The organism is Butyrivibrio hungatei (genome assembly GCF_001858005.1).
In the GTDB taxonomy this organism is placed as follows: Bacteria; Bacillota; Clostridia; order Lachnospirales; family Lachnospiraceae; genus Butyrivibrio; species Butyrivibrio hungatei.
Genome location: NZ_CP017831.1, coordinates 1206714 through 1264384 on the forward strand (window position 1 = coordinate 1206714; position 57671 = coordinate 1264384).

The 57671-nt window shown below is 40.2% G+C and carries 47 protein-coding genes (2 of these 47 cut by a window edge); 37 read left to right on the forward strand and 10 right to left on the reverse strand.

Features of this window, described 5'->3' with window-relative positions:
- Positions 1-14 carry the 3' portion of a biotin transporter BioY gene (locus tag bhn_RS05840; protein WP_071175811.1) on the forward strand. Its footprint begins 550 nt before the window's first position, so 14 of the gene's 564 nt are visible here — the last part of the coding sequence; its start codon lies beyond the left edge, outside the window; it ends in the stop codon at positions 12-14.
- A complete protein-coding gene (locus tag bhn_RS15415; RefSeq protein ID WP_236845974.1) occupies positions 11-436 on the forward strand; it encodes a DUF1284 domain-containing protein in 426 nt (141 codons plus the stop codon). The genes bhn_RS05840 and bhn_RS15415 overlap by 4 nt, the downstream gene beginning before the upstream one ends.
- A 454-nt stretch (positions 437-890) precedes the next feature.
- On the opposite strand, the gene bhn_RS05850 is transcribed toward bhn_RS15415, so the two are convergent.
- The 3 genes from bhn_RS05850 to rhaD are packed head-to-tail and all read right to left on the reverse strand — an operon-like array spanning position 891 to position 4682.
- Positions 891-2312: an arabinose isomerase gene (locus bhn_RS05850; RefSeq protein ID WP_071175813.1), complete on the reverse strand. Its 1422-nt coding sequence runs from the start codon at positions 2310-2312 to the stop codon at positions 891-893.
- Between the two features lie 36 nt (positions 2313-2348).
- The gene (rhaB, locus tag bhn_RS05855; protein ID WP_071175814.1) at positions 2349-3782 is read right to left on the reverse strand and encodes a rhamnulokinase; all 1434 of its coding nucleotides are present in this window, start codon (positions 3780-3782) and stop codon (positions 2349-2351) included.
- 24 nt (positions 3783-3806) lie between these two features.
- Positions 3807-4682: a rhamnulose-1-phosphate aldolase gene (gene rhaD / locus bhn_RS05860; RefSeq protein ID WP_071175815.1), complete on the reverse strand. Its 876-nt coding sequence runs from the start codon at positions 4680-4682 to the stop codon at positions 3807-3809.
- A 135-nt stretch (positions 4683-4817) separates the two neighbouring features.
- Here rhaD and bhn_RS05865 point away from each other — a divergent pair, with 135 nt between their 5' ends.
- The 3 genes from bhn_RS05865 (at position 4818) to bhn_RS05875 (ending at position 8511) form a co-directional block, all read left to right on the forward strand.
- Positions 4818-5792 (forward strand): AraC family transcriptional regulator, encoded by a 975-nt coding sequence (locus bhn_RS05865; protein WP_071175816.1) that lies wholly within the window; start codon positions 4818-4820, stop codon positions 5790-5792.
- Positions 5793-5805: 13 nt separating this feature from the next.
- A complete protein-coding gene (gene nudC, locus bhn_RS05870; protein ID WP_071175817.1) occupies positions 5806-6693 on the forward strand; it encodes an NAD(+) diphosphatase in 888 nt (295 codons plus the stop codon).
- A gap of 84 nt (positions 6694-6777) precedes the next feature.
- Positions 6778-8511, forward strand: coding sequence for a GGDEF and EAL domain-containing protein (locus bhn_RS05875; protein WP_071175818.1), 1734 nt, complete (start codon positions 6778-6780; stop codon positions 8509-8511).
- 46 nt (positions 8512-8557) lie between these two features.
- Here the strand turns inward: bhn_RS05875 and bhn_RS05880 are convergent, their stop codons facing one another.
- The 3 genes from bhn_RS05880 to bhn_RS05890 all read right to left on the reverse strand — a co-directional run bounded on the left by bhn_RS05880 (position 8558) and on the right by bhn_RS05890 (position 11447).
- A complete protein-coding gene (locus bhn_RS05880) occupies positions 8558-8884 on the reverse strand; it encodes a hypothetical protein (protein ID WP_071175819.1) in 327 nt (108 codons plus the stop codon).
- 122 nt (positions 8885-9006) lie between these two features.
- On the reverse strand, positions 9007-10335 hold the full coding sequence (gene aroA / locus bhn_RS05885) for a 3-phosphoshikimate 1-carboxyvinyltransferase (RefSeq protein ID WP_071175820.1): 1329 nt from the start codon (positions 10333-10335) through the stop codon (positions 9007-9009).
- 14 nt (positions 10336-10349) lie between these two features.
- Complete coding sequence (locus tag bhn_RS05890) at positions 10350-11447, reverse strand: prephenate dehydrogenase (protein WP_071175821.1); 1098 nt, start codon at positions 11445-11447, stop codon at positions 10350-10352.
- Positions 11448-11677: 230 nt separating this feature from the next.
- On the opposite strand from bhn_RS05890, the gene bhn_RS05895 reads away from it, so the two are divergent.
- From bhn_RS05895 to bhn_RS05915, 5 genes are all read left to right on the forward strand, one after another.
- Positions 11678-13768 carry an elongation factor G gene (locus bhn_RS05895; RefSeq protein WP_071175822.1) on the forward strand — a complete coding sequence of 697 codons (2091 nt, stop codon included), beginning with the start codon at positions 11678-11680 and terminating at the stop codon, positions 13766-13768.
- A gap of 80 nt (positions 13769-13848) precedes the next feature.
- Positions 13849-15792 (forward strand): EAL domain-containing protein, encoded by a 1944-nt coding sequence (locus bhn_RS05900; RefSeq protein ID WP_083385775.1) that lies wholly within the window; start codon positions 13849-13851, stop codon positions 15790-15792.
- Positions 15793-15976: 184 nt separating this feature from the next.
- Positions 15977-17410: a hypothetical protein gene (locus bhn_RS05905; RefSeq protein ID WP_071175824.1), complete on the forward strand. Its 1434-nt coding sequence runs from the start codon at positions 15977-15979 to the stop codon at positions 17408-17410.
- A 16-nt stretch (positions 17411-17426) separates the two neighbouring features.
- Positions 17427-18107, forward strand: coding sequence for a GntR family transcriptional regulator (locus bhn_RS05910; RefSeq protein WP_071175825.1), 681 nt, complete (start codon positions 17427-17429; stop codon positions 18105-18107).
- Between the two features lie 27 nt (positions 18108-18134).
- A complete protein-coding gene (locus bhn_RS05915) occupies positions 18135-19337 on the forward strand; it encodes an NADP-dependent isocitrate dehydrogenase (protein WP_071175826.1) in 1203 nt (400 codons plus the stop codon).
- Between the two features lie 31 nt (positions 19338-19368).
- Here bhn_RS05915 and bhn_RS05920 read toward each other — a convergent pair whose 3' ends face one another.
- On the reverse strand, positions 19369-21345 hold the full coding sequence (locus bhn_RS05920; protein WP_071175827.1) for an ABC-F family ATP-binding cassette domain-containing protein: 1977 nt from the start codon (positions 21343-21345) through the stop codon (positions 19369-19371).
- A gap of 386 nt (positions 21346-21731) precedes the next feature.
- On the opposite strand from bhn_RS05920, the gene bhn_RS05925 reads away from it, so the two are divergent.
- The 5 genes from bhn_RS05925 to rho all read left to right on the forward strand — a co-directional run bounded on the left by bhn_RS05925 (position 21732) and on the right by rho (position 27196).
- Positions 21732-22112, forward strand: coding sequence for a CPBP family intramembrane glutamic endopeptidase (locus tag bhn_RS05925; RefSeq protein WP_071175828.1), 381 nt, complete (start codon positions 21732-21734; stop codon positions 22110-22112).
- A 55-nt stretch (positions 22113-22167) separates the two neighbouring features.
- Positions 22168-23517 (forward strand): NCS2 family permease, encoded by a 1350-nt coding sequence (locus bhn_RS05930; protein WP_330393248.1) that lies wholly within the window; start codon positions 22168-22170, stop codon positions 23515-23517.
- A gap of 123 nt (positions 23518-23640) precedes the next feature.
- Positions 23641-24591 carry an FtsH protease activity modulator HflK gene (gene hflK, locus bhn_RS05935; protein WP_071175829.1) on the forward strand — a complete coding sequence of 317 codons (951 nt, stop codon included), beginning with the start codon at positions 23641-23643 and terminating at the stop codon, positions 24589-24591.
- A gap of 9 nt (positions 24592-24600) precedes the next feature.
- Positions 24601-25485, forward strand: a complete 885-nt coding sequence (gene hflC / locus bhn_RS05940; RefSeq protein ID WP_071175830.1) for a protease modulator HflC — start codon at positions 24601-24603, stop codon at positions 25483-25485.
- A 262-nt stretch (positions 25486-25747) separates the two neighbouring features.
- Positions 25748-27196 carry a transcription termination factor Rho gene (gene rho, locus bhn_RS05945; RefSeq protein WP_071175831.1) on the forward strand — a complete coding sequence of 483 codons (1449 nt, stop codon included), beginning with the start codon at positions 25748-25750 and terminating at the stop codon, positions 27194-27196.
- A 47-nt stretch (positions 27197-27243) separates the two neighbouring features.
- Here rho and bhn_RS05950 read toward each other — a convergent pair whose 3' ends face one another.
- The gene (locus tag bhn_RS05950) at positions 27244-28125 is read right to left on the reverse strand and encodes a PilZ domain-containing protein (RefSeq protein ID WP_071175832.1); all 882 of its coding nucleotides are present in this window, start codon (positions 28123-28125) and stop codon (positions 27244-27246) included.
- A 105-nt stretch (positions 28126-28230) separates the two neighbouring features.
- Between bhn_RS05950 and bhn_RS05955 the strand changes: the two genes are divergently transcribed.
- The 8 genes from bhn_RS05955 to bhn_RS05990 all read left to right on the forward strand — a co-directional run bounded on the left by bhn_RS05955 (position 28231) and on the right by bhn_RS05990 (position 37988).
- A complete protein-coding gene (locus bhn_RS05955; protein WP_071175833.1) occupies positions 28231-28926 on the forward strand; it encodes a YggS family pyridoxal phosphate-dependent enzyme in 696 nt (231 codons plus the stop codon).
- Positions 28927-29040: 114 nt separating this feature from the next.
- On the forward strand, positions 29041-29301 hold the full coding sequence (locus bhn_RS05960; protein WP_071175834.1) for a hypothetical protein: 261 nt from the start codon (positions 29041-29043) through the stop codon (positions 29299-29301).
- 126 nt (positions 29302-29427) lie between these two features.
- Positions 29428-30579: a GGDEF domain-containing protein gene (locus tag bhn_RS05965; RefSeq protein ID WP_071175835.1), complete on the forward strand. Its 1152-nt coding sequence runs from the start codon at positions 29428-29430 to the stop codon at positions 30577-30579.
- Positions 30580-30774: 195 nt separating this feature from the next.
- Positions 30775-33360, forward strand: coding sequence for a right-handed parallel beta-helix repeat-containing protein (locus tag bhn_RS05970; protein WP_071175836.1), 2586 nt, complete (start codon positions 30775-30777; stop codon positions 33358-33360).
- Positions 33361-33383: 23 nt separating this feature from the next.
- Complete coding sequence (locus tag bhn_RS05975; RefSeq protein ID WP_071175837.1) at positions 33384-34655, forward strand: hypothetical protein; 1272 nt, start codon at positions 33384-33386, stop codon at positions 34653-34655.
- 5 nt (positions 34656-34660) lie between these two features.
- Positions 34661-35326 carry a DUF6320 domain-containing protein gene (locus bhn_RS05980; protein WP_071175838.1) on the forward strand — a complete coding sequence of 222 codons (666 nt, stop codon included), beginning with the start codon at positions 34661-34663 and terminating at the stop codon, positions 35324-35326.
- A gap of 8 nt (positions 35327-35334) precedes the next feature.
- Entirely contained in the window at positions 35335-36564 is a 1230-nt protein-coding gene (locus bhn_RS05985; protein WP_071175839.1) for a pectin acetylesterase-family hydrolase, read from the forward strand.
- Positions 36561-37988: an alpha-L-fucosidase gene (locus bhn_RS05990; protein ID WP_071175840.1), complete on the forward strand. Its 1428-nt coding sequence runs from the start codon at positions 36561-36563 to the stop codon at positions 37986-37988. Before bhn_RS05985 ends, bhn_RS05990 begins: the two co-directional genes overlap by 4 nt.
- A 3-nt stretch (positions 37989-37991) precedes the next feature.
- Here bhn_RS05990 and bhn_RS15710 read toward each other — a convergent pair whose 3' ends face one another.
- Positions 37992-38162 (reverse strand): hypothetical protein, encoded by a 171-nt coding sequence (locus bhn_RS15710; protein ID WP_161487302.1) that lies wholly within the window; start codon positions 38160-38162, stop codon positions 37992-37994.
- Positions 38163-38301: 139 nt separating this feature from the next.
- Here bhn_RS15710 and bhn_RS05995 point away from each other — a divergent pair, with 139 nt between their 5' ends.
- The 14 genes from bhn_RS05995 (at position 38302) to bhn_RS06060 (ending at position 56232) form a co-directional block, all read left to right on the forward strand.
- Positions 38302-39444 (forward strand): hypothetical protein, encoded by a 1143-nt coding sequence (locus bhn_RS05995; protein ID WP_071175841.1) that lies wholly within the window; start codon positions 38302-38304, stop codon positions 39442-39444.
- 775 nt (positions 39445-40219) lie between these two features.
- Entirely contained in the window at positions 40220-40519 is a 300-nt protein-coding gene (locus bhn_RS06000) for a hypothetical protein (protein ID WP_071175842.1), read from the forward strand.
- A 133-nt stretch (positions 40520-40652) separates the two neighbouring features.
- The gene (locus bhn_RS06005) at positions 40653-42461 is read left to right on the forward strand and encodes a carboxylesterase/lipase family protein (protein WP_071175843.1); all 1809 of its coding nucleotides are present in this window, start codon (positions 40653-40655) and stop codon (positions 42459-42461) included.
- Between the two features lie 186 nt (positions 42462-42647).
- Positions 42648-44150: a glycerol kinase GlpK gene (glpK, locus tag bhn_RS06010; protein ID WP_071175844.1), complete on the forward strand. Its 1503-nt coding sequence runs from the start codon at positions 42648-42650 to the stop codon at positions 44148-44150.
- A 20-nt stretch (positions 44151-44170) separates the two neighbouring features.
- On the forward strand, positions 44171-45619 hold the full coding sequence (locus bhn_RS06015) for an NAD(P)/FAD-dependent oxidoreductase (RefSeq protein WP_071175845.1): 1449 nt from the start codon (positions 44171-44173) through the stop codon (positions 45617-45619).
- A complete protein-coding gene (locus tag bhn_RS06020; protein WP_071175846.1) occupies positions 45616-46884 on the forward strand; it encodes an NAD(P)/FAD-dependent oxidoreductase in 1269 nt (422 codons plus the stop codon). Before bhn_RS06015 ends, bhn_RS06020 begins: the two co-directional genes overlap by 4 nt.
- Positions 46885-46895: 11 nt before the next feature.
- On the forward strand, positions 46896-47261 hold the full coding sequence (locus bhn_RS06025; RefSeq protein ID WP_071175847.1) for a DUF1667 domain-containing protein: 366 nt from the start codon (positions 46896-46898) through the stop codon (positions 47259-47261).
- 218 nt (positions 47262-47479) lie between these two features.
- Complete coding sequence (gene argH / locus bhn_RS06030; RefSeq protein WP_071175848.1) at positions 47480-48868, forward strand: argininosuccinate lyase; 1389 nt, start codon at positions 47480-47482, stop codon at positions 48866-48868.
- Between the two features lie 129 nt (positions 48869-48997).
- A complete protein-coding gene (asd, locus tag bhn_RS06035) occupies positions 48998-50083 on the forward strand; it encodes an aspartate-semialdehyde dehydrogenase (protein WP_071175849.1) in 1086 nt (361 codons plus the stop codon).
- Between the two features lie 33 nt (positions 50084-50116).
- The gene (locus bhn_RS06040; RefSeq protein ID WP_071175850.1) at positions 50117-51493 is read left to right on the forward strand and encodes an ATP-binding protein; all 1377 of its coding nucleotides are present in this window, start codon (positions 50117-50119) and stop codon (positions 51491-51493) included.
- The gene (locus bhn_RS06045) at positions 51486-53645 is read left to right on the forward strand and encodes a DNA topoisomerase (RefSeq protein WP_071175851.1); all 2160 of its coding nucleotides are present in this window, start codon (positions 51486-51488) and stop codon (positions 53643-53645) included. Before bhn_RS06040 ends, bhn_RS06045 begins: the two co-directional genes overlap by 8 nt.
- A gap of 29 nt (positions 53646-53674) precedes the next feature.
- Positions 53675-54349: an LbetaH domain-containing protein gene (locus tag bhn_RS06050; RefSeq protein WP_071175852.1), complete on the forward strand. Its 675-nt coding sequence runs from the start codon at positions 53675-53677 to the stop codon at positions 54347-54349.
- A gap of 148 nt (positions 54350-54497) precedes the next feature.
- A complete protein-coding gene (locus tag bhn_RS06055) occupies positions 54498-55190 on the forward strand; it encodes an iron-sulfur cluster assembly scaffold protein (RefSeq protein WP_071175853.1) in 693 nt (230 codons plus the stop codon).
- A gap of 22 nt (positions 55191-55212) precedes the next feature.
- Positions 55213-56232 carry a GGGtGRT protein gene (locus tag bhn_RS06060; protein WP_071175854.1) on the forward strand — a complete coding sequence of 340 codons (1020 nt, stop codon included), beginning with the start codon at positions 55213-55215 and terminating at the stop codon, positions 56230-56232.
- A gap of 124 nt (positions 56233-56356) precedes the next feature.
- Here the strand turns inward: bhn_RS06060 and bhn_RS06065 are convergent, their stop codons facing one another.
- Positions 56357-57671: the 3' portion of a sensor domain-containing diguanylate cyclase gene (locus bhn_RS06065; protein ID WP_161487303.1), read on the reverse strand. The gene runs 65 nt beyond the window's last position; the window shows 1315 of its 1380 coding nt (coding positions 66-1380); the start codon falls outside the window, past its right edge; its stop codon occupies positions 56357-56359.

A 57671-nucleotide genomic window follows, 5' to 3' on the forward strand; every position in this document is an offset into this window, starting at 1 on the left:
CAAATCTTTTATGAGAAAAGATATGATAAGGCTTCGTCCCCATCACCTTCTGTGCACTCAGGGATATAGTGGAAACGGCTATTCAGATAACTTTGTTTCAAACATGAACGAAGTAGTAGAGCGCCTTAGAACCAACAAGGATGAGCAGATAGAAATAGTATTTACTACAGATAACCTTTGCAAAAGCTGTCCATCCAAACTTTCCGACGGCATCTGCGAATCTGACTCCAAAGTCCTTCATTTCGATCAAGGTGTCATCGATGCCCTTAATCTTAAAGAAGGCACATACTCCTATCAAGAACTCATCTCTAAACTCGACACCTACCTAACCTCCGGCAAAGAAGATGAGCGCCTGAAGGAAATATGTGGTAACTGCAACTGGTACCCCGTCAGCGCCTGCTGGAAAAACATCAAAACTAGAAAATACATATTATAAAAACAATTATTAAAAAACATTCTCAAACAAAAAAGAACCGCCATTGTCTTACTTAAATTAAAAGTAAACATAGGCGGTTTTATTCTTTTATACTATTTATTTTTTATCACTCAACAACAGCATTTATTTAATTAGTTATTTAGACTAAGACATCCTTTTTTTCTATTTACAGTATCATCTTAGCTAATCTAAGCATTTTCTTTATTACTAATTATTACTTTATCAGAAAGATTATCATCCCAGAACAGTAAGATAAGTGAAAAGTCATATTCTATGCTGGTTTTGGGAGTGTGAAGTTTTGGATTTGCACGATTTCAAAAAACGCTCTATGAAATACGTTTTAGCAGCATTTGAAGCGTTTTTTGACGAGGGCAAAACAAAACTTCACATTCCAAAATCTCAACGACAATGAAAACTTTCACTTATCTTACGTCCGGTATCACAACCTTCCGGGTTATCTACAAACAACCTCTACCGGGATGCCAAGGATTTTGGCTACCTTAAGGATGGTATCGGCGTGGCGTCCAACTGCAGCTGCCATGTGGTGTGTTGGGCCAGCTTCACTCCAGCGATTTACAAATTCACGAGCACTGATAGAGAACTTTGTGCGCATGTTTGTGTCTCCAAAAGTAAAGATAGGACCTGGCTGATTTTCACCTTCAGCTACGATAAATTTGAAGTTTCCATCTTTGTCCTGTGTGATAGCAAGGTATGTGATATCACCTGTAGGAGGGTAGAACTGTGTGAGATATCCACCACCAACTTTGCCGTGGAATACCTTGACGATCTTCATTGTTGGCTTGTGAGCAAGAGAGATGTCAGCATCACCAGATCCTGAATGACCGATTATGCAGATATCTTCGTTGAAGTCGATTGAGTACATCTCTGAGAGCTGACCTGTTCCAGCAATCGTCTTAAGGATAGACATTGCCATAGCAACCTTCATGTCACCCTCTACAGCACAAGCTGTTCCCTGCTTGATGAGCATTGAGAATGCAGGGATAAGCATTGAATCAAGAACTCCTGCCTGACCCTGAGCTTTTCCAGCATAGTGAGAAGCTACAAGGGCGATATCCTCATCCTTTACCCACTGCTCAAAGGCAAGTACATACTTGGCCATTTCCCAAACTTCTTCGATAGAACCGCCGCCTTCAATCTCGAAGGTATCAAGGATATCCTGAGCCTTTGCTCTGATAGCAGCTTCATCAGTGATGTTATCAGCGATGCACCACATATCCTCCCAGTCAAACTGCTTGGTGTAAAGACCCATTCTGTTGTAGAGATTTGTCTCATCAATGTAAAGATCCATCATTCCAGGGTATGGACGACCAATCTGGGCGATGTTTGTCTGACGGAATCTTCTTCTTACCTGTGCAGCTTTGCACCAGTCTTCAATTTCACTGGCAACGCCTTCATCGCCGCCTTCAACAACGCCTGTTATAACAGCATGTCTTTTTCCAGCTCTCTCAAGGTCTGCTACGGCTTCACCTACAGCACCGCAGGCATAGAGCTCGCCAAGCCATGTAGCGATATCTGTGTTTTCATAATCTGGAGCAAGCTTTTTCTGAACGTTAACAACTACTACAGGAACATCAAGGTCTCTGATAGCCGGAAGAACGTTGTAGGAAGTTGCGTATGTGAGCATCTGAAGGAAAACGAGGTCAACGTCAGCGGCTCTGAACTTGTCACCAGCTGCCATAGCCTGTTCCTTAGTTGTAACAAGGCCTCCATCAATGATCTCTACTGTATCTGGAAGAGTTTTTTTAAAAGCGTCGTACTGAGCGTTAAACTCAGGTACTAACTGTGGAAACTGTGGGAGATATGCACCAAGTGCGATTGAAAATACCCCAACTTTAGCTTTTGTATTTACTAACATAAGTAGTCCTTTCTTCCGTTCTAGACGGAAATAATTTTATTTAAATGTCTTTACCCCAAAAGAATCAAATACACAGGATCTGAAAGCTTTAAGATCCTTGAATTCACCAGCTGCGATCATCTGTGCTCCGAGATTACCGATAGCAGTAGCTTCTCCTGGACCAGCAAGAACTGTCTTGCCAGTTGTTTCGGCAGTTAATTCATTGAGCCACTTGGCATTTGATCCTCCGCCAACAATGTTGATGGCATCAAAGTGCTTGCCGGTTAACTGCTCAATCTCGATAGCAGCGTTTTTGTAGCATTCAGCAAGAGATCTGTATATGACTCTTGCAATCTGCCAAGGGGTTTCTGGAACTTCAAGATTCTTTTCCCAGCACGCATCCTTTATCTCTCTGATCATGGACTCAGGGGCAAGGAATCTTGAATCGTTGGCATCAACCAGAGAATCAATTGTTTCAAAAGAAGCTTTTTCACACAGGTGAGCAAAGCTAAAGTCTTCATCACTTCCTCTTCCTGCAAACTGATAGCCATCCTCTAATTCTTTTTTTACAGATTGGATCATCCAAAGGCCCATGATGTTTTTAAGGAAGCGGTAGCGGTGATCATAGCCGCCTTCATTTGTGAAATTAGCTTTCTCTGCATCAGAGGTTGTATTTGCTTTTAAGAGCTCACATCCCATAAGTGACCAGGTTCCAGAAGAGATATAAAGCACGTCCTCTGAATTTGAAGGAACGCTCATTACAGCTGAACCTGTATCGTGGGTTGCCGGCATAACAACTTTTGTGTCAAAACCTACCTGATTTTTGATGGCAGGAAGGAGACCACCTACAAAAGTGCCAGGCATATTAAGGGAATCAAAGAGCTTTTTTGGAAAGCCTAGCTTTTCAATAAGTTCATAGTCCCATTCGTTTGTTTCAGGATCTACAAGCTGAGTAGTAGAAGCGTTAGTGTATTCCTGAAGCATATTGCCTGTAAGAAGATAGTGCAGGTAATCAGGCACCATCAAAAGAGTCTTGGCTTTATCAAGAACTTCAGGCTCCTGTAGCTTCATAGCCATGAGCTGATAAATAGTATTGAATATGGCTTTCTGGATTCCGGTCCTTCTATAGAGCTCATTTTGAGGGATGATCTTATATACTTCTTCATCCATCTTTTCAGTTCTTGAGTCTCTGTAGGCGTAGCATGGACCGAGCTTTTGGCCATTCTCATCAAGAAGAACGTAGTCAACGCCCCAGGTATCTATACCCATTGATACAGGAATCTTGCCAAGCTCACTGCATTTTTTCATGCCGTTTACAACTTCGTTAAAGAGTCTTTCTGTATCCCAAACGCGGTGACCATCCTTTAGGTCATTTTCATTTGAGAAACGGTAGATCTCTTCTAAAACGATCTTGCCGTTTTCCATATGTGAGAGGATATGACGGCCAGAAGAAGCACCAATATCAACAGCCAGATAATAACTTTTTTCCATTATTATTTGTCCTCCTGAAAAGTATTAGTCCTGTGGCATCTCGCCAATCTTGAAGGTATGTCTCTCATAAAGGAACTTCTCGTTGATGTTTACTCCAAATGGAGCATTGAGTTCTCTGAACTGCTCAGGAGTTATTGTATTAACCTTTGTATCTGTCATTGATCTGACCTTTACTAAGATCTCAGCTGCTTTTTCAACTGTGTGCATGAGACCGAATGTGAGGTCAAAGTCATAGCCGCAGCAGAATGCACCGTGGTGAGCCCAAACTGCGACATCCTTGGTCTTCATGATCTCTGATGTAGCATCACCGATCAGTTTGCCGCCGCAGAGCATCCAAGGCACAATTCCGATTCCCTCAGGAAATACGATAGGGCACTCAGTTGCCATCTCATAGATTTCTCTTGTGAATACTCTTTCATCAAGTGGAAGAACGTAGGTAAGAGCTACTGTATTAGTAGGGTGGCAGTGATATACTACGCGGATGTTCTCGTCCCTATTCTTTAATACTTCAAGATTTGCAAGGTGAGTTGGAAGCTCAGATGTTGGGCGTCCACCATTTACAAGACCCCAAACCTTTTTGAATCTGTTACCTTCCTCGTTGAGCTGAATGATACAAACGTTAGCTGCAGGATCAAGCTCAATGTTTCTGAAATACTTGCCTGAACCACTTACCATAAAGAATTCGCCAGCAAGACCTGGGAAAGCAGACTCATCGTTTTTTTGCCAGCCGATTTCCTGCCAGTCTCCAGAAAAATCAAAGTCATCCTTTAAAAGATCAACTTCTTCAGCTTTTAAACGATAGCTTAAATTTCCACCGTTTCTTTCATGCCAGCCCTGATTAAAGCCGTCCATTGCCATTCTTGCATAGCCCTTTAAGAGCTCAGAATCTAAAACCTTCATACTTTTTCTCCTATTTATTTCATTAGATATTTCTTTTGAATATAGAGATATTGTAAAGTGTCTTAATTTGCAGTTATAGGTCCCTATTTGAGAAAATTTACGTCCCTATTTGCAAAACTGTGATAGAATTGGAACATGGATAAGAAATTACTTAAACAACTTTCTTTAATTACAGATGAGGAAAAAGAGATACTGGCTGGAAGTCAGGATATCAACAGAAGCCTTTATTACAAGAGCGAAGGCTCTATGTCCAGACAAAATGAGGTAGACGCGTCACTTCTTCTGGCAAGGGGCAAGCTCATTGATATAAGGCCTCATACCAGGTTCATTCATTTCCCTGAGCACACCCATAACTTCGTTGAATTTGTATATATGTGCAGTGGCTCGACCAAGCACATCATAGATGGTCAGCGTCTTACTTTGCATGAAGGGGATCTTCTTTTTATGAACCAGCATGCAAGGCAGGAGATCCTGCCTGCGGATAAAGATGATATCGCAGTCAATTTCATCATATTACCTCAGTTTTTTGACTCTATCTTAAATAAGCTTGAGGGCACCTCCAGTGCGCTTTTAGACTTTATCATCAGCTGTCTTACAGACAAGGATATGGGCGGTAATTACCTGTATTTTGATGTGGCCAGTGTACTTCCTATTCAGAATCTTATGGAAAATCTGATCTGGATCATGCTCACAGGTCCCAATAACAGGAGGAGCTTGAGCCAGTCTACTATGGAACTCTTATTCCTGAATCTTTTGGACTATGCAGACAGGATCCAGGTTTCGGGAAGCTCCTATGAGCAGAACCTTATGATTCAGCTGCTTAATTACATGGAGACTGAGTACAAGGAGGCTTCATTATCCGATTTTGCTGAGAGAAATCATGTTGACATTTACACCATGAGTCGTATGATCAAGAGAAATACCGGCAAAAACTTTAAGGAGCTTTTAATAGAAAAGAAACTAAGTCAGGCATGTTACCTATTAAAGAACACAAGCCTTGCGGTGACGGATATTGCATATTCTATTGGATATGAGAACACAAGTTATTTTCACAGGACTTTTAGGGCACTGTACCACATGAGCCCAAGAGACTATAGATTAAATACATGACAGGAGATTAGTTATGCTTCAGGATATCAGACCATATCACTTATACAACGAATTTAGACCAGATAAAAGAGCTACTGACCAAGACCTTGTACTTATATATAACGATGTAGCAAAAGGAAAAGAGGTACTTGCATTACTTAATGCAGATACTAAATGCATTTCTTTTCCAAAGGTAAAAGACTTTGAGGCCATAGATAGAGACAAACTGATATATCTGTTCAATGTGGCTGATGAGGATTTTTACTTATACCTTCAGAAGGAAGAAGGAGAGGTCAAGGCTTCTGGCTTTTCTTTTTATAACATGAAGGATATAAGGACAGAGTATCTTTTACCAAAGCACTATGTATATGCTATATTCACAGCCTTCCAGCTTGATGAGTGGTACAAGGTTACTGCTTTTTGTGGAAAGTGCGGATGCAAAAACGAGTTTCATCAGAAGGAGCGGGCAAGGATCTGCCCAAAATGCGGAAACATCATTTATCCAAGGATAAATCCGGCTGTGATCATAGGAGTTACGGATAAAGAAAGTAATAAGATAGTTCTGACTAAATACAGAAGAGGGTTTGCGCTAAATGCTCTTGTAGCAGGCTTTACTGAAATAGGTGAGACTTTAGAAGAGACTGTTAAGCGTGAGGTAATGGAAGAAATAGGTCTTGAGGTTACAAATATTAGATACTACAAGTCGCAGCCCTGGGGCATTGCCAGCGACATACTGGTTGGTTTTTACTGCGACGTTACAGGCAACAAGACTATTAAAATGGATGAGTCTGAGCTTAAATACGCAGAGTGGGTCAGCCCTTGTGATATTGAGCTTCAGCCTCTTGAATACAGCCTTACCAATGAAATGATGACTCTTTTCAAGGAAAAGGGGTACGAAGGTACGATTATTAAAAAAGTATAACCAAAAAGTTCACGTAAAAATGTATGATATAATGTAAATAGTTTCACGAAGTATTGCATGGAGTTTGTCTCGTAGGAGGAAACTATGAGAGAAGAATTCTTTGATACACAAGTGTGCGGTTCACTTCCAACAAATTTGCCAGGCGGCTTTTTTGTCTATGAGATTGAAGGAGACGAACATATCGTCTTTGCAGATTTTAATGTCATAGATCTTTTTGGGTGCAATACTTTTGAAGAATTTATCGAGTATACCGGCGGCTCTTTTACAGGAATGGTCCTGGATGAAGACCTTCAGAAGATAGAGACTCTTATCAAGGCTCAGACTATCTTTGGGGAAAAGAGACATGACTACGTAAGATACAGGATCAGGACAAAAACTGGAGACGTCAGATTCATTGAAGACTTTGGACACCTTCTTCATTCTATCAATGGGAAGAGCTACTTTTTTGTTTTTATAGTAGACGTTGATCAGAACGAATTCTTTAACAATAGCAGAAATTCTTTTGCTGAGGCTGAGCTTTTGTCTAGAAATAAGGAGACTGATAAGCTCACCGGTCTATTTACCATGTCTTTCTTTTACCATATTGTTCAGAATATGCTGACTTCACCAGAGGGAAGGAGAAAAGACGTATCCTTTATCTATTTTGATATTCCAAATTTCAAACTTTATAATGAGCGCCTAGGATTTAAGATGGGCGATGAACTGTTATGCGATCTTGCAAAAAAAATTAAGGATACCTTTACCGGAGCTACTGTTGCCAGATTTTCAGATGACCACTTTATGGTTTGTGCTACAGGAAGCAGAGATGAGATACTTTCAAAGGTTGAAATAGTATTTAGAAAGATGCTTCTTGCTGAGGACGTTAACAAGAAGGTAAGGATCAAGGCAGGAATATATTTCCTTGATGATGTCAGGGCGGAAGTTGGGCTTGCCTGTGACCATGCTAGACTTGCCTGCAACAGCATAAAGGGAAGACATGACCTTAATTACTGTGTATACGACGACATTTTAAGAGAAAAATTAAGAAAGCAGCAGTATGTAGTTGATCACATCGAAGAAGCGATACAGAAGGAATATATAAAGGTCTTTTATCAGCCGGTCATAAGAGTTAAGTCTGGTGAGATCTGCGGATATGAAGCACTTGTAAGGTGGATAGATCCAAATATTGGAATGTTAAATCCTGGAGATTTCATTGAAACTTTAGAGCAGTTTCATTTGATACATCTTGTAGATACCTTTGTTATGAAGAAGGTATGCGAGGACTATAAGAAGCTTAAAGAAGCTGGAGAGTGTGTGGTTCCGGTATCTATCAATGTTTCAAGGCTTGATTTTGAGATATGCGATGTTTTTGAAGCTCTTGAGCAAGCGCGTATTCCATGTGAAATGCCTAGAAATATGCTGGACATAGAGATCACTGAAAGTGCCTTTAATGATAATACCGGACTTGTCAAAAACGAGTGCAAGAGAATAAGGGATAAGGGATATCATATCTGGATAGATGATTTTGGAAGCGGATATTCATCTCTTAATACCATAGCAGACTATGAGTTTGATGTATTAAAACTTGATCTAGTGTTCCTTAGAAGCTATGACAATAGCCAAAGAACCGGTCAGCTCATGAGCTTTATCTTTAAAGGAGCTGTGGCTCTTGGAGTTTCTCCTTTATGCGAGGGAGTTGAAACTGAAGAGCATTATGAGTTTTTGAAAAGATCTGGTTGTGAAAGAGCACAGGGATTTTTCTTTGGAAAGCCGATGATCATGGATGAGACCAGAGCTTTTACCAAACAAAAGGGTATAACCTGGGAAAAAATTGGATAAAACTAAGCAAAATAAAAGGACATGGCCGTTGGTCATGTCCATATTTTTAGTCGTTAAATAATGTATTATTTTCAGCTTCCTTGCGGATAGTTTCCATAACTCTTGGATTTTGCATCATCTTGATGGATTCAGAGGCGCATCTGTAGATCATGGCCATCTGTCTTGAATTAGGATCATCAAGATCACATTTCTTTTCAAGAACTTCAAAATGCTTGATGGCTTTCTCCGCTACACTTCCTGAAATAGCCATACCTTTGCAATAAAGGGTACCAGTCTCCGGATCATAGCGAGATTCTTCATATTTGGTCTGCGCAAAATCGCCTGCTCCCATAGAAGCAGCAAGCTGGTTAATTAAATCTGATCTATCAGCCATTTGATACATCCCTTCTTTCTGCTTTTTGATATTTTGAATGACAAATATATTTTATCAAAAAAATATTAATAATGTCGCCGAAAAAAGGAATTTAATAATAAATTTATCAATATAAAAAATGCTTAGATAAGGCTTTGCAGGTCGTTAAAAAAAGTAGGATATGAGATATTTACGCAGCTTTCATCAAGGATCCTTGTGGTTCCATTTGCGGCAAGTGAAGCAATAGCAAAACTCATGGCAAGACGATGATCATTATATGAGTTTATATCAGCTCCCTGGAGAGGCTTGCCACCGTGAATCACCATTCCGTCGTCAGTTGCTTCGATATCGCAGCCCATAGCCTTTAAGTTTTCTACAACTGAGTCAATTCTGTTAGACTCTTTTACTTTTAATTCTCCAGCATCCTTGATAATGGTCTCAAAGTCACCGGTAGCGGCAACTACGGCAATTACTGGAATCTCATCTATGAGAGTAGGGATATCCTTGCCTCCGATCTCAAAGATTCCATTTTGATTTCCGTGAAGCTCACTGTATTTTACAACGATGTCTGCTGTAGGCTCGCCGTCTTTTTTGATGTTCTCAAGAGTAATATCAGCGCCCATCTGTTTGAAGATAGTGATGATTCCGGCTCTTGTCTCATTTATTCCAACGTTCTTAATAACAAGCTCTGATCCAGGAACTACAAGGGCAGCGGCAATGAAGAAGGCGGCAGAAGAGATGTCGCCTGGGACATTTATGTTCATGCCTCTAAGCTCTGTGCCAGGGTGCAGGATAGCAGCTGCACTGCCATCTCTTGCGATTTCGTTGTGAATATCTGCGCCAAAAGCAGAGAGCATGATCTCTGAGTGATTTCTGGAAAGCGCTGGTTCGTATACAACTGTATCTCCCTCGGAGTAGAGACCTGCAAGGAGAATACAGGATTTAACCTGAGCTGAAGCTACTTTACTTCTGTAGTTTATGCCGTGGAGCTTCTTGCCACCGTTTATGTGAAGAGGAGCACAGTCATTTCCCATGATGGAACTGATATCAGCTCCCATCTGGGTGAGGGGCTCGATGATTCTTTTCATAGGTCTTTTCTCAATTGATGAATCACCTGTGATATTGCAGTCAAAGGGCTGCGCAGCCAGGATGCCTGACATGAGCCTGGTGGTAGTTCCGCTGTTTCCGGTAAAAAGAGTTCTTGATGGAGCAGTAAGGCCATGAAGACCATTTCCGTGAACAGTGATCTTGGGAACGCCATTTGTAGGCCTTATGGTATGGTCAATGTGGACACCAAGCCTTCTAAAACAGTCAATTGTGGACAGACAGTCTGCACTTTCAAGAAAGCCTGTTATTTCTGTTGTGCCTTTGGCAAGAGCGCCAAACATTATGCTTCTGTGAGATATTGACTTATCTCCTGGAACATAAACATTACCCTTTAGTGGGTGAGGAGCTTTTAATAATGAGATCATAATATCCTCCGGTATTAGCTGTTTTGAATAGTGTACCCGTTGTCTGTCAGTACTTTATGAGCATCTGTCTTGCCCTGACTGTTGTGAAATTCTATGCGAAGTGTGCCTCGCTCATATTCACGATTGTGTACGATTCCAATGTTCTTGATGTTTATAGAATGATCTGATAAAAGAGTTGCTATCTTGGCGAGATTTCCCGGCTTGTCCGCAATATCTACATGAATTGTGAACTGCTGAGGAATAGGACCACTTGAAGTCTCTGCAAAGGACTCACGGTAGTTTCTGGCATTTCCAAAGAATTCAAGGAGCTTTTCTTCATCGTGTTCATCTATGGCAAGTTTGATATCATAGAGCGAATCTATGTATTTACTAAGCAGTTCTGAAATGTTAAAAGAGTTTGTGGTGCAGATCTGCTGCCACATAACAGGCGAAGAAGAGGAAATTCTGGTGATGTCTTTAAAACCGCCTGCTGCAATAGTTTTCATAAGCTGATCCTCTGAGTCGTTGTCGTGAACCAGATTTACAAGTGAAGCTGAGATCACGTGAGGAACGTGGCTTATGGCTGCAGTTATATAGTCGTGCTGCAAAAATGGAACAATGATAGGAATCGCACCAATATTCTTGACCAGGTCTCTGTATTCTGAAAGCTTGGTTTCATCAGTATCATCAGTCTTTGTGAGAATGTAGTAAGCATTTTCCAAGAGACTGGCCTTTGAATTGTTAAAGCCGATACGCTCTGTTCCAGCCATTGGATGTCCGCCGATGAACTGTTTTTCAAGTCCCAGCTCTTTTACCTTCTCATGGATACCGTTCTTTACACTGCCAATGTCGGTTATAAGAGTATCTGCGCTTAAAAATGGCCTTAGCTTCTCGAGATTTTCATTGTTAATCTCAACAGGAGCGCACAAAAAGATGATGTCGCAGCTGTTAAAGTCACTTCCAATTTCATAAAGAGGCTTATCTACAATACCTGCTTCATGAGCTGTGTCTACAGTCTCTTTATGTGGTGTATATGCAAGGATATAGGAATCGGGCTGAGTATCTTTTATAGCTCTTGCGATGGAGCCGCCGATCAGTCCAAGGCCTATAAATCCAAATCTTTTAAAAGACATTTTTGAAGAACCCCCTAAAAAGCTTATGTTCTAGATATTCACTATAACACTTTAATGTACGAAAATCAATATTAAGGCAGGAAACAAAGAATTCACAATTGTTTGTGCAAAATAAACTACAATACTTGTTTTGATGCACGTATTTTAGTAAAATGTACTTATAAGTTTTTTGGGGACCTGTATCATATCTCATACATTTTACCCAAATTAAAGCGACTGGAGGACAAGATATGAACGTTTACACAACTGACAAGATTAGAAACGTGGTACTGCTTGGACATGGTGGCGCTGGTAAGACAACATTAGCAGAGGCGATGGCTTATCTTGCCGGACTTACATCAAGAATGGGGAAGGTAGAAGATGGTAACACTATAAGTGACTTCGATAAAGAAGAGCAGAAGCGCCAGTTTTCTATCAGCACCTCTTCAATCCCTCTCGAGTGGGATGGTCACAAGATCAATATTCTGGATACTCCTGGATTCTTTGATTTTGTTGGTGAAGTAGAAGAAGCAATAAGTGTTGCAGATGCCGCTATTATCGTTGTTTCAGGTAAGGCTGGTATCGAGGTAGGAACAGAGAAGGCATGGGAACTTTGCGAAAAGTATAAGATCCCTCGTATGGTATTTGTTTCTGATATGGATATTGATACTGTTTCATACAGACAGGTTGTACAGGATATGACCGACAAGTATGGAAAGAAGATGGCTCCTTTCAATTTGCCTATCCGTGAGAATGAGAAGTTTGTTGGATATGTAAATGTTATCCAGGAAAAGGGCTTTAAGTGGGAAGGAAAAGAGGTTGTGGAATGTGAGGTTCCTGATTACAACCAGGCAAACCTTAAACTTTTCCGTGATACTCTATTAGAATCAGTTGCTGAGACATCAGAAGAGTTTATGGATAGATACTTTAATGGTGATACATTCTCAGAAGCTGAGATCAGAGCTGCTGTACGTGGTAATGTTTGTGACGGAACCATCGTACCTATCGAGATGGGTTCAAGTACTCTTTGCCAGGGTATTTACACACTTCTTGATGATATCGTTAAGTATATGCCTAGCCCTGAAAATCGTAAAATGGCTGGTATCAATACTAATACTAATGAGATCTTCGAAGCTGACTTTGATTTCTCAAAGCCAAAGACAGCCTTCGTATTTAAGACAATGATCGATCCATTCATTGGTAAGTATTCACTTATCAAGGTTCGTTCAGGTGTCTTAAAACCAGATGATATGATGTTTGTTGCAGGAAAAGACATGGAGGTTAAGATCGGTAAACTTTATGTTCTTCAGGGCAACAAGACAACTGAAGTTCCTGAGCTTCATGCCGGAGACCTTGGTGCTCTTCAGAAGCTTGATGTTGCTACAGGTGATACTCTTTCAACAAAGGCTACACCTATCCAGTACGCTAAGATGGATATCTCACAGCCATACACAGCAATGAGATATCATGCACAGAATAAGAGTGATATCGACAAGATTGCTCAGTCACTTGCCAAGATAGCTGCTGAGGATCAGACCATAAGAGTTGTCAATGATTCCGAGAACCGTCAAACACTTCTTTATGGTATGGGTGATATGCATCTTGAAGTTGTTCAGAGTAAGCTCCAGAACGTATACAAGGTTGCAATCGATCTTACTAAGCCAAAGGTAGCATTCAGAGAGACTATCAGAAAAAACTCTGATGTAGAATACAAGTACAAGAAGCAGACAGGTGGACATGGCCAGTATGGACACGTTAAGATGCGTTTCGAACCATCAGGTGATCCTACAACTCCTTACGTATTTGATCAGGAAGTAGTAGGAGGAGCAGTTCCAAAGAACTTCTTCCCGGCTGTAGAAAAGGGTATTGCAGAGTCAGTTCTAAGAGGCCCTCTTGCAGCTTATCCTGTAGTTGGTGTTAAGGCAGTTCTTTATGATGGATCTTACCATCCAGTTGATTCTTCAGAAATGGCCTTCAAGGTTGCAGCATCCAACGCCTTCAAGAAGGGCTTCATGGATGCAACACCAGTACTTCTTGAACCTATAGCTTCACTTAAAGTTACAGTTCCGGACAGCTACACTGGTGATGTAATGGGTGATCTCAATAAGAGAAGAGGACGAGTTCTTGGAATGAATCCTTCCCTTACAGGCAAGCAGGTCATCGAAGCAGAAATTCCTATGATGGAGCTTTACGGTTACAACACACAGCTTCGTTCCATGACAGGTGGTAGCGGCGAATACGAATATGAATTCATCAGATATGAGCAGGCACCATCTGATGTCCAGAACAAAGAAGTTACAGAAAGAGCTGAAAAAGTTGCGGCAGCAAACGCCGAAGAATAATTGGAACCCCTCCGGTAAAACGGAGGGGTTTTTACAAATTTTTGTGTATGGTCTTGGCCCTTTTGTGTTAATATAAAAATATGATCGAGGGATTTTTACAGTATAACTATATAGGTGAAGTAGCAGGACTTCTGATGGCGGAGCTCCTGCTTTTTGTGATGTTTTATACGGAGCCCAAAAAGACTTACGGATATAGGTATATTTTGGGCGGTACCATATTAGCTATAATTGCATCGATGCTTCAGATGACCATCGTGATGGTAGCTAATAATCCGGAGGATTTCTATAATAAGTATGTTTTTGCGTTTTTGCTTATTGCATTTTTGATCACATATAACGGTATTTTGTTTTGTATATTTGCTTATGTGAATATGATGTCTATTGTGAGGCGCAGCCAGAGGAAAGAATTCATTACTCTTTATATAGTTCTTTCTATAATCTATGTGCTTGGTATTATTTTTGAGATGGCAGCAAGTGGCCTGTATTCCTTTGAAGTCAATGGGATTGATATTACGCACTTTGTAAGGTACTACATTGCAGCTGGTATGGTCTGTGCTGTGGCCTGCTTTATTGCCACAGTCAACAACAAAAAGGATATCAGCAGACTGATCTGGCATTCAGTATGTATTTTTGTACCTTTAGACATGGTGATCCTCATAACTCAGTTTATTACAGTAAGAACCAGCCATTTTATCTTTTCATCAACAACTTACGTGCCGGTGATGGCTATTGGATTTTTCCTGTTCCACTGTATTCCATATGATGAGATCACAGGCTGTCAGAGTAAGTATGCTTTGGACGTGCATTTGGATAAATATCTTGGAAAAAAGAATATCTATATGGCATGTGCATATCTGAAGATGCCTGATATTGAGAACATCATCAATATTGATAATGGAATGATATACAAAGGAACGGCAATCTTTAGAAATATCGAAGCCATCAGTGACAAGATAAGGATCTACAAGTTAGATGATGAGAATTATATAAATGTCATCGAGGATGTGGATGACGAAACTGCTCTTGAGTACATAGACAGGCTTCGCGGCGTATTTGAGGCAGCCAAGGTCAATATGGACATTCCATTCAATTATTCTTTGGTTGCAGGTAAGGTAATACCTGAATTAGACAATGTATTAAAGGTCAGACAGTTCTTTGCATTTGTAGGACGCAGATTTGAAGAGCAGAACAGCAGTCATTTCTATGTGACTGAGCCTAAGGACTATGATGATTTTGCAGAGCATTATGAGATATCCAAGGTGTTAAAAGACATAAAAGCAAGGCAGGATATGGATGACGAAAGAGTTGTTGTCTATGCTCAGCCGATTTACAGCGTAGGAACTGGAACCTTTAGAGTTGCTGAGGCTCTTATGAGACTTAAAGTTGGTGACAGGATTATTTACCCGGACAGCTTCATATCTATTGCTGAGCAGATGGGAGCTATACATGTTCTGACCTGCATCATGCTTACAAAGGTCTGCAAGGAGATCAGCATAATTGAGGATTACTATGATTTTGATGCTATTTCTATAAATGTTTCATCAAAAGAGCTGTCTCAGGCTAACATGTTTGACGACCTTATGGAGATCATCGGACAGTACGATTTTGATCCATCAAATATAAGGCTGGAAGTTACTGAATCAGCAATGTTTGAGGATTATGATATTGCCACCAGAAATATGCAGGAGCTTACAAAGCAGGGAATCCAGTTCTATCTGGACGATTTTGGAACAGGCTATTCATCATTAGAAAGGGTTATGAACTGTCCGTTTAAGACTATAAAGTTTGATAAGACTCTTTTGTATAAGGCGCTAGATGATGACAAGATGGACGATATCGTTACTTATATGATAGAAGTTTTCAAAAAGAACGGCTTTGTTACGCTGGTTGAAGGTGTAGAAGATGAATGTCAGAATCAGTATAGTGTTGATCATGGATTTGAGTATGTTCAGGGTTATCATTATGCCAAACCAGAGCCAATAGAAGAGATAAAGAAGTATTTTACAAGGAAAAGCAGTTTTTAAGAGTGAGTTTTAGGACTCACTCTTTTTTGTTGCACAAGACCAGCAAGCGAATGGATGCTTGCATACAACAAGATTCTTTATCGCTTTAATCAATTAGCTTATTAAATTTTATTCCTTGACTTTGTTGGTATGATTGTATACAATTATACGCAAAGTCATTGTTATCATAGGTGAGGAAATAATTATGAGCGAAGTATCGGCATTTCAGAATCGACCTGTAACCATGAACAACAAGAATAATCTGCTCCAGATCGAAGAGCACATGTATATTCTTGATGATGTCAAAAAACCTAACGTATTCAGAAATATGTTTCCCTATGAGGAAGTTCCTAAGATTCCTTTTAACGACAGAATCGTTCCACATAACATGCCAAAGGATATCTGGATAACAGATACCACTTTCAGAGATGGACAGCAGTCCAGAGCACCATATACTACCAAACAGATAGTAGATATTTTTGATATGCTTCATAAGCTTGGTGGTCCAAATGGCATGATCAGGCAAAGTGAGTTCTTTCTTTATAGTAAGAGCGACAGAGATGCAGTTTATAAATGCATGGAGAGGGGATATGAGTTCCCTGAGGTTACCAGTTGGATCCGCGCAAGTGAAGAGGATTTCAAGCTGGTAAAAGAGATCGGAATGAAGGAAACAGGAATCCTGGTATCCTGCTCTGATTATCACATTTTCTTGAAACTTAAGATGACCAGAAAACAGGCACTTGAGCATTATCTTAGTATTGTACGTTCCTGCCTTGAGGAAGGAATCAGCCCAAGATGTCATCTTGAGGATATTACAAGAGCAGATATTTACGGCTTTGTAGTTCCATTTTGCGTAGAACTTATGAAGCTCAAGGATGAATATGGCATTCCGGTCAAAATTCGTGCTTGCGATACTATGGGATATGGAGTAAACTTCTCAGGTGCAGTTATTCCACGAAGTGTTCAGGGTATCATCTATGCGATCAACACAAACGCAGGTGTACCAAGCGAACTCATAGAATGGCACGGTCATAATGATTTTTATAAGGCTGTTACAAATTCGACAACAGCGTGGCTTTATGGATGTTCTTCCGTTAATACTTCATTGTTTGGTATCGGAGAGAGAACAGGTAACACGCCACTTGAAGCTATGGTATTTGAATATGCCCAATTAAAAGGTACTTTGGATGGTATGGATACTACAGTCATCACAGATCTTGCAGAGTACTACGAAAAAGAGATTGGCTTTACAGTACCAGCTAACACACCATTTGTAGGCAAGAATTTCAATGTTACAAGAGCTGGAATTCATGCAGATGGTCTTTTGAAAAATGAAGAGATTTATAACATTTTTGATACAGACAAATTCCTTAGAAGGCCACCAGTAAGTGCAGTATCTAATACATCTGGACTTGCAGGTATAGCTCATTGGATCAATATCCATTACAAGCTTAAGGATGAGCATGCTCTTTCTAAGTCATCACCACTTGTAACCAAGATAAAAGAGTGGGTTGATAACGAGTATGCTAATGGAAGAGTTACAGTAATGACTGATAAAGAGCTTGTAAGTGAGATAAAAAGTGTCAGCAAAGAGCTTGGAATTGTTGTCAAAGAGGGAGAGATTGTAGCAGTTTCTTAAAGACTGAAGGAGAGACATGGAAAATCAGGATTTAAAACAGGAAGTTACAGACAAGTATTCTCTGAGAGGGCGTGTATTCCACAGGATCAGAGAAGATATATTAAACGGCAAATACAAGGACCATGAAGAGCTCAAAGAAGTAGCTATCGGTCAGGAACTTGGAGTCAGCAGAACTCCTGTAAGAGAGGCTTTCAGACAGCTTGAGCTTGAAGGTCTTATTCAGATAATTCCTAACAGAGGAGCTTATGTCACTGGAATCAAGGTCAAGGATATCGAAGATATCTATATGATCAGATCCAAGCTTGAAGGTCTCTGCGCAAGATGGGCTTGCGACAACATTACAGAGGAACAACTTGAGGAGATGGAAGAGAATATTTATCTTGCTGAGTTCCATGCTGCCAGAGGACATATGGAGCAGATGGCTGAGCTTGATAACAGATTCCACAACATATTATACGAATCATGTAATTCCAAGATGCTTGAGCATCTTCTCAAGGATTATCATCAGTACGTTTGGAGAGTTAGACAAAAGACTCTTTCTAGCAGTAGAGGAGCAGTTTCCAACGTAGAGCACAAATTCATCATGGAAGCGATCAAGGAAAAGAATCCGGATAAGGCAGAAGAACTTGCTAATCAGCATATGATCAATGCCTATGAGAATATGGTGGATAAGGGACTCTTGGAAATGTTCGACTAATCATTATTCACAAAGGAGCCTTGGAGTATGAGTAAGATCAACATGACAACCCCTATCGTCGAGATGGATGGCGATGAGATGACCAGAGTTTTATGGCAGATGATCAAAGATAAGCTTATCCTGCCTTATATCGACCTTAAGAGTGAGTATTATGATCTTGGTCTCAAGCATAGAGATGAGACTGATGATCAGGTAACTGTAGACAGTGCCAATGCTACTTTAAAATATGGAGTTGCTGTTAAGTGCGCAACCATAACTCCTAACAATGAGAGAGTTAAGGAATACGGACTCAAGAAGATGTGGAAGAGTCCAAATGGTACTATCAGAGCTATTCTTGATGGAACTGTTTTTCGTACTCCTATCATGGTAAAGGGAATAGAGCCAAATGTTCGCACATGGACAAGTCCTATTACACTTGCACGTCACGCTTATGGCGATGTTTATAAGAACGTTGAGATCAGAGTTCCAGGCCCTGGTAAGGCAGAGCTTGTATTTACAGGAGCTGATGGAACTGAAGTTAGAGAGACTATTCATGAATTTGATGAGCCTGGTATCATTCAGGGTATCCATAACAAGGATTCATCTATAAAGAGCTTTGCAAGAGCCTGTTTCAAATATGCTCTTTCTGAGAAAAAAGAACTTTGGCTTGGAACAAAGGATACTATCAGCAAGACATACGATAGAAGATTTAGAGAGATCTTTGACGAAGTATTTGAGACAGAGTTCAAAGAAGAATTTGAAAAGACTGGTATCACATACTTCTACACACTTATAGATGACGCAGTTGCAAGAGTAATGAAGTCAAAGGGCGGATTTATCTGGGCCTGCAAGAACTATGATGGTGATGTTATGAGTGATATGGTATCATCAGCCTTTGGTTCACTTGCTATGATGACTTCAGTACTTGTTTCACCAACAGGCGTTTACGAGTATGAAGCTGCTCATGGTACTGTTCAGAGACATTATTACAAGTACCTTAAGGGAGAACCAACATCAACCAATCCGGTAGCTACGATCTTTGCCTGGACTGGAGCCCTCAGAAAGAGAGGAGAGCTTGATGGAATAAAAGAGCTTTGTACATGGGCTGACAAGATGGAAAAGGCAACATTATCAGTTATCGAGTCAGGTCGTATGACTGGAGATCTTGCTCTTATCACAACGCTGCCAGATCCGGTCAAGCTTGGAAGTGAAGAGTTCCTGGATGCAATAGCCGAGGAGTTTAATAAGTAAATTAAAAGAGTAGCCAATTGGCTACTCTTTTTTACATTGATAATGTTTCCCACTCATCATAGAGAGTTGATAATCTGTCTTGTATTTCTGCCTGTTCATCTGAAAGTTTACGAAGCTTAGCCAGATCGGTTCCGATTGAAGGATCTGCCAGAAGTTCATTTATCTCTGAGTCTCTAGCTTCAAGCTTTGCAATTTCTTCTTCACATTTCTTAAGAGCAGCTTCCTGCTTACGTTTTTTTGCCTGTTCTTCTTTTTGGGCTTTCCAGTCAGCAGCACCTGCATTTGTAGTAGTAGCTACTGGGGTAGGAGTAGCTGAAATATTAGATGATTCATACTTAAAGCTGCCAGATGCAAGAGAGGATCCGCTTAGATCTGCGCTTTCTCCAAACAGTCTGTTATTCTGCTCATCAGCGTGCTCCATATAGTAATCGTAGTTACCGATATAGTTTACAACAGTTCCGTGGGTGAGATCCAGAATCCTTGTGGCTGTCTTGTTTATAAAGTATCTGTCATGGCTTACATAAAGGACAGTTCCCTCATAACCGGAGATTGCTGTTTCCAGGATCTCCTTACTTGTGATATCAAGGTGGTTTGTAGGCTCATCGAGGATCAGGAAGTTTGCATCTGAAAGCATGAGCTTGGCAAGGCTGACTCTGCCTTTTTCTCCACCTGAAAGATCACCGATCCTCTTAAACACATCGTCTCCTGTAAACAGGAAAGCAGCAAGAGTATTTCTGATCTCTGTGTTGTTAAGAGTTGGATATGCATCCGAAATTTCTTCAAAAAGAGTTTTTTCATCATGGAGAACATGATGCTCCTGATCGTAGTAGCCGATGTGAACCTTAACGCCTAGTTCGATCTTGCCTCCATCAAGGGACTCTACACCATTTATCATCTTGAGCATTGTAGTCTTGCCGGTTCCGTTGTCACCTATGATGGCTACATGTTCGCCTTTTTTGATCTCAAAGCTTATATCAGAAAAGAGTTTTTCATTACCAAAGGATTTGCTGATGCCCTCTACACTAAGGACATCATTTGCGCTTTCACAGATTGGCTTTAAGGATATCTTCATCCTGTCGTCGATAGTGATAGGCTTATCAAGAACCTCTATCTTATCAAGCATCTTTTCACGGCTCTCAGCACGCTTAATGGACTTTTCTCTGTTGAAGCTCTTAAGCTTTGCAATAACTTCTTCCTGATGCTTGATTTCCTGCTGCTGTTTCATGTAAGCGTGCCACTGTGTGGCGCGTACCTGTTCTTTTTTTACTGCGTAGGTACTGTAATTGCCGGTAAAAGAGCTGACCTTTGTATTTTCAACTTCAATGATCTTGCCAGCTATCTTATCAAGAAAGTATCTGTCGTGAGATACGATAAGAACAGATCCTTTGTAGTTTAGAAGATAGTTCTCAAGCCATCTGATAGAGTTCATATCAAGGTGGTTTGTAGGCTCATCAAGGATGATAAGGTCAGGCTTTTGTAGCAGAAGCTTACCAAGACAAACTCTGGTTTTCTGGCCACCTGAGAGGTTACTTATCTTTTTGTCAAATTCCTCTTCTGTAAAGCCAAGACCCTTAGCTACTCCAAGAACTTCACTTTTCCACGCATATCCGGATTCTCTCTGGAATTTCTCGTTCATCTGGGTATATCTGTTCATGAGATCTGTGAGCTCATCGCCTGATACATGTTTCATGGCTTCTTCAGCTTCACGGATACTCTTTTCCAGCTCTATGATGTCTCTTTTAACCTCTGTAAGCTCGTCCATGATAGAGTTTGTAGTATCGATATTCTGATTCTGAGCAAGATACCCCCAGGTGATGCCCTTTGAGAAGGTAACTTCTCCGTCATCAGGAGATAGCTCACCTATTATCATCTTGATAAGTGTAGTCTTTCCTGCACCGTTGATACCGACTATTGCAGCTTTTTCGTTATTTTCAATATGGAAAGAGGCATTCTTTAAAATATCTTTTCCATCGAATGATTTACATAGATTATGTACTGATAAGATCATAATTTAACTCCATTTTTCTTTGTCTGACAAAACATTTTAGCATGATACATTTAATATGTAAAAGAGGATTGACCTATATAACGCATATATTTATAATATATGGAGTATTTCTTTAATAAACAAAGGAGAGTGCTTTGAAACGTTTATATTTACCATTAATTTGGGAATTGGCTTTTGTTATAGCGACATTTTTACTGCCTAAACAGGCCTTTCACTTATTCTTTGGGTTTTATTTAGGACTACTGATATATTTCTATTTCATTTACAAACAATTCTCATTCAGAAAATTATATAAGAATTTTGGAAGACCAGTTAAGTTCTGGATTCCGGTCATACTTACTTGGGTAGGTCTTTTCCTTGCAAGTCAGCTAAGAGAATATTTATCTATGAACTTTTCCTTTTATCTGGAAGAGGGCACAGTTAGTATTATTGTTCACAACGATCTTATCCCTACATTTTTTTATGCACTTATGATGATAGTTATGAAGCCTGTAGCTGAAGAGTTTTTCTTCAGAAAGGCTCTCATTTCTTTTGATAGTAAGTCACAGACAGTTATATTTACGCTTATCAGCCTGGTATTATGCGCACTCACAAGAGCACATGGCCCTTTGGGGATCTTAGAGTGGGTCATCATGGCTCTTCCGGTGACTATCGCGTATATTGCTACCAAGAATATTTATATATCTGTTATGGCACATGTGTTGTTTGAGTTTTATGACAATATATATGAGGTTGTGTACACTGTGGGACGTATCCTCAACAGATAAGTCTTTAGTGTTAATAACAATATAAATGTTTTTTTTCAAAGGAGAGGAAAAAAAGATGTTGGAGAAGTGTTTCAAACTCAAAGAACACGGGACTACTGTTAAACAGGAGGTATTGGCGGGACTTACTACATTCCTTACAATGGCTTATATTCTTGCCGTTAACCCTAATATCCTGGGAACAGTAATGAACGCAAGCGGTGTATTTGTTGCTACAGCCCTTGCATCAGCAATTGCAACTTTCGTAATGGCTTTTCTTGCAAACTATCCTATCGGTCTTTCAGCAGGCCTTGGACTTAACGCTTACTTTGCATACACAGTATGCCTTGGCGAGCTTGCAAATGAGGCAAATCCATTTACAATCGCTCTTACAGCAGTATTTGTAGAGGGTATCATTTTCATTATTCTTTCATTCTTCAAGTTCCGTGAGCAGATCATTAACAGCATTCCACAGAACCTTAAGTATGGTATCTCAGCTGGGATTGGTCTTTTCATTGCATTCATCGGTATGCAGAATGCTCACATTATCGTAGCAAATGATGCTACGATCGTAGGACTTGGCAGTTTCTCAGATCTTGATATGGACCTTGCACTTATCGGACTTATCATCATCGCTGTTCTTGTTCACTACAATGTAACTGGTGGTGTTCTTATCGGTATCATCAGCATCTGGATCATTGGTATGATCCTTCAGGCATGTGGTGCATATACTGCAGCAAATCTTTTCCCAGATTTCTCAAATGGACTTCAGCTAAGTGGAATTACTGAGACAGCGTTCAAACTTAACTTTGGATGGGCATTCTCACACCTTATTCAGTTCATTGCTATCACATTCAGCTTCCTGTATGTAGATCTCTTTGATACAGTTGGAACTGTTGTAGGCGTAGCTGATAAGGCTGGACTTCTTGATAAAGATGGAAATCTTCCAAGAGTTGGTCAGGTATTTATTGCAGATGCTGTTGGTACAACAGCAGGTGCGCTTCTTGGTACATCAACAGTAACAAGTTTCGTAGAGTCAAGTGCAGGAGTTGCAGCAGGTGGTAGAACAGGACTTACAGCTTTCACAACAGGTTGCATGTTCCTTGTTTCAATCGTGCTTAGCCCAATCTTCCTTGCAATTCCTTCATTTGCTACAGCTCCAGCTCTTATCTATGTTGGTATGCTTATGCTTATGAGTATCTCTAAGGTTAAGTTTGATGGAGATATTGCAGATGCAGTTGGTGCTTACCTTGCAGTAGTTATGATGCCTCTTGCATATTCAATCGCTACAGGTATCATGTTTGCAGTACTTGCTTGGGTAGTTCTTAAGGTTGCTACAAAGAAGGCGAAGGACGTTAGTCCTATCATGTGGGGAGTATTTGTACTCTTCGTAGCAAGAATCATTGTTCTTATTACAAACTTCCAGTAATTTGATAACTGAGAATAATAACTTCAATCGCCCTATGGATATTTACTATCCATAGGGCGATTGTGTATAATTAAAAAAGTGTTTTTATGTAACAATATATTCTTATGAAAGAAAAGAGGTTATATGTTAGGGAATAAGAAAAACAAGCAGTTTTATGCTAACGAAGTAAAAAAGAAGTTTAGTTTTAAAAGTGTGCTAATAGTAATCGCTATCATTTTTGCTATAAGCCTTTTTAGCGGAAGCTTCTACTCTGTAAAAGAGCAGGAACAGGCTATCCTTACTATGTTTGGTAAGGTTGTAAGAGTAGACACTGCAGGTCTTTATTTTAAAGTTCCATTCATTCAGCAGGTTCATCTTGTTGATATGACTACTCATGGTATTGGAATCGGCTATGTTATCAAGGATGGTCAGAATATAACAGTAGATGATGAGGGAGTGATGATCACTTCTGATTTCAACTTTGTTGATATAGACTTTTATCTTGAATACAAAGTAAGTGATCCTGTTGCATCATATTACAACAGTGAGAACCCAGAAACCATCATGAAGAACATGGCACTTGCCTGCATCAGAAATACAGTAGTCAAATATGCTGTAGATGATGTTCTTACTACAGCTAAGGGACAGATCCAGTCTGAGGTCAAAGAGACACTTCAGAAGGAACTTGCAGACAAGAATATCGGACTTATGGTAGTTAACATTTCCGTTCAGGATGCTGAGCCACCAACAGAAGAAATCGTTCAGGCATTTAAGTCAGTTGAGACAGCCAAGCAGGGCAAAGAAACAGCAGTAAATAACGCCAAGAAATATCAGAACGAGGAACTTCCTAAGGCAGAAGCTGCTGCTGATAAGATCGTTCAGGATGCGGAAGCAGCCAAGCAGGCCAGAATCGCAGAAGCTGAAGGTCAGGTAGCTAGATTTAATGAAATGTATGAGCAGTACAAACTTCAGCCATATATAACCAAGAAGAGACTCTTTTATGAGACAATGGAAGACCTTCTTCCAGAACTCAAGGTTATTATTACTGATGGAACTACTCAGCAGATGTTACCACTTGATAGCTTTAATGGTTAAGGAGTTAATATGGAAAAGAAAAAAGGCGGATTTGTTAGTTATCTAATAATCGGATTAATCATAGTTTTTGCAATTATACTTGGATCATCAACATACATCGTTCATCAGAATGAGTATGTTACAGTCAGAAGATTTGGAAAGATCGTTGCAATTGCCAAGGAGCCAGGTCTTCATTTTAAGACACCTTTCATTGACAGCACACAGTCGATCACAGCAAAGGTGATACTTTATGATATTCCAGCATCAGATGTTATCACCAAGGACAAAAAGTCCATGATCACAGATACATATGTAATCTGGAAGGTAGAAGATCCTCTTAAGTACGTTCAGACTCTTAATGCTATTGAGGCTAGAGCAGAAGAGAGAATTGAAGCATCTGTTTACAATGCTACCAAGAATGCTATTTCATCCATGTCTCAGGACGAAGTCATCGAGGCAAGAGGCGAGCAGCTTACACAGCTCATTACCCAGGAAGCAAATTCAGATATGGAAGGCTACGGAATCTCTGTAGTTCAGGCTCAGATCAAGGCTCTTGATCTTCCAGATGACAACAAGCAGGCTGTATATGAGAGAATGATCTCAGAGAGAAATAATATCGCAGCTTCCTATACCGCTCAGGGTGATGCTGAAGCTCAGAAGATCCACAATGAAACAGACAAGCAGGTTGCAATCATCAAGGCTGAAGCTGAGAAGAATGCAGCAGTTCTTGAAGCTGAAGGTGAGTCAGCATACATGGAGACATTGTCAAAGGCATATGACACAGAAGATAAAGCAGAATTTTACAGTTACATAAGAGGCCTTGATGCTCTAAAGAAATCTCTTGTGGGTGAGAAGACATTAGTTCTTGATAAAAACTCTGAGCTGGCAAAAATTCTGTATGGAAATTTTAATTGATTGAAACCCAGGACAGTAGAGAGGTTACAGTTTTCTGTAGCCTCTTATTTTTTTGCTTTATCAAAAAAAGTAAATGAAATAGTTGATTTTTTTATTTATATGTTGTATTTTACTACTATAAAAAAGAGTAAATATTTTTCTAGTGTTTTATTTAAATGCATCTTTTGGTGCAGTCATTTATATTTCCCAGAAAAAATTATGGCGTGAATATTGTAGATAAAATGATTATGTTAACGGGCTTTTCCGTAGATTGGAGATTGATTTGAGAGAAAAGTATGAGACTTTAAAATTAAGTGACCTTCGTGAGATTGCAAAGAGAAGGGGAATAAAAGGAGCAACAACACTTAAGAAGTCAGAGATAATTGACCTTATGTGTGAGTTGGATGAAAAGGAAGCTGCAAGCACTGCAAAAGAGCCAGATAAAAAGACTGAAGCTTCTGCATCAGAAGAAAAGAAAGCTCCTGTTCGTCACAAGAATCTGGTAGTTAAGACTATCAAAAGAGATGAAGAAGCTGACAAGGCAGAGAGACCTAGAACTGAAAAGGTTGAGAAGTCTGAGCCTAGAGAAGAGGAATTTGATGAGGCTGATGGCGATAGCGCTGATGGCATCCTTGAGGTTATGCAGGATGGATACGGCTTTATCAGATGTGAAAACTACCTTCCTGGTGAGAATGACGTATATGTAGCACCTAGTATCATCAGAAAGTTTAACTTAAAGACTGGTGATATCTTAAGAGGTAGATGCAGAGCCAAAAAAGAGACAGATAAGTTTGCAGCTCTTTCAAGACTTGATACAGTAAATGGTTATAAGCCAGAAGTTGCAAGCGGCAGATGGGATTTTGAAAAGATGACACCTATCTTCCCTAATTCAAGGATCAAGCTTGAGCAGCCTGGCTCATCAGTAGCCATGAGGATCATGGATCTTATCAGCCCAATTGGTAAGGGACAAAGAGGTATGATCGTATCTCCTCCTAAGGCAGGTAAGACAACACTTCTTAAAGAGGTTGCCAAGTCAATCCTTAAGTATAGTCCAGATATGCATCTTATCATTCTTCTGATCGATGAAAGACCAGAGGAAGTAACAGATATCAAAGAAGAAGTTGAAGGACCAAATGCAGAAGTTATCTACTCTACATTCGATGAGCTTCCTGAACATCATAAGAGAGTAGCTGAAATGGTTATGGAGAGAGCTAAGAGACTTGTTGAACACGGACAGGATGTTGTTATCCTTCTTGACTCCATCACAAGACTTACAAGAGCTTACAATATAGTAGTTCCTCCTTCAGGAAGAACTCTTTCAGGTGGTCTTGATCCAGCAGCTTTACATATGCCAAAGAAATTTTTTGGTGCTGCAAGAAATATGAGAGAGGGCGGAAGCCTTACAGTTCTTGCAACTGCTCTTATTGAGACAGGCTCCAAGATGGATGACGTTATCTACGAGGAATTCAAGGGAACAGGTAACATGGAAATGGTTCTTGATAGAAAACTTCAGGAAAAGAGAATCTTCCCTGCTATCAATATTCCAAAGTCCAGCACTAGAAGAGAAGACCTTCTTCTTACACCAGAGGAGCTCTCAGCTATCAACGGCTTGAGAAAGGGCTTCAATGGTATGAAGGCAGACGATGCAGTTGATCAGTGCATCAACCTCTTCTCCAAGACTAGAAACAATGTTGAGTTTGTTCATATGGTAGAAAAGCAGATCAGATTCTGATAAAAGAAATTAAAAAGTAAGGGTTGTCGTATTTACGACAACCCTTTTTATACGTCTCTAAGATCTAATAGATTTTCAATTTCTTTTGCCTGCTTCTCCATGCGCTCTTCACGTTTCTTTTGACGAAGAGTCTTGTCTGTGATGTGCTCTAGATTTGCGGGATCTAGTGGATTGGTACCTTGAGAAGAAATGTTGAGAGATGTTTTCTTTTCTGGGATCATCTTCTTGGCAAGGTCCTCTTCAACCTCCATGATCTGCTGCTGCTCTGGAATATCAGGGTTGAGATCGGTTGCAGGTACTTCATCAAGCTTAGTGTATTTTTCATGCTTCTTTTGTGATAAAAGACCAATAAGATCAACGCTTACATTGGAAATACTGCATCCGACAGCTTTTTTCTGATCAAGGAAAAAGTTTCTGACTACAACAGTATTGATCTCGTAGTTGTGTAAAGAAGCACCATATCTGAACATTACAGCCAGTTTGTCACCAGGCTTAAGAGTAGTGTTTTTGTCAATGATAAGAGAAATACCTCTCATGGAAAGGTCATGAACGATACAGTTCTTGAGGTCCAAATTGTTGCCGTTTACAGACATAAGACCTAGCTTTTCAATGTAGAATCTCTCGGCTCTTCTGGAGTTCTCCGGCTCTAGCTTGGATGAACATCTTATGAGATGAAAGTTACCATATCTTGTTTTTACAGGGGTAATAGTAGTGGACATGAACTTGTAAACACGGCCGTCTCTCTTGTTTCGGATCTGAACCTGCGAAGGCTCCAAAAACTGCATGTATTTACCAAAGTATTCCATTGGTTTAACGATGAGTCCTGCAGAGACGCCAAAGATAGCCTCAGTCATGATAACAATGCTGTGGCCATTTATGGCTGCATATATTTTGACTACTGAGCCATTGGAAATGTCATTGACATTCATGATACTAACCCCTCATACCGATACTTTCTTTCAATAAATATGATATAATAAGCCAAACAAAAAATAAAGAAAAAGAAAGAGCTTTTTGACAGCTAGGGAGCGCAGATGATTCGAGAAAATCTAGATTTTGTTGAAGAAAACATTAGAAAGGCCTGTGAAAGAGCAGGAAGAGATAGAAGCGAAGTAACACTTATTGCAGTTAGTAAGACAAAGCCTGTTTCAGATATCAGAGAGGCTATGGCATATGGTATAAAGACCTTTGGAGAAAACAAAGTTCAGGAAATCAGGGACAAGACAGAAGAAATAACTGAGCCACTTAATTGGCACATGATAGGCCATCTTCAGGCTAATAAGGTTAAATACCTTCCTGGAAAGGTATGCATGATCCATTCAGTTGATAATGTGAAGCTTGCAGATGAGATAGAGAAGCAGTTTGCCAAGCATGATCTTGTGGCAGACATACTGATCGAAGTAAATATGGCTCATGAAGATACCAAATTTGGCTTATCTCCAGATGAGGCACTTGGTTTTGTCCGCGAGATCAGTGATAGAGAGCATATTCGTATCAGAGGGCTTATGACTATCGCCCCTTATACAGAAGATCCTGAGAGTAACAGGGTATATTTTAAGGGACTTAGAGAGCTTATGAATAAGATCAACGCTGAGAACATACCTGGCGTCAAGATGGATACTCTTTCCATGGGAATGACAGGGGATTATCAGGTGGCAATCGAGGAAGGTGCTACATTTGTAAGGGTTGGTACAGGTATCTTCGGAGAAAGAGATTATACCAAATCTTAAATAAATATAAACGAATTTACACGCAACACGCCAGAGAGTATAATTATTTTATACTCGCTGGTGTGTTTTTTTATTGGATAGCAATATTTTATGGAGAGTTGAATTTTGAGAACAATGCCATTATCTAAAGATCTATCCTTAGATCAAATAAATCATTTAATAGAGACTGGCCACGTTTTTGTCACTCCATTTGGCCTGAATCGAACGGCATATATTGTTGTTAATCATAAACCGTTTATGGTTATTGCGACGGATATTTCAATCAGGGGAGTGCAGCTTAGCGGTGCCTGGTATACATGGGAAGATCTTGAGGCAATGGGTGGTGTATACGAATCAGAATTTGATGCTTTGAAAGCAATTGCAGATGGAGTATAAAAGTGAAGTCCTTGGGACTTCACTTTTTAATTCTTAAGAATGTATAAAAACTGCCGTTTTTTTATTACAACTTAAACGTTTTATGTTAGAATTTATACTATGCCGGTGGTGGGAGGTTTTAAAGCTTTGGGGTATGTTTTTTATTATGTAGAAGCTCATATTGCCTGCATTTTCTTGCTGACAATATTACTATATAAGATTGCAAAAGGTGTAAATAAACAACTTTCTCAAGTATATCTTGGAGACGTCATTTTTGTTTTGATGCTCTATTTTCTTGCGGAGATTTTCTGGGCTCTCGTTGATGGCGGAGTGATCACCAGTAATAAACCGCTTCTATATTTATCCAACATATTTACATATATGCTACTAAGTGTGGCGTCGTATATATGGTTTGTTTTGTCTGAAACTCTTCAGCAGGACACTATTGTTGAGAAGTTTGTCAACAGAGTGCTTCTTAGCATTCCTGTATGGATATCTGGAGCACTTTGTCTTACTGCTTACAAGACTGGACTTGTATTTTATGTTGATGAGAACAACAAGCTTGTTGGTGGCAAGCTCTATCTCATACTTATCGTGGTTCCTTTTGGCTATATGATCGCTGCTTCAATAAAGGCTTTTGTAAGAGCCTTTAACCGCGACAGATATACCGACAGGAGTATCTATTTCATGATAGGAGTATTTCCTATTACCCCTATCTTGCTTGGTGCACTTCAGGCAAGATACTGGAGAGTACCTCTTTTATGCTATGGAGCAGTAGCAGCAGTACTCTATGTATATATCACATCAACAGACAATCTGATCTCCCTTGATCCACTTACTCAGATCAATAACAAGAATCAGATGTATAAGTATCTTGCTCAGAAGATGAGATCAGAAGAGCCTGGACTTTCACTATTTCTTTTAATGGTTGATATTGATAAGCTCAAGAATATAAATGATACCTTTGGACATTTAGAAGGTGACAGAGCGCTTGTTAGAGTTGCAAATGCGATCAAGGATACCTGCCAGGGTCCACGTAGCAGATTCTTTTTATCCAGATATGGCGGAGATGAATTCGTGATAATCGCAGAGATGTCATATAGAGCAGAAGCAACCTGGCTTGCTGATCAGATCAAGCATAACGTACAGAGACTGTCAGAAACCTTCGGTACTGCCTATGACATTTCAGTTAGTGTTGGTATTGCTCAGTACGATTATCAGGCACCTATTTCTCTTCAGGCCTTTATCGCGAGAGCAGATTCTGATCTGTACAAACAAAAGAAAGCAGGTGTATATTGATCAGAACAAAGAGGAAATAAAGTTGATCAAAAGACCTGCCAAAATAAAGGCGGAAAGTATTGCTATAGCGTAGATAAATTTCATTCGTGCCATGGTAATCTCCAATCTCTAATGCTTTAAACATGATATAATTATATAGTATACAGAGGTTTTTTGCATGTTGCAGTAGTTGTTACTTGCAGATTGGAGGGGTGTATGCAGATATATGTTGCTGGAAATGTACTTAGAAGTGGAGATGGTTCCATGGCTCATCCTTTTAAAACTATTTCTGAAGCAGCGGATATAGCTAAGGCGGGAGATGTAGTCCTCGTAGCACCTGGCGTATACAGAGAATGGGTCAGGCCAAGGTTCTCAGGGCTTTATGACAATAGAATAGTCTATAAGAGCACCATCAAAGGAGAGGCTGTTATTACCGGTTCAGAAGAGATAAGGGACTGGGAAGCCTTTGAAAATGTTTGGCGTGTTCGAATTCCAAATAGCTTCTTTGGTTCATATAATCCATATACCACAGAAATATCAGGAGACTGGTATCAGGAAGAAGCAAATCCACATCACACAGGAGATTTATATCTAAACGGAAGATCAATGCATGAAGTGTTTGATCTTTCTCTTTGCATGCATCCAGTCAGGGATAAGAGGTCCTGGGAACCTGAGATGACTGAATATGTCTGGTTCACGGCTCAGGAAGATAACTGCACTATAATCTATGCAAATTTCGGCTCAAAGGATCCAAATACTGAAAATGTAGAGCTTAGTGTCAGAAGAGCGTGCTTTTTCCCTACAGATATGGGAATAAACAATATAACGTTAAGTGGATTTACCATTAGAAACGCTGCCACTAACTGGGCGCCTCCTACTGCCAAACAGGAAGGCATGGTAGGACCAGGCTGGGCTAAAGGCTGGATAATCGAAGATTGTGAGATATACGAGTCTAAGTGCTGTGGCATAAGTCTTGGTAAGTACTATCAGAGTGGCAACAATAATAAGTGGACAACACATTTTCTGAAGGATGGCACTCAGACTCAGAGAGAATGCGTATGTCAGGCTGTTAATGACGGCTGGGATAAAGAAACTGTGGGATCACATATCATCAGACGCTGCGATATCCACGACTGCGGACAGGCAGGTATTGTGGGGCATTTAGGTGGAGCCTTTGCTGTCATAGAAGATAACCATATTCATAGGATCAATAACAAGCATGACATAGAAGGCGCAGAGATAGCTGGTATCAAGCTTCATGCTGCTATAGATACTCAGATAAAGAGAAACCATATAGATCACTGCACGCGAGGTATATGGCTTGATTGGGAGGCTCAGGGCACAAGAGTAAGTCAGAATTTTCTTCATGACAATGTTCCTCCGGTAGGAACAATAATAGATTCTGATCTTTCACTTGGAGAGGATATCTTTATCGAAGTATCCCACGGACCAACACTTGTTGATCATAACCTTCTTTTATCTGATATTGCGGCAAGGCTCAGTACTCAGGGAATTGCATTTGTACATAATCTTATTGCCGGATCTTTTACCTATGTGGGACAGGGAACAGATAATGGAACTATGAGGCTTGCTTCTGACAGATACACGCCATATCATGTTCCGCATTCTACTATGATCGCTGGATTTATGACTATACTCCATGGGGACGCAAGGTTCTATAATAATGTCTTTGTACAAAAAGCTGTTAGGCAGGACCTTATGGAGTACTGTGTAGGAAAGAGCATAGATACTATAGATAAAAACAATTTTATCTGCGGTACATTGCCATATAATAACTTCCCGGGACCAGCAGAGTACTTTGGAAAGTTTAACAAAAATACAACTAAGAGCAGGGCATATAGGGATCAGTATTATGATCACCTTCCTGTATATCTTGGAGGAAATGCGTATTTTAACGGTGCAAGACCTTGTGATCATGAGATAGCTTCTCATGTTGATAAGGATCACAAGATAAGTCTTTATATTGATGAGAATGAGGGCAATTATACTCTTCATACAAATCTTTATGAGTTCCTTCCAAGGAATTTCACAATGCCAGTTAATTCTGACTTTTTAGGATCTGCATTTGAGCCTGAGCAGAGATTTGAAAATCCGGATGGTAGCAATATCATGCTGGATGTGGATTACTTTGGCAGAAAGAGGGGAATACACCCTGTTTCTGGACCATTTGAAGAATGCGGTACAGATAGGTTCAATGTTCAGACTCCTTCTTCAGATTCTTATAAAATTGAGCACCAGGAGAGCGAAAGAATTGAAGATAAGCAGGTTTATGACGAAGAGTATGTGGCTGAAATAAATGCCAATGTCATGCTGACAGGCTGCGCAGATGCCGGAATCAAATTCCCGTTTGATGGAGGTCTTTTCATAGTAAGCGATATGTTCGTCAAGGGAAATGAAGTTTGGCTCTATGATGCTACGAATGAAAAGCTTGTAGAGCTTGACTGTGAATATGGTATATATCACAATATAAAGAAGTGGTCTGTTGGGGCTTTACAGTCAATTGATGTGAGCTTTGATCCAAATACAGAGGGACTTGTAAGAACTGCCGGAACACTGCTCTGTATCCTGAATAAGAGCCTTGCCCATGATCCAGAGGATACCTGTAATACCATTCAGGAAAAGGTCAATCTGGGAATTGAGCCAAGAGGCATCAAGATGAGATTTACACCTAAGTACCTCAAGTTCATAAGGGGCAAGAAGTTTATATCTCTTGAGGATGTAATCTATAGGATCAGTAAGACGTCTATGGACGTAGTAACTGACAGAGTTGAACATTTATAAAGGATAAGGATTTATTAGATAGTATGAGTAACAATAAGAATTGGTATAAGCTGGATAATGCGGCCAAGATAGTGCCATCTACTGCAAAGGGAGCTAACACTAGAGTATTCAGACTTACCTGCGAGCTTAATGAGGAAGTAGATGGGGATATTTTGCAGGCAGCTGTAGATGAGACAATAGAGGAATTTCCTTTCTTTAACTGTGTTCTTCACAGGGGAATCTTCTGGTATTACTTAGAGGATAGTGATCTTAGGCCTGTTGTTGAGGAGGAACATTCGCCAGCATGCCTTCCTTTGTACATTCCAGGTCACAAGAACCTTTTGTACAGAGTCAACTATTTTGAAAAGAGGATCAATCTGGAGATGTTCCATGTTCTTGCTGATGGAACCGGAGCATTCATGTTCTTTAAGAGCCTTGTGATCAGGTATCTTCAGAAGGTGCATAACCTGAATGAAGATATAAAGCCAATAGATGAGTTTTCTATCGAGGAAAAGAATGTTGACGCCTTTACTGATAATTACAGTAAGGAAAAGGGTTTAAAGCAGTTAAAAGAAATGTCATCTGTTAAGGCTTATCAGTTGACAGGAGAGCTTGATGATAACCTTTTACCACATCTTTTAGAGGGTACAGTTTCAAGCAGCAAGTTCCTTGGACTTGCCCATGAGTATGACACAACGGTAGGAGTACTTTGTGTTGCCCTATATATTAAGGCTGTTATCCAGACCATGAACAGGACCCAGAGAAAAAAACATGTTGTGGTTAGTGTACCTGTTAATCTGCGCCAGTTCTATGAAAGCGGCACAGCCAGAAACTTTTTTGGCGTAATAAATATCGATTATGACCCTGCAGATTATGATGGAAATCTAAAGAGCATCATAGATCCTGTAGATAAAGACTTTAAAGAGAAACTCTCTTCAGAGAACATTGAAAAGACAATGAATTCATATTCAGCTCTTGAGCATAACCTTGCTATCAAGATGGTTCCACTTCCTATCAAGGATTTCACTATTGGCAGGTTTGACAGAGCGGCCAAGAAGGGCGTTACAACTTCTATGTCCAATCTTGGAAGAATCAGCATGCCAAAAGAGGTAGAGGAATATATAGACAGATTCAGTGCCTTTATGACAGCTGCTTCCCAGCAGGTTTGTGTCTGCTCATTTAAAGACAAGATGACCTTTGGCGAAGTTTCACCATACAAGACTCACAGAGTAATGCTCAATTTCTTTAGATGTCTTTCAGAAGTGGGAATTGAGGTTGAACTTGGATCAAATGATTATGATGAGGAGATTGAATAAGTAATATGCAGATTTGTCCTAAATGTAAAGTTAATATAAGAGGCAAAAAGAGCTGTTGTCCACTGTGCCAGGGACAGCTAAAGGATGTACAGGGCGAGGCAGGAGCATCTTTTCCTACCCTGAAAAAGAAAAAGATCAGTAATATCACCTTTATCAAGATGTGTACATTTATTTTTGCATCTTTGGAGATCATATTTGCTGCTATCAACATCATGACCAGAAGAGAATATGCACCGATAGGTCTTATCATGCTAGGGTTATTAGCAGGCTGGATCACGCTTCTTACAACAATGTATCTTAGAAATAACCTTCTTAAGGTCATAACATGGGAAGTTATCGTGGCTATAATCGTTGACATCTATATTGATGTTAAGACGGGCTTTTTAGGATGGTCTCTTTCCTGGATGGTTCCGCTTACGCTTATAGGCCTTGCTTTTGCAACTATAATAATTGCAAAGGTCATGAAGCTTAGGCTTGATGAGTATATTTTGTATATCATCTTTGATCTTGTCATGGCTCTTTTACAGATCATCTTTATCAGAAATGGCAAGATTGTTCAGCCATGGCCGGCAGCTATCAGTATTGTAGTTTATCTTATTATATTTGTTGGGGTTTTGATCTTTAGGTTTAGAGATCTTAAGGTTGCCTCAGAAAAAATGTTCAATATGTGACGGTTACTATGAGTCTTAAAAACAGATTAAACAGAAAAAACTTAAAACGAGGAATCGTATTTGCCTCCAAAGTCGGAGATTTCGTGGAAAACTCCATTGGAAAAGTAATGGAGGACAAGAATAAGCTGGCAGATGAGCTTCCGGAAAACCCTGAGAACATGAAGTGGTACAGGGTATCTCTTGATAAGGGCTTATCTGGAGACGGTTCTGAGTATTATATCTATGTCAAAAAAGCTGATCCAAAAAAGCTTTGCATTTTCTTTTCAGGCGGCGGTGTTGCCTGGAATGAGTATACTGCTGCAAGGCCTGTTACAGGCGGCAAGGTGGCAGCAGGTCTTCCAAATTATTATTGGAATAATCTAAGACCCTTTACCCAGCTCATGAACATCAATATCGGTATAACTGATATTGCTTCGGACAAGAATCCGTTCAAGGACTGGAGCTTTGTGGTCATCACTTATGCCACTGGAGATTTCCATGTTGGCAACAACGATTATCCTTACAAAACTGAAGATGGCAAGGATGACATCCTTCACTTTCATGGTTATGTGAATTTCCTTGAGAGTATGAAGGTGGCAAAAGAGCTGATCCCTGCTCCTGACAAGCTTCTTATAGCAGGTAACTCAGCAGGAGCCTTTGCTGTTCCTGCTCTTGCTGGTGAGATAATAGATGATTATTATCCAAATACAAGAAGCATAACAGTATTTTCAGATAGTGGACAGCTTCTGTACAAAAACTGGAGAAAAACAACCAAGAATATATGGCGTTCAAAGGACAGCATTTGGAAATCTATTCACTCAGATAATATTACTTTGGATTGGTACAAAGAACTTTTTAGGAAATATGGAGACAAAATCAGGTATTTATATTCCAGTTCAGACAGGGACTATTTATTAAGTGCCTATTATAATGATATTATCAATAAGAAGTATGAAACTGATCAGGATGTTCAGGAGGATTACTATAATCAGTTGATAGATATGGTGCATGAGTTAAAAGAGATAACTCCTGCTTTTGGCATATTTATAAATAACTGGAAGATACCGCTTATAACCATGGGCGGCACTGTACATACCAGCGTCAGAGAACTTCATTTTACAGCCTTTACCCAGGACGGAATATCCATGGCGAAATGGCTGGCAGATGCGGTTGATGGGAAGGTTTACGATGTAGGAATGGACCTTCTTAGCAATAGCAAAAATAAATCAAAAAAGAGAAGGAATTTAAGAAAACTATGAGTTACACAGCAGATTGGGAGTCATTATCAAAGTACACTGTACCACAGTGGTACTCATCATCAAGATTTGGAATCTTTATCCATTTTGGAATCTACAGCGTTCCAGCATTTGGAAATGAGTGGTACTCCAGAAATATGTATATAAAGGGTTCTAAAGAGTACGAGCATCATATCAAGACTTATGGTCCACACAAGGATTTTGGATACAAGGATTTTATCCCTATGTTCAAGGCGGAGAAATTCAATGCTGATGAGTGGATAGATCTTTTTGTTAAGGCTGGAGCCAAGTATGTAGTGCCTGTAGCAGAGCACCATGACGGATTCCAGATGTATAAGAGTAAGCTTTCTAAGTGGAATGCTTACGAGATGGGACCAAAGGTAGATTACCTTGGAGAACTTAAAAAGAGCGCTGAGAAGAGAGGCATGCACTTTGGTGCTTCTTCACACAGGATCGAGCACTGGTTCTTTATGAGTAAGGGCCGCGAGTTTGAGAGTGATATCAATGACAGCATTACTAAGGACAGCCTTTACTATCCAGCAATGAAGGAGCCGGAAGATCACTACAATCTATATGCTGAGCCAACACCTACTGCTGAGTTTATGCAGGACTGGCTTGATAGAACAAAGGAGATCATTGATCAGTACCATCCTGAGGTCCTTTATTTTGACTGGTGGATCCAGGAAGCTTGCCTTAAGCCATATCTTAGAGAGATGGCAGCTTATTACTACAACGAGATGGAGAAGATCGGCAAGGTTGGTGTTATTAACTACAAGCACGATGCATTCCCATTTGGCGTTGCTGTACCTGATGTTGAGAGAGGTCAGCTTGCAACTGCTCAGCCATTTGTATGGCAGACAGATACTGCAATCGGTAGAAGATCTTGGTGCTATATTGAAGACAATGATTATAAGGGACCAGAGGAGATCATCTGCAATCTTTGTGACGCTGTAGCCAAGAATGGTAACATGCTTCTTAACGTTGGACCTAAGTCTGATGGAACAATTTCTGAAGAAGACAAGAAGACTCTTCTTGGAATTGGTGAGTGGCTGTCAAAGAACGGCGAAGCTATCTATGACAGTAAGCCATTTAGATTTGCTGAAGAGGGACCTACAAAGGCAGCAGGCGGACAGTTTACTGACAAGAAAAAGATCGAGTATACACCAGAAGACTTTAGATTCACTGTGGCTAAGGGTAATATCTATGTGACAGCGCTTAAATGCTCTGAGAGTGGAGAATATGTTGTAAGATCTCTTGGAATTGAAAAAGAAGCCGCTAGTTCAAACGGCTTCTCAGGAATTATCAAGAATATTAGTGTACTGGCTGACGGCTCATCAGTTGCTTTCGAAAGAAAGGAAGATGGCCTTCATATGAAGACTGACTTTAGAAGTGATATGCCAGTAGTATTCAAGCTTGAAATGCTTTAATACTTAATCTACAAAACAGGCTTCGATCTGCGCTTCGTAGTCTTCACGAAGGAACTCTGGAATATCATATTCATCAAGAGCTTCCTGAACAGACCAATGCTCATTAGCCATGGAACGAAGAATGCTGCGGATGATTCGTAGATCTGAAGCCTCCAAATTTGCAACACTGTTCATATACACACCCTCCTCAATACTAAATACAGATAATTCTTTAACTACAATATATTGTAGTATAAAAAAATATTGATACAAGTATTGACATTTTAGAGTGAATTGTTTTTGTAAATTATGCACAGAAAACGAGGGGAATTCTATGCAGATGCTTGTAGTGGCAATTGTGCTATCTATCTGTGGACTTTTATCTTCATTCATACTTATTGGTATTTTTCCATCTATCATTTCTTTTTGCCTGAGTATTTATTGTCTTTCAAAGGAAAAGACTATAAATACAGTCAGAGCTCTTTTGATGTCCCTTGTGGGCATTTTAGTTCCAATAATAATGTATCTAAATACTTTTGGCCTTCACCTTCCCTATGATAAGGGAGAAGGCTATGGAACTTTCAAGCAGATCCTTTATGACAACTATTCAAATTTCGGCTTTGATATGTCTTTTATGGTAAAAGACTATAAGACTATAGATGAGCAGGTGGCTGCAACTGCAGCTACATCTGACGATGGAATCTACTATGTAAGTGACGGAGTAGTACAGGAAGAAGCAGGTTATAACGAGATTGTAACTACAGAAGCTGATAGTAGCGAGTCTTCTCTTGATAACAGTAAATACCCTGAATCAATATTCGAGAGCTTTGAAGACATAGAAAAAGAATATGAAACTACTGCAAAAAGTACAGAGATAGGAGCTTCTGACGATGACATGCCTTCTTACGGTGGCCTTCCAGTTGGAACTCTTATCGTGGCGCAGTACTTTAGAGAAGATGATCACAACTGTAATCCAGTACTGGTCCTTCAAAATAAGACAGGAAATCTATGTAGATATGAGTGTATGTTCACTGCCAGGGACAAAGATGGAAACGAGATCGCCACATCTGAACGTACATCAGAAGTAGTACCTGACGGAGCCAAATTCGTTATAGAGGGTCGCTTTGACAAATCAGAACTAGGCGGTACCTTACCTTCAATGTATGAGTTCACCATCAGCAAGCGAACCCCTTACGAAAAGGACGTAACCGAAGACGTTTGCGTTTACACCAAAATTGATGGTAATTCCGTCATCCTTGCAGCCGAAAACCCAACCTCCCTCAAAGTTAAAGTTGACGCCTACGTCCTTTTCTTTGACGGAGACGAACTAGTTGATTGCATCTGGCTCATTCCAAGCAACAAAGACGAAGTATGCATTACTCCAGGCTCAGTAGCAACAATCAAAGGCGACGCATACTACCGTTTCGACCGCATCGAAACCTACTATACCGCCTACGAAGCCGTCGAAACCCGTTAGTTTGTCTTTCCCCGGGACTTTTGATGTCAGAGTCCCCCCTTCCCAACCTTTTGGGGGCGCCACCCTGAGGCATATTTTTATTCGTCCTTCGAATTTTCATGTTCATGGGGCCTGATCTAGCACTTAAAATTCTTTGAAACAAACTCGTCTTTGAAGCACATTTTTGGCTGTAAAGTTTTGGGTTTGAACGATTGTCAAGAAAACGCCATTTTCTTATGCTCATAAGCAGTTTTTGACACGCATGCGGTTTGCGTTGTTTGAAGCAGGGCGGTAAGAATTTATAATAAGTGGTCACGCCCGCTTTCGGCGGGCTTTGTAAACAGGAATAAGAGGTGACTCTGCAAGCTAGCTTGCGAGATCACCTCTTTTCCTGTTATTGGAGCGAAGCTCCTATGACCACTTATTATAAATTACCGCCCTGCAAGTTTGTAGCAAGAGCATGCGTATTAAACAAAAACTGCATGAGCATATAGAAAAGTATCGTTTTCTTGATGAGGGCAAAACAAAACTTTACAGCAAAAATGGCATCAAAGACTCAGACAGTGTTTCAAAAACAGAATTTTAAGTGCTAGATCAGGTCCTCATGAACAAAGAAAATTTTCAGAGACTCATAAATAATATGCCTCAGGGTGGCGCCCCCAAAAGGTGGGGGAGGGGAGGTCTAATAAGAATGTTTCGGGGGAAGAAAAACTTAAGGGGAAAAAGACGTGGATTTATGGTGCAATAAAGGGGTATAATTAAAGTTAGAGATGGTAGATTTTTTTAGGAGGGCGCTATGACAGTAGGTAGAGAGGACCTTATACATTCACTTGCTAAATCTATGGGAGTTGGGGAAGCACAGAAGTCTAAGTATACTTCTGGCAAATATAATGTGGACAGCGGTACTATTTTTACCAATGGACATGTTATTACTAAAGTAACTATTGATCAGGCAAAGCAGTACTTTACAACTCAGTATAGAAAGCTTGCAAGCAAGGATGACGAAGGTGCGAGAGATATGGCGGCCCTTTATGAAGTTGCTATGGAAGCCATTAATATGATGGTGGAAAGTGGAGTGAAACCTGACGGACAGTAAGTTACTTAAGTTTTAAAAAATATTTAATACAATTTAATTTTATACATTGATTTCTTCTGCGGATAGGTATACACTTTTTGCTATAACGATCCGCAGATTTTTTTTTGAAGCGTTTTGAAATGAGGATATTCATATGGGATTTACGATTAGTGTAATAATAGTATCACTGCTATATTTGGCACTTTTGGAATTATCTAAGAATATGATCATTGGCTGGTGCCTTGCTCTTATTGGAATAGTGCTTATGTTTGTTTGCAGAGCATATTTTATGAAAAAGGACAAATATGACAAAAAGCGCATGGCCTTAATGTGGGTTATTTTTATTTCTTATCTAATGATCAACTATTTATTTACAGGACCTGAGGAAAAGAGGGTTCCGGCTGTTGATAACAAGAATCCTGATGTGACAGAAGTTGTTCATGTAGCATCTGGAGACATTACAGGAGTTTACAATGAAGATCACTCAGTAAGAGTGTTTGCTGGAATCCCTTATGCCGAAGCTCCTGTTGGAGAGCTTAGGTTTAGAGAGCCTGTAGCAAAAAAGCCCTGGGATGGAGTTTTAGCCTGTGACAGCTTTGGACCAATGGCGATGCAGCCAAGAAACGCAGTCCTTTATGATTCACTGTCACATATAATTGGATTTCATGATTATAGGATCACGATAGGTGATGAGTATGTAGAACCTATGAGTGAAGACTGTCTGTATCTTAATGTTTACGCACCTGAGAAAGGTGATGAACTTAAGCCGGTAGTATTCTATATCCACGGAGGTTCATTAAATACAGGCCAGTCTTACTATACAGAATACAGAGGAGAGACCTTTGCAAAAGAGGACGTGGTATTTGTTAACTTTGCGTATCGCTTGGGAGCATTTGGGTATTACACTGCAGATGATCTAAAAAATGAGTCACAAAATGGAACAACTGGTAACTACGGACTTCTTGACCAGATAGCAGCTCTTAAGTGGGTTTACGACAACATCGAAGCCTTTGGCGGTGACAAAAATAAGATCACTATAGCTGGAGAGTCTGCAGGCTCATCAAGTGTTAACGCTCTTTGTGTATCACCATTAACTGAAGGTTTATTTAGATATGCTATTGCTGAGTCAAGCTCTATAGTAGCCAAAAAGCCTTTCCATACCTTTAGAACCTATGAAGAGGCTATAGAACAGGGAGATATCCTTAGAAAAGAGCTTGGTGTAACATCTTCAGCTGAGCTTAGAAGCATAAGCGCTGACAAGATCCTTAGTACATCTTCCAAGAACACAGCCATGACTATTGATGGCTATGCTATAACAGAGATGCCTTACCTTACTTATGAGAAGGGTAATAATCACGAGAAAGCTCTTTTACATGGTTTCAATGCAAAAGAGGCTGATGTGTTCATGTTAAATATCAAAGCAACACAGGATAACTATGAAGAGCTCATAGCAGAGGAAATTGGAAAGTATGCTAAAGAAATGGCAGAGATTGTGCCATGGAACCAGCCTCCAAGAGATGACCATATAGTAATTGATGCTCTTGGTGAAGCTAAGGGAGCTCTTAACACGGTATACAGTGCGCTATGGTTTAGCTATTCTCATCATGTGTGGAATAGATATGAAGTAAGTCTTGGAATACCAAGCTATGAATATTATTTCACTAAGAGAAATAAGAGCCTTACCAACTACCACGCAGGCGAACTTCCATATGCTTATGGTAATCTTTACAGGCATCCTGGACTCTATGATGATGACGACTATAAGCTCTCAGAAATGATGGTGGGGTACTGGACTAACTTTGCAAGGACCGGAGATCCAAACGGAGATGGGCTCCCTGTCTGGGAGATGAGAACTGATACTCAGACCAAAGTTCTTGAGCTTGGGGATAATGTTCAGATGGTTGATGATCCTAATGAAAAGATATATGAAGTCATAGACAAATATCAATCAGAGGAAAACTGAAATTTCTATATCAGTTTCCAACAAAAAGCACCTATGAAAGCTGTGCATAATGCACAAAAATCAAACAGAATATTTGTGAAACTATTGTAATATGCACAAAAAAGCTATATCATTAAAGAGCAAAGAAGATTCTTTTCTTTGCTCTTTTTTCTTAAAAGAAACTAGTTATGGTAAGGGAGTTATAAAATGGCAAAGTACATAATGGCATTGGATTCAGGCACAACAAGCAACAGATGTATTCTCTTTGATCAAAAAGGGGAAATCTGTTCTTGCGCCCAGAAGGAATTTACACAGTTTTTTCCTCAGCCTGGTTGGGTTGAGCACGATGCTAGCGAAATCTGGCAGACACAGCTTTCTGTAGCCCGCGAGGCCATGAACAAGATCGATGCAAGCTTCGAGGATATAGCGGCTATTGGTATTACTAATCAACGTGAGACTGTTATCGTATGGGATAAAAAGACTGGACAGCCTATTTCTCATGCTATTGTATGGCAGTGCCGCAGAACTGCAGACTTTGCAGAAAAGATGAAAGAAGAAGTTCCTGGAATTGTAGAGAAATTCCAGTGCAAGACAGGACTTAAGTTTGATCCATATTTTTCAGGAACCAAGATCAGATGGATACTTGATAATGTGGATGGAGCAAGAGCCAGAGCCGAGAGGGGCGAGCTTTGCTTTGGAACTGTGGATTCCTGGCTTATTTATAAACTCACAAAGGGAAAGGTTCATGTGACAGATTACTCTAATGCTTCAAGAACACTTCTCTTTAATATCAATACTCTTGAATGGGATAAAGAGCTCTGTGATCTTTTAGATATTCCAATGAGCATGCTTCCAGAAGTTAAGCCATCAAGCTGTGTATATGGCGAGACTGATCCTGAATTTTTTGGAGGACCTGTGAAGATAGCAGGTGCTGCAGGAGATCAGCAGTCTGCTTTGTTTGGACAGACATGCTTTTCTGAAGGCGACGCCAAGAACACCTATGGAACAGGTTGTTTCATGCTGATGAATACCGGTGATAAGCCTATCTATTCTAAAAATGATCTTTTGACAACAATCGCATGGGGAATTGATGGAAAGGTAACCTACGCAATCGAAGGCTCAGTATATGTGGCAGGAGCTGCAATACAGTGGCTTAGAGATGAACTTAGAGTTATTGATTCCTCTCCGGATTCAGAATATTTCGCGACTCAGGTAAAGGATACCAATGGTTGCTATGTTGTGCCTGCATTCACTGGCCTCGGCGCTCCATATTGGGATCCATATGCAAGAGGTGCCATCGTAGGCCTTACAAGAGGTGTTAATAAATATCACATCATAAGAGCAACGCTTGAGTCTCTGGCATTCCAGACAGCGGATGTATTAAAGGCTATGGAGCTTGATACAGGAAGAAAACTTACAAGCCTCAGAGTAGATGGGGGAGCTTCCAAGAACAATTTCCTGATGCAGTTCCAGTCAGATATCATCGATACTGATGTTATTAGACCATCCTGTGTTGAAACAACAGCTATGGGAGCTGCGTATCTTGCTGGACTTGCGGTTGGCTATTGGAAGAATAAGGAGGATGTATTAAACAACTGGTCAGTAGACAAAGAGTTTAAGAGCGCTATGGATCCAGATAAAAGAGAAAAAGAGCTTCGCGGTTGGAAGCAGGCGGTTGCTTCCACTAGAGGCTGGGCTAAAGAAATCTGATAAAAAGGTAGGGGATAGATATGTTTGACGTAATAGTTATAGGAGCGGGGGTATCTGGCTGTGCTGTTGCTAGGGAACTTTCCAGATACGATATAAATGTTTGCGTCCTTGAAAAGTGCAGTGATGTATGTGAGGGAACATCCAAGGCTAATTCAGCCATTGTGCATGCTGGCTTTGATGCTGATGAAGGCTCACTCATGGCCAGACTCAATGTAGAAGGAAATGAGATGATGGACAAGCTTTCCAAAGATCTTGATATTCCTTTTAAGAGAAATGGCTCAATGGTCGTTTGTATTCACAAGGAAGAGCTTGATGGACTTAAGGTTTTGTATGAAAGAGGCGTAAAAAACGGTGTTAAGGGCCTTAAGCTTTTGACAAAAGAGGAAGCGTTAGAGCTTGAGCCAAATCTTTCTGAAAATGTGGAAGGAGCTCTTTTAGCTCCAACTGGTGGGATCATATGTCCATTTGAGCTAAATATTGCAATGGCAGAAAATGCCAATGTAAACGGCGTAGAGTTCAGATTCAACACAGAAGTTGAGGATATTAAAAAAGATAGTGATGGAATCTGGCATGTAAGAACTTGTAATGGTGAGTACAAGGCCAGATACATTGTAAATGCAGCAGGTGTCTATGCTGACAAGGTCCACAACATGGTAAGTGCAGACAAGATGCATATCATTGAAAGGAGAGGTGATTACTGTCTTCTTGATAAAGAGGCTGGTACTTACGTTTCTCACACGATATTCCCACAGCCTACCAAGTATGGCAAAGGAGTTTTGGTCACACCTACTGTTCACGGAAACCTTCTTGTGGGACCAACAGCTATCGATATAGAGAAAAAAGAAGGAAACAATACAACTCAGGAAGGTCTTGAAGCAGTTATTTCCAAGGCTTCTGAGAATGTAAAAAATCTTCCTATGAGAAGTGTAATTACTTCTTTTGCAGGACTACGTGCCCATCTTGAGAGACACGAGTTCGTTATAGAAGAAGTAAAAGATGCACCTTGCTTTATCGATGTAGCAGGAATTGAATCACCAGGTCTTTCTGCTTCACCTGCCATTGGCAAGATGGTGGGTGATATGCTGAAAGAAAAAATGGGCTTAAAAGAAAAACAAAACTGGATCAGTACCAGAAAAGGCATAAAGTCCACTAAAGACCTATCCATTGAAGAGATGAATGCTCTTATTAAAGAAAATCCTGCATATGGAAATATCATCTGCAGATGCGAGATGGTAACTGAAGGAGAGATATTAGATGCTATCCACAGACCACTAGGTGCCAGAACTCTTGATGGTGTGAAACGCAGAACAAGAGCTGGAATGGGCAGATGTCAGGCAGGATTTTGCAGCCCAAGGACAATGGAGATACTTCACAGGGAGCTTGATCTTCCTTACGAAAAGATCACAAAGAGCGGCGGAAAGTCCAATATAGTGATCGAGAGAACAAAAGGGGAGGAAAGCGAAGCATGAAGACATACGATATCGTAATAGTAGGCGGTGGTCCCGCTGGACTTGCAGCTGCAGTAGCTGCTAAAGAGGCTGGAAATGACAGTATTTTGATCCTTGAAAGAGATCACGAACTTGGTGGCATATTAAATCAATGTATCCATAATGGTTTTGGTCTTCATACTTTCAAGGAAGAACTTACAGGTCCTGAGTATGCATATAGATTTATCAAGCAGGTTCTTGATCTTGGTATAGAGTACAAGCTTAATACCATGGTTATGGACATTGCTGCTGACAAGACTGTTACAGCCATGAACAGAGAAGATGGAATGTTTCAGATCCCTGCCAAAGCAGTGATCCTTGCTATGGGCTGCAGAGAAAGGCCAAGAGGAGCTTTGAATATCCCTGGCTATAGACCTGCTGGTATCTTTTCAGCTGGTACTGCTCAGAGACTTGTAAATATCGAAGGCTACATGCCTGGAAGAGAAGTAGTTATCCTTGGATCAGGTGATATCGGTCTTATCATGGCACGCAGAATGACTCTTGAAGGTGCCAAAGTAAAGGTTGTGGCAGAGCTTATGCCATATTCAGGAGGACTTAAGAGAAATATCGTTCAGTGCCTTGATGACTATGGTATTCCGCTTAAGCTTTCCCATACAGTAGTTGATATAGAGGGAAAAGAGCATGTGACAGCCGTTACTATAGCTGAAGTTGGTCCGGATAGAAAGCCTATCCCGGGAACAGAGGAAAGATATACCTGCGACACTCTTTTACTTTCCTGCGGACTTATTCCTGAAAATGAGCTTTCAAGATCAGCGGGAGTTAAGATGAGTCCTGTAACATCGGGACCTATAGTAAATGAATCTCTTGAAACCAATATTCCTGGCGTATTTGCATGCGGAAATGTACTCCATGTCCACGACCTTGTAGACTATGTTTCCGAGGAAGCAAAAAGAGCTGGTCATAATGCTGTTAAGTACATAAATAGCGGTTGCAAGGAAGGAGCAAGTGATACTTCCATAGAAATAGTTGCAACAGAAGGTGCCAGATACACAGTTCCAAGCACTATCGACCTTAACAGAATGGATGATCTTTTAACAGTTAGATTTAGAGTTGGCGATGTTTACAAGAACTCTTTTGTAAGTGTGTACTTTGATGATGAGAGAGTATTCCATAATCAAAAGAGGATCATGGCTCCTGGCGAGATGGAGCAGATAATCTTAAGGAAGAGCCAGCTTGAAGAACATAAAGACCTTAAAAAGATTACAGTAAAGATAGAGAAAGAGTGAGGTGGTAAGCTATGGAAAAAAGAGAATTAACCTGTATAGGATGTCCTATGGGATGCCAGCTCACAGTAACAATGGAGAACGGTGAAGTAACTGAAGTTACAGGAAATACATGCCAAAAGGGCGATATCTACGCAAGAAAAGAAGTAGTAAATCCTACAAGAATAGTTACAAGTACTATCAGAATAACTGGTGGTGACAAAGAAAGAGTATCAGTTAAGACTGCAAGCGATATTCCAAAGGACAAGATCTTTGAAGTTATGAAGGATATCGACGCCGCAGTTGTATCTGCACCAGCCCATATCGGAGATATTCTGGTACAAAACGTTGCCGGAACAGGTGTTGATGTTATTGCCACCAGAAACGTCGAAATTGCATAATATAAAAAAGCATTATTCATAAAATGTCCGCCTTTGGCGGACATTTGTCTTTTATATACAAATATAAATCTTTAGCCCCAAAATATTTGTTAAATATTAACTGATATTTTGGGGTTTAATATATGTTAAAACTGGGTTATAATTTTTTAAGACTTTAATTTGTCAAAGTGAATATTTAATCATTATCTATTATACAATTACAGTACGGAGATGAAGAAATGGCACAGCTTTGGGGCGGAAGATTTACAGGAAGTATAAATGAACTTGCTTGGGATTTTAATGCATCAATTACTTTTGATAAGAGATTTTTGGAAGTCGATGTCAAAGGCAGCAAAGCCCACGCTACAATGCTTGCTAAACAGGGTATTATCTCTGAAGATGAAAAGGATCAGATAGTAAAAGGCCTGGACAGTATCCTGGAGGATGTTAAGGCTGGAAAGCTTGAGATCACTACCAAATACGAAGATATCCACAGTTTCCTTGAAGCTAATTTAATAGACAGGATCGGTGATGCCGGCAAGAAAGTTCATACAGGACGCAGCAGAAATGATCAGGTTGCTCTTGATATGAGACTTTATGCCAGAAATGAGATCGAGCATACAGCAGAGCTTTTAAAAAAGACATTAGAAGTATTAAACGGTATCATGGAATCTAATATTGATACCTATATGCCAGGCTTCACACACCTTCAGAAGGCTCAGCCGGTTACATTGGCTCATCATGTTGGAGCATATTTTGAGATGTTCAAAAGAGATCTTTTAAGGATGAAGGACATCAGAAACCGCATGAACTATTGCCCTTTAGGAGCAGGAGCTCTGGCGGGCACAACCTATCCGCTTGATAGAGAATATACAGCAGAGTTACTTGATTTTTACGGACCAACACTTAACAGTATGGATTCCGTATCAGATAGAGATTATCTCATCGAGTATTTATCAGCTCTTTCTACTATCATGATGCACTTATCAAGGTTTAGCGAAGAGATCATCATCTGGAATTCCAATGAATACAGATTCGTGACTATAGACGATGCTTATTCTACAGGTTCAAGCATTATGCCTCAGAAAAAGAATCCTGATATTGCGGAACTTGTAAGAGGCAAAACAGGACGTGTTTATGGTGACCTTATGTCACTGCTTACAACTATGAAGGGCATTCCTCTTGCTTACAACAAGGATATGCAGGAGGACAAGGAGGCAGCCTTTGATGCCATAGATACTGTGGATAACTGCCTTACTCTTTTCACTGATATGTTAAGAACTCTTAAGTTCAACAAAGATAACATGGAAAAGAGTGCTATGATGGGCTTTACTAATGCAACGGACGCAGCAGACTATCTTGTTAAAAAAGGTCTTCCATTTAGAGATGCTCATTCAGTCATCGGTAGATTGGTCCTTGCCTGCATCGACAAAAACTGCGCCATCGATGACCTTAGTTTGGAAGAATTAAAGACCTTCTCAGATTTATTCGAAGAAGACATTTATGACGCTATTAGCTTGAAAACTTGCGTAGAAAAGCGTTTAACTATCGGCGCACCTAGTAGCACATCTATAGAAAAAGTTATTAAACTAAATAACGACTTTCTAGCATCTTTTTCTATATCATAATCATTTTTTAACATCGTACATAAGCATTTTCGAAGTATATAATGAAACAAAACACGAAAAATATCGGAGGTTTTGGCATTATATACTTCGAAAATGATAATTCACCATCTAAAGGAGGAGTATTTTATTATGAGTGACAAGTTGAAGGTAGCGGTTCTTGGTGGAACTGGAATGGTTGGACAGAGATTTATTGATATTATCAAGGATCATCCATGGTTTGAAGTTACAACTATCGCAGCTAGCCCTAGAAGTGCAGGACAGACTTATGAAGAGGCTGTTGGTAAGAGATGGAAGATGGATGGCCCTATTCCTGAATCTGTAAAGAATATTGTTATCAAAGATGTTACTGATGTTAAGGGCGTTTCTGAGGACGTTGACTTTGTTCTTTCAGCTGTAAATATGTCTAAGGACGAGATCAAGGCAATCGAAGAGGAGTACGCTAAGACAGAAACTCCAGTTGTTTCAAATAACAGTGCTCACAGATGGACACCAGATGTTCCTATGATCATTCCTGAGATCAACCCTGAGCACATGGATGTTATCGAGTTCCAGAAAAAGAGACTTGGTACTCAGAAGGGCTTCATTGCTGTTAAGCCTAACTGCTCAATCCAGAGCTATACACCAGCTCTTACAGCCTGGAAAGAGTTTGAGCCATACGAAGTAGTTGCTACAACATATCAGGCTATTTCAGGTGCGGGCAAGAACTTCGAAGAGTGGCCGGAGATGGTTGGAAACGTTATTCCTTTCATTTCAGGTGAAGAAGAGAAGTCAGAAAAAGAGCCACTTAGAATCTGGGGTAAGATTGAAAATGGCGTGATCGTTCCAGCTGATGATGTTAAGATCACATGCCAGTGCATCAGAATTCCTGTTCTTTATGGTCATACAGCTGCTGCATTTGTTAAGTTTAAGAAGAATCCTACAAAGGAACAGCTCATTGAAAAGCTTGAGAACTTTGCAGGACTTCCACAGAAGCTCCAGCTTCCTAGCGCTCCTAAGCAGTTTATCCAGTACATGCAGGAGGATAACAGACCTCAGATCACTCTTGATGTTAATTATGAGAACGGTATGGGTGTCAGCATCGGAAGACTTCGTGAAGACACAATCTATGATTGGAAGTTTGTAGGTCTTTCACACAATACTCTTCGTGGTGCAGCAGGCGGCGCAGTAGAATGTGCAGAACTTCTCAAGGCTAGCGGATATATCAACAAGAAGTAATTTTTTCAGGAGCAGTTCCTAGGAAAAGAACTTATGGAAGAAAAAAGATTAGAAGATCTTGCATTTTTAAACAGATATTATGAAAGCGGTCTAACAAATATTCTTGTGGTCTATGGCCACAGGAATACCGCTTATAAGGAGCTCCTTTTAAGATTTATGGAAAATAGAAGAAGCTTCTATTTTAGTGCGCGTTCCGTATCAGAGAGGGAACAGCTCTTTTTGTGGGGCAATGAGCTTAAGGCGAAGAGTATAGAGGTTTCAGAATATCCCACCTATACAGAGGTCCTTGAAAATTGTATTGGAGAATCTGTTAAGATCCCAACAATACTTGTTTTCGATTCATTTGAGTACGCTGTCAGAGCTTCCAGGAACTTTATGGAAGAACTCACTGACTTTATGGATAAAAATGGCAGAAGCAAGCAGATACTGGTCATTTTACTGAGCCAGGATATCAACTGGGTAGAAAACAGCATGGTTTCTAGCCTTGGAAATCTTTCTGCCAAGATAGCAGGATTTAGAAAGATAAAGCCCCTTCCATTTTCTGATCTTAGGGCACATTTTCCTAATATGTCCTATAGAGATGCAGTTCTTACTTATTCTATTCTGGGTGGTCAGACAGGCCTTTGGAGATACTTTGATGACAAGTATTCCTTTAAAGAAAATGTCTGCAAAAATATCCTTGATGAAGCTTCTTTTTTGCATGGAGAACCCTATAGACTTACTGAGTATAATCTAAGAGAAACAGCGGTTTATCATACGATACTTTCTCAGATGGCCAGAGGTGTTAATAAGCTAAATGACCTTTATCATGCTACCGGATTTTCCAGAGCCAAGATATCAGTTTATTTAAAAACGCTTATTCATCATGATCTTGCCTATAAAGCGTACTCTTTTGGTAACGCCGGAAGAGAAAATGTTATTAAGGGAGTGTACAAGATCGCTGATCCACTGCTGGATTTCTACTTTAGATTTATTTTCCATAATGAAAGTAGTTTAACCTTAATGCCGGCAGAGAAATTTTATGATATATTTATATCTGCAGGAATTCAAAAATACGCCAATGAGTATTTTAAATCTGTTTGCAGAGAATATATCTTTAAACTGGAAGAAAAAGGTCTTTTTCCCTTCGAAATAGGCGACGATGGGGAATGGATCGGTAAGGACGGAACGATCGACCTTATCATGCAGAGCGATACCGGGGATACAGCTCTTGCAATATGCTCCTGGCAACAGCAGATAACTCATGCCGATTTTGAAAAACTAATTTCCTGCGCTAGTAAAGCAAAACTAGAGGGAGATTATTACTATCTCTTTTCAACGACTGGTTTTGATCAGTGGCTCGTAGATGCAGCTGCGAAGTCAGATGGCAAGATCAGACTGATCGGGATAGATGAATTAACGAATGTCTAAAAGCGTATATATAGCAGAAAAACCAAGTGTTGCTCAGGCTTTTGCCAGCGCACTTAAAATCGATTTTACCAGGAAAGATGGTTACCTGGAGTCAGATACAGCGATTGTCACGTGGTGTGTCGGACATCTGGTAACCATGAGTTATCCTGAGGTCTATGACGAAAAATATAAAAGGTGGGCACTTGACACCCTTCCATTTATTCCGCAAAACTTCAAGTATGAAGTTATCGGAAATGTCTCAAAACAATTCAAGATAGTAAAAGGATTACTTACAAGAGAAGACGTAGATACGATCTATATTTGTACTGACTCAGGACGTGAGGGTGAGTATATCTATCGTCTTGTTGATATGCAGGCTGGTGTTACAGGCAAAAAGAGAAAGCGTGTGTGGATAGATTCACAGACTGAGGATGAGATATTAAGAGGCATCAGAGAAGCTAAGGATGACAGCGAGTATGATAACCTTGGCGCCGCAGCTTTCCTAAGAGCTAAAGAGGATTATCTGATGGGTATCAACTTCTCAAGAGCCCTTACTCTTAAGTATGCGTATTCAATCAAGAATTATCTCAACGTCGATAAATGTGTTATTTCAGTAGGTCGAGTTATGACTTGCGTTCTTGGAATAGTAGTAGATAGAGAGCGAGAGATCAGGAACTTTGAAAAGACACCTTTCTATAGAGTAATGGCTGGCATTGATCTTGGAGGCAAGGTCAAGGATGCTGAGTGGAGAGTAACACCTGATTCTCACTATGACGGTTCACCGGAGCTTTATAGTGAAAAGGGCTTCAAGACTGAGGAAAGTGCTAACAGGCTTATTTCATCCCTTGTAGGTATGAATGGAGCACAGCTTAAAAAATCTGATGATTCAGATGACAAGAGTATTGTTCTGGAGACAGCTTTAGATGCTGTTGTTGAGAAGTGTGAAAAGAAAAAAGAAGTTAAGAATGCACCGCTTCTTTATAACCTCGCAGAGCTTCAAAATGACTGTTCAAGATTCTTTAAGATAAACCCTGATGAGACACTTGCTGTAGCTCAGGAGCTCTATGAAAAGAAGCTTACAACTTATCCTAGAACTGATGCCAGAGTAATGTCATCAGCTATAGCTAAAGTTATAAGCCAGAATATCAAAGGCCTTACATCCTACGAGCCATGCGCTGTATTTGCTAAGGCAATATTGCAACATGAGTCTTATAAGGGAATAGAAAAGACCAGATATGTAAATGATAAGGCTATTACTGACCACTATGCGATCATTCCTACAGGTCAGGGCCTATCAGCTTTGTCCTCCCTTAGCCCGACTTCAGCTAAGGTATATGAGATAATCGTAAGGCGTTTTTTGGCAGTCTTTTACCCGGCAGCCAATTATCAGAAGGTAGCTCTTGAGATATCAATGAATAACAAGGAAGACGAAGGAAAAAAAGAGCATTTCTTTGCAAACTTCAAGATCCTTGCTTCTAAGGGATACCTCCACGTAATGGATTATTCTTTTGCCAAAAATAAGAATGATAACAAGGCAAAAGACGAAGAGGCTGAAGGCAAAGGAGATAATGACGCAGAAGAGACAGTTACAGATGAAGAGCTCTTTGAATATCTTCAGAAGATCAAGAAAAATGATGTTTTGAAGGTTGACAGCTTTGGAATCAAGGAAGGAGAGACATCTCCTCCAAAGAGATATAACTCTGGAACTATCATCCTGACTATGGAAAATGCGGGACAGTTCATCGAGGATGAAGAACTGCGAGCACAGATAAAAGGTTCTGGAATCGGAACAAGTGCCACAAGAGCAGGTATCCTTACTAAGCTTGTTAATATTGGATATCTTAATCTAAATAAAAAGACTCAGATCATCACCCCGACTCAGATGGGAGAAATGGTCTATGAGACAGTAGCTTGTTCTATGAAGCCTATGCTTAACCCTGCTCTTACAGCAAGCTGGGAGAAGGGACTTACAGGAGTTGCAGATGGTGAGATCTCAGAAAATGAGTATATGACCAAGCTTGATGACTTTGTAAGTAAGAGGACTAATCTGGTAAAACAAAATGACTACAGAGGTCTTTTAAGATCAAGATTTGATTACGTTTCATCTAATTATAAGGAAGTGGCCAAAAGCACTGCCAAGAAGGGATCAAAAAAGAAAGTAAAAGAAAGCTAAATAGCTTTGTATAAATGGAGGTTTTAGAAATGGAAGAGTTTAAGATTAGCAATATGTATGATCTAAATGAGACTATTGCTGCTGACTACATGAAGACCAAGGAGTATCCATGGGAACTTCTTGCGGGCATCAAAGATTACATCATCGAGCTTGGTAACAGTCTTCCAGCTGACAAGTATGAAAAACGCGGTGAGAATGTATGGGTAGCAAAGAGTGCAAAGGTCTTTGATTCAGCTTATATCGGCGGTCCATGTATCATCGATGAAGAAGCAGAGGTTAGACAGTGTGCGTTTATCAGGGGATCAGCCATTGTTGGCAAGGGCGCAGTAGTAGGTAACTCTACAGAGCTCAAGAACGTTATCCTTTTCAATAAGGTTCAGGTTCCTCACTACAACTATGTTGGAGATTCGATCCTTGGATTCAAGGCTCACATGGGAGCTGGCTCTATCACTTCAAATGTAAAGAGTGACAAGAAGCTCGTTGTTGTCAAAAATGGAGCTGACGATCAGGTTGAGACAGGACTTAAGAAGATGGGTGCAATGCTTGGCGACAACGTAGAAGTTGGCTGCAATTCAGTTCTTAATCCAGGAACAGTGATCGGCAGATGGTGTAATGTATATCCTCTTTCATCTGTAAGAGGATGCATCCCAGCACATCATATTTTCAAGGACAAAGATCACATTGTTAAGAAAATAGAAGACTGATAATCTAAAAGTTCTGTTAAAAATATGTCATTCCCCATTGAAATATGGCGGAAGATGTGCAAAAATAAAAATGGTGCTCTGTGAGTGCCGAGGAAAATCAGGTAGTAAGTAATGAAAATTACTTTAAAATACGAAAGGAGATTTTTACATGATTTACTCAACAGAGGTAAAAAACATGTGCCCTGTAACACAGGGGGTACATCATGGCGCTGCTCCCATTCCAGAAGAAGCTAAATGGGTTCAGTCAAAAGAAATAAAGGATATTTCAGGATATACACACGGTATTGGCTGGTGTGCTCCTCAGCAGGGCTGCTGCAAACTTTCCTTAAATGTTAAGGATGGTATCATTCAGGAGGCACTTGTAGAGACTATCGGATGTTCAGGTATGACACATTCTGCAGCTATGGCTTCAGAAATTCTTCCAGGACTTACAGTTCTCGAAGCTCTTAACACAGACCTTGTTTGTGACGCTATCAACACAGCTATGAGAGAGCTTTTCCTTCAGATCGTTTATGGTAGAACACAGTCTGCATTCTCTGAGGATGGACTTCAGATCGGTGCAGGTCTTGAGGATCTTGGTAAGGGTAACCGTTCAATGGTTGGTACAACATACGGAACACTTGAGAAGGGACCTCGTTACCTTGAGCTTACAGATGGTTACATCACAGACATCGCTCTTGATGAGAATGATGAGATCATCGGATACAAGTATGTTAACTTTGGTAAGATGATGGACTTCATCAAGGCTGGTGATGATGCAAACACAGCTCTTGAGAAGGCTAAGGGACAGTATGGACGTGTTGCTGATGCAGTTAGATGCATCGACCCAAGACACGAGTAATAGGTAAGGAGGAAAAAATACAATGGCTTTATTTGAATCATATGAAAGAAGAGAGCCCCAGATCCTGGCTTGCCTTAAGGAGTATGGAATTTCTTCTATCGAAGAGTGTAGAGATATTACAATGGCAGCTGGCATCGATGTTTACAAGCTTATCGAAGGCATCCAGCCAATCTGCTTTGAGAACGCAAAGTGGGCTTACACAGTAGGTGCTGCTATCGCAATCAAGAAGGGTTGCAGAAAGGCTGCAGACGCAGCTGCTGCAATCGGTATCGGACTTCAGGCTTTCTGTATCCCAGGTTCTGTTGCTGACCGTCGTAAGGTTGGTATCGGACATGGTAACCTTGGAAAGATGCTTCTTGAAGAGGATACAGAGTGCTTCGCATTCCTTGCAGGTCACGAGTCATTCGCTGCAGCTGAGGGTGCTATCGGTATCGCTGAGAAGGCAAACAAGGTTCGTCAGAAACCTCTTAGAGTTATCCTTAACGGTCTTGGTAAGGATGCTGCTCAGATCATTTCACGTATCAACGGTTTCACTTATGTAGAGACTCAGTATGACTACTACACAGGTGAGGTTAAGGAAGTATTCAGAAAGTGCTACTCAAAGGATGCTAATTCACCTCGTGCAAAGGTTAACTGCTACGGCGCTAACGATGTACAGGAAGGTGTAGCAATCATGTGGAAGGAGAACGTTGACGTATCTATCACAGGTAACTCAACTAACCCTACAAGATTCCAGCACCCAGTAGCAGGTACATACAAGAAAGAGCGTGTAGAAGCTGGTAAGAAGTACTTCTCAGTTGCTTCAGGTGGTGGTACAGGTCGTACACTTCACCCAGATAACATGGCAGCTGGTCCTGCTTCATACGGTATGACAGATACAATGGGACGTATGCATTCAGATGCACAGTTCGCTGGTTCTTCATCAGTTCCTGCTCACGTAGAAATGATGGGACTTATCGGAGCTGGTAACAACCCTATGGTTGGTATGACAGTTTCAACAGCCGTTTCTATCGAAGAGGCTGCAAAGGCTGGAAAGTTCTGACCTTGATCACTTGACGAGGTTTTTTCGAGTCTAGTGAGCATGGTCGTTCGATCGAGCGTTAGCGAGAGTCGAACTTCATTATTACTGTTATATTACAAAAGCGAGCGCTTAGGCGCTCGCTTTTTTATCTTCTCTTATTTGGATATTGTTTATAAAACTTATCTTTATCGATGTACATCTGCTCATCAGCATATCTCATGGCAAGTCTTAGATTACCATCATGAGCATCATGGTAATAACCTATGGCGAAATGGAGCCATTCTGGATCAGAGGCCTTTTCTCTAAGGTGCTTTATCTTTTCCTCAAATACATCCTTTGAGCTAAAGGAGATAATAGTAAACTCATCGCCTCCTGCTCTGTATATCTTGTCATCATTAAAGATTTCTTTTAATACTTCAGCAGCATTTACAAGGAGTTTATCACCTTTATCATGACCTCCGGTATCATTGATGGTCTTTAGTCCATTAAGGTCACAGAAAGCGACGTTAAATGGTTTTGGATCAAACTCTAATTTAAGAGCCAGTTCATCTACGTTGACATTCATGCAATTACGGTTAAATACACCGGTTAACATGTCAACATTACTCAAATATTCCAGTCTTTGGAGGAATAAGTGATTTGCTATTTCTGATGAAAGGAAAAATGAAACAAGTTCAATTGTTTCTTTTACTCTTATGACGTTCTTGGTATCAAAATTCGTTATAAAAAGGTAGCCGGTTATTTCCTGCTGGTGAATAAATGGGAAAAGGCATACACTTGTTACCTTGTACTGCTTAAGAGTCTCAACCCAGGCTGGGTTTTTCTTTTCCATCTCAGCCATATCGTTTTCATCTTTGATTATGATGGAGTTAGTCTCTTTTAACAAATTATTCCAACTAGCTACAATATCATATGAGATAGTAGAGAATGCCTTTTCTGGATCTGTTGCATCTCCGATGGCATCACCACTTAATATCTTATATTCCTTAATATCCTGGTCAATTGTCATGACTGCTGCGGCTGTGGCATTTGTGTACTCACGAATATCTTTTGTTACTGTGAAAAGACTTGATCTGAATTCTTTTTCATTTCTAAGTTCGAGACAGGTCTTTATTACAAAGCTTGCGATATCAGGTGAAACAGCAGCGTATTTGCCACTGTCCATATCCTTACTAAGGGTGTACAGGAACTGGCAATAAGCTATGTTAGGATCATCAGATTCTCCGCATACAGGAAGGAGAATATTCTGAGTCCAAAAGCCATACATTTTAGTTGTATCTACATAAGTGTTTATGTACTCTTTGTTCCAGGCTGCCTTAAAACACTCATCTTCAAAATTAGGCTCTTTTGGAAGATGAGCAGTGTAGAGCTGGCCTTCGATGTGCTTTTCAAAGTCATCAAAAGAAGGCTTTTCACCAGATTCGTTTTCAGCAAAAAGATCGTAATAACTTTTTTTGAAC

Excerpts from the sequence above, each read along its gene's own strand:
- bhn_RS15415 (WP_236845974.1), top strand. The coding sequence starts at position 11 with ATGAGAAAAGATATGATAAGGCTTCGTCCCCATCACCTTCTGTGCACT.
- bhn_RS05850 (WP_071175813.1), bottom strand. The coding sequence starts at position 2,312 with ATGTTAGTAAATACAAAAGCTAAAGTTGGGGTATTTTCAATCGCACTT.
- rhaB (WP_071175814.1), bottom strand. The coding sequence starts at position 3,782 with ATGGAAAAAAGTTATTATCTGGCTGTTGATATTGGTGCTTCTTCTGGC.
- rhaD (WP_071175815.1), bottom strand. The coding sequence starts at position 4,682 with ATGAAGGTTTTAGATTCTGAGCTCTTAAAGGGCTATGCAAGAATGGCA.
- bhn_RS05865 (WP_071175816.1), top strand. The coding sequence starts at position 4,818 with ATGGATAAGAAATTACTTAAACAACTTTCTTTAATTACAGATGAGGAA.
- nudC (WP_071175817.1), top strand. The coding sequence starts at position 5,806 with ATGCTTCAGGATATCAGACCATATCACTTATACAACGAATTTAGACCA.
- bhn_RS05875 (WP_071175818.1), top strand. The coding sequence starts at position 6,778 with ATGAGAGAAGAATTCTTTGATACACAAGTGTGCGGTTCACTTCCAACA.
- bhn_RS05880 (WP_071175819.1), bottom strand. The coding sequence starts at position 8,884 with ATGGCTGATAGATCAGATTTAATTAACCAGCTTGCTGCTTCTATGGGA.
- aroA (WP_071175820.1), bottom strand. The coding sequence starts at position 10,335 with ATGATCTCATTATTAAAAGCTCCTCACCCACTAAAGGGTAATGTTTAT.
- bhn_RS05890 (WP_071175821.1), bottom strand. The coding sequence starts at position 11,447 with ATGTCTTTTAAAAGATTTGGATTTATAGGCCTTGGACTGATCGGCGGC.
- bhn_RS05895 (WP_071175822.1), top strand. The coding sequence starts at position 11,678 with ATGAACGTTTACACAACTGACAAGATTAGAAACGTGGTACTGCTTGGA.
- bhn_RS05900 (WP_083385775.1), top strand. The coding sequence starts at position 13,849 with ATGATCGAGGGATTTTTACAGTATAACTATATAGGTGAAGTAGCAGGA.
- bhn_RS05905 (WP_071175824.1), top strand. The coding sequence starts at position 15,977 with ATGAGCGAAGTATCGGCATTTCAGAATCGACCTGTAACCATGAACAAC.
- bhn_RS05910 (WP_071175825.1), top strand. The coding sequence starts at position 17,427 with ATGGAAAATCAGGATTTAAAACAGGAAGTTACAGACAAGTATTCTCTG.
- bhn_RS05915 (WP_071175826.1), top strand. The coding sequence starts at position 18,135 with ATGAGTAAGATCAACATGACAACCCCTATCGTCGAGATGGATGGCGAT.
- bhn_RS05920 (WP_071175827.1), bottom strand. The coding sequence starts at position 21,345 with ATGATCTTATCAGTACATAATCTATGTAAATCATTCGATGGAAAAGAT.
- bhn_RS05925 (WP_071175828.1), top strand. The coding sequence starts at position 21,732 with ATGAACTTTTCCTTTTATCTGGAAGAGGGCACAGTTAGTATTATTGTT.
- bhn_RS05930 (WP_330393248.1), top strand. The coding sequence starts at position 22,168 with ATGTTGGAGAAGTGTTTCAAACTCAAAGAACACGGGACTACTGTTAAA.
- hflK (WP_071175829.1), top strand. The coding sequence starts at position 23,641 with ATGTTAGGGAATAAGAAAAACAAGCAGTTTTATGCTAACGAAGTAAAA.
- hflC (WP_071175830.1), top strand. The coding sequence starts at position 24,601 with ATGGAAAAGAAAAAAGGCGGATTTGTTAGTTATCTAATAATCGGATTA.
- bhn_RS05950 (WP_071175832.1), bottom strand. The coding sequence starts at position 28,125 with ATGAATGTCAATGACATTTCCAATGGCTCAGTAGTCAAAATATATGCA.
- bhn_RS05955 (WP_071175833.1), top strand. The coding sequence starts at position 28,231 with ATGATTCGAGAAAATCTAGATTTTGTTGAAGAAAACATTAGAAAGGCC.
- bhn_RS05960 (WP_071175834.1), top strand. The coding sequence starts at position 29,041 with ATGCCATTATCTAAAGATCTATCCTTAGATCAAATAAATCATTTAATA.
- bhn_RS05970 (WP_071175836.1), top strand. The coding sequence starts at position 30,775 with ATGCAGATATATGTTGCTGGAAATGTACTTAGAAGTGGAGATGGTTCC.
- bhn_RS05975 (WP_071175837.1), top strand. The coding sequence starts at position 33,384 with ATGAGTAACAATAAGAATTGGTATAAGCTGGATAATGCGGCCAAGATA.
- bhn_RS05980 (WP_071175838.1), top strand. The coding sequence starts at position 34,661 with ATGCAGATTTGTCCTAAATGTAAAGTTAATATAAGAGGCAAAAAGAGC.
- bhn_RS05985 (WP_071175839.1), top strand. The coding sequence starts at position 35,335 with ATGAGTCTTAAAAACAGATTAAACAGAAAAAACTTAAAACGAGGAATC.
- bhn_RS05990 (WP_071175840.1), top strand. The coding sequence starts at position 36,561 with ATGAGTTACACAGCAGATTGGGAGTCATTATCAAAGTACACTGTACCA.
- bhn_RS15710 (WP_161487302.1), bottom strand. The coding sequence starts at position 38,162 with ATGAACAGTGTTGCAAATTTGGAGGCTTCAGATCTACGAATCATCCGC.
- bhn_RS05995 (WP_071175841.1), top strand. The coding sequence starts at position 38,302 with ATGCAGATGCTTGTAGTGGCAATTGTGCTATCTATCTGTGGACTTTTA.
- bhn_RS06000 (WP_071175842.1), top strand. The coding sequence starts at position 40,220 with ATGACAGTAGGTAGAGAGGACCTTATACATTCACTTGCTAAATCTATG.
- bhn_RS06005 (WP_071175843.1), top strand. The coding sequence starts at position 40,653 with ATGGGATTTACGATTAGTGTAATAATAGTATCACTGCTATATTTGGCA.
- glpK (WP_071175844.1), top strand. The coding sequence starts at position 42,648 with ATGGCAAAGTACATAATGGCATTGGATTCAGGCACAACAAGCAACAGA.
- bhn_RS06015 (WP_071175845.1), top strand. The coding sequence starts at position 44,171 with ATGTTTGACGTAATAGTTATAGGAGCGGGGGTATCTGGCTGTGCTGTT.
- bhn_RS06020 (WP_071175846.1), top strand. The coding sequence starts at position 45,616 with ATGAAGACATACGATATCGTAATAGTAGGCGGTGGTCCCGCTGGACTT.
- bhn_RS06025 (WP_071175847.1), top strand. The coding sequence starts at position 46,896 with ATGGAAAAAAGAGAATTAACCTGTATAGGATGTCCTATGGGATGCCAG.
- argH (WP_071175848.1), top strand. The coding sequence starts at position 47,480 with ATGGCACAGCTTTGGGGCGGAAGATTTACAGGAAGTATAAATGAACTT.
- asd (WP_071175849.1), top strand. The coding sequence starts at position 48,998 with ATGAGTGACAAGTTGAAGGTAGCGGTTCTTGGTGGAACTGGAATGGTT.
- bhn_RS06040 (WP_071175850.1), top strand. The coding sequence starts at position 50,117 with ATGGAAGAAAAAAGATTAGAAGATCTTGCATTTTTAAACAGATATTAT.
- bhn_RS06045 (WP_071175851.1), top strand. The coding sequence starts at position 51,486 with ATGTCTAAAAGCGTATATATAGCAGAAAAACCAAGTGTTGCTCAGGCT.
- bhn_RS06050 (WP_071175852.1), top strand. The coding sequence starts at position 53,675 with ATGGAAGAGTTTAAGATTAGCAATATGTATGATCTAAATGAGACTATT.
- bhn_RS06055 (WP_071175853.1), top strand. The coding sequence starts at position 54,498 with ATGATTTACTCAACAGAGGTAAAAAACATGTGCCCTGTAACACAGGGG.
- bhn_RS06060 (WP_071175854.1), top strand. The coding sequence starts at position 55,213 with ATGGCTTTATTTGAATCATATGAAAGAAGAGAGCCCCAGATCCTGGCT.